Here is a 57391-nt window from a genome sequence, read left to right as displayed (position 1 = left end):
GGCCACCGGTGAAGTCCAGAGCCTGGTGGAGTCTTCGGCGGCCTGGATTGGCCACAACAAGGGCATTGGCGCGCTGATGATGTTGCTGGTGGGGCTGCTGGTAACCATGGGCATCGGCTCGTCGTTTTCCACGGTGCCGATCCTGGCGACGATTTTCGTGCCGCTGTGCCTGCAACTGGGCTTCAGCCCGCTGGCGATCGTCTGCATCGTCGGCACTGCCGGCGCCCTGGGCGATGCCGGCTCGCCAGCCTCGGACTCGACCCTGGGCCCGACCTCGGGCCTGAACATCGACGGCCAGCACCATCACATCTGGGACACCGTGGTCCCGACCTTCATCCACTACAACCTGCCGCTGCTGGTGTTTGGTTGGGTGGCGGCGATGGTCTTGTAACCTCAATACCGAGTTACCTCAATCGCGAGCAAGCTCGCTCCCACAGTGGATCGGTGTGAACACAAGAGTTGTGGACACCACCAATCCCTGTGGGAGCGAGCTTGCTCGCGAAGGGGCCCTCAAGATCGACCCTTCTCTTAGACCCTGTTCACCTTGTCCTACAGTTTTGCCGCGCGGTGCCGTTAATACAGCTAACCACGCCAATAACACCAACAAGAGTGAACAGCATGCGCCTGAGCCTGAAGGCTAAAGTCCTGTCCCTTGCGATACTGCCGGTATTGCTGTCCGCCGTGATCATCAGCCTGACCACGGCTTTCATCTTGAAGGAGCAAGCTAGCAAAGAGGTCCAGCAAACCCGCGAGCGCCTGCTCAGCGAGGCCAAGGCCACGCTGCAGAACTACGTAGCGGTGGGCCTGACCGCCATCAAGCCGCTCTACGATGCCGCCGCGCCTGGCGATAATGAAGCGCGCGCCCAGGCGATCAAGCTGCTGTCGAACATCAGCTACGGCAAGGATGGCTATTTCTTCGGCTACGACTCCGAGACCATTCGTCTGTTCAAGGCCAACAGCCCCGATGGCGTGGGCAAGAGTTTCAAGGACAACCGCGACCCGAACGGTGTCTACGTCAACCGCGACCTGGTGAAAGTCGCCAAGGACGGGACTCACTACCTCGAATACAGCTCGCCGTTGCCCGGCAGCAAAGACCTGGTGCCCAAACTTGGCTACACCGAATACCTGTCCAAGTGGGACCTGGCAGTCGGTAGCTCGGTCAACCTGGACGGCATCGAAGCCCAGGTCGCGCTGGTGGAAACCAAGGTCCACGATCGCCTGCAAGGCGTGATATTGAGCATCGTCGGGATCGCCGCGGTGGTGTTGCTGGTGATTGCGGTGGTGGGCCTGGTGCTCGCCAACACGATCCTGCGGCCGCTGCACCTGATGAAAGACAACCTCGACGACATCGCCGCGGGCGAGGGCGACCTGACCCGTCGGCTGACCATCACCAGCCAGGACGAGCTCGGCCAACTGGCCGGTTCGTTCAACCGCTTCGTCGACAAGATCCACGGCCTGGTGCGGCAGATCACCGACATGACCTCGCAACTGACCGGCCTGGTGACGCAAGTCTCCGAGCAGGCCCAGCGCTCCGAGCAGGCCATGGAACGCCAGCGCCACGAAACCGATCAGGTCGCCACGGCGATCAACGAGATGTCCTCGGCTGCCCAGGAAGTCGCCCGCAGCGCCCAGGGCGCCGCCGTCGCGGCCCAGCAGACCGACGAGGAAGGACAATCGGCCAAGCGCGTGGTGGCCGGCAGCATCCAGCAGATTCATGCGTTGGTGAACGATATCCGCAGCAGTGGCGTGTCCCTGGACAGCCTGCAGCAGGACGTGGCTTCGATTGTCAGCGTGCTTGGGGTGATTCGTTCGATTGCCGAGCAGACCAACCTGCTGGCTCTCAACGCCGCCATCGAGGCCGCGCGTGCCGGCGAGGCGGGGCGTGGGTTTGCGGTGGTGGCCGATGAAGTGCGGGCCCTGGCCAGCCGGACCCAGCAGAGCACCCAGGAAATCCAGGGCATGATCGATCGCTTGCAATCAGGCACTCATGCGGCGGTGGAAGCGATGCGCCGTTCCAGTGAGGCTGGCGAGGGCACTTCGGAACGGGCCAACGAGGCGGGTGCCTCCCTGGACACCATGGCGCAGTTGATCGGCACCATCAACTCGATGAACGCCCAGATCGCCAGCGCTGCCGAAGAACAGACCGCGGTGGCCGAGGAAATCAACCGCAGCGTGCATCAGATCGCCGTGGCCGTGGACAGCGTCGCCGACGAAACCCAACTCGGCGCCCAGACCTCCCGCAGCCTGGCCGACCTGGGCCAGCGCCTGGGCAAGCTGGTAGGACAGTTCCGGATCTGATCCCATCGCGGCAGGAGCTGCCGAAGGCTGCGATCTTTTGCTCTCGATCCAGATGTTTTCACCTGGGCAACCGGGTCTTATCGAGAAAGAAGGATCGCAGCCTTCGGCAGTTTCTGCCGTGCTTCACAGGTGCAAACCGCTACAAAACCCTGTGGGAGCGAGCTTGCTCGCGATAGCGTTGGATCAGCCAACATTCATTTGGCAGACGCACCGCCATCGCGAGCAAGCTCACTCCCACAGGGGCTATGGCTCACGCACATCGCGCATCAACAACCCAAACCGCAGATCCACCGCATCCGGAATCGGCACGTACACCACGTGCCCATCCCCCGGTGCCACCTCGATGCCCTGGCCTTTGACGTTCTGCAACTGATGCAGGTCGAAGTGGAAATTACCCTTGGGGGTCATCAGTTCCATGTGATCGCCCAGGCCAAAGCGGTTCTTCACCCGTACTTCGGCCAGGCGTTCGCGCCGTTCGCCGGTCAGTTCGCCGACGAACTGCTGGCGCTCCGACACCGAACTGCCGTTCTGGTAGTTCTGGTATTCGTCGTGCACATGGCGCCTTAGAAAACCTTCGGTGTAGCCGCGCTGGGCCAGGGACTCCAGGTCGGTCATCAGGTTGCGATCAAATTCCCGGCCGGCCACCGCGTCATCGATGGCCTGGCGATACACCTGGGTGGTGCGCGCGCAATAGAAGTGCGACTTGGTCCGCCCTTCGATCTTCAGCGAATGCACGCCCATGCGCGCCAGGCGCTCGACGTGCTGCACGGCTCGCAGGTCCTTGGCATTCATGATGTAGGTGCCGTGCTCGTCCTCGAAGGCCGGCATGGATTCTCCCGGGCGGTTGGCTTCCTGAAGCAAAAACACCTGGTCGGTGGGCGCGCCAAGGCCCAGGGTCGGCTCGGGTTGATAGGTCTGCACGATGTCGCCCACAGCGTTTTCCACCGCCGGTTGCGCCGAATATTTCCAGCGACAGGCATTGGTGCAACTGCCCTGGTTGGCGTCGCGCTTGTTCAAATAGCCGGACAGCAGGCAGCGTCCGGAATAGGCCATGCACAGCGCGCCGTGGACGAACACTTCCAGCTCCATGGCCGGCACCTGCTCGCGGATCTCGGCGATTTCCTCCAGGGACAGTTCCCTGGAAAGGATGATCCGACTCAAGCCCTGCTGCTGCCAGAACTCGACGCTCGCCCAGTTCACCGTGTTGGCCTGCACCGACAGGTGAATCGGCATCTGCGGGAAATGCCGGCGCACCAGCATGATCAGCCCCGGGTCGGACATGATCAGCGCGTCCGGCGCCATGGCGATCACCGGTTCGAGGTCTTTGAGGAAGGTGCGCAACTTGGCGTTGTGCGGGGCAATGTTCACCACCACGTAGAAGCGCTTGCCCATGGCCTGGGCCTCGGCAATACCCAAGGCCAGGTTCGCATGGTCGAATTCGTTGTTGCGCACCCGCAGACTGTAGCGCGGCTGACCGGCATACACCGCATCGGCACCGTAGGCGAAGGCATAGCGCATGTTTTTCAGGGTGCCGGCGGGAGCCAGTAGTTCGGGGGCGGCGAGGGTCATGATGGCGTCGGATCGCAAAAGGCGGCGAGGGTAGCCCATGCTCGGCCAGGCCATATTGATCTGGATCAAAGGCACAGGGCAAACGCGAAGGCACTCCGGCGCGTCCTGGCGGACTAATGTTTATCCCGCCTTTGGACATGGAAAGCTGATGAATCGAAAGATGCTGCAAAACAAAGCCCAGATGTTGCTCCTGGTGCTGGTCACCATCGCCTTCATCTGGATTCTGCTGCCGTTTTACGGCGCGGTGTTCTGGGCGGTGATCCTGGGCATCGTCTTTGCGCCGATGCAGCGCCGCCTGCAGTTGAAGTTCGGCTGGCACCGCAATGTCACTTCGTTGTTCACGTTGAGTATCTGTGTGGTCTGCGCGATCTTGCCGGTGATCATCATCAGTACGTTGTTGGTCCAGGAAGGCGCGGCGCTGTACAAGAGCCTGGAAAGTGGAGAACTGGACATTGCCGATTACCTGGCCCGCTTCAAGGATGCCTTGCCGCCGTACTTTCAGCACCTGCTGGACCGCTTCGGCCTGGGCAACCTGAACGGCTTGCGCGACAAGATCGTCAAGAGCGCGATGCAGGGCAGCGAGTTCTTCGCCACCCAGGCCTTCAGCTTCGGGCAGGGAACCTTTCAGTTCCTGGTCAGCTTCTTCGTGATGATCTACCTGCTGTTCTTCTTTCTGCGCGACGGCGCGGAGCTGGTGCGCAAGGTGCGCACGGCCGTTCCCTTGGCGGAACACCAAAAGCGCCGCCTGCAGTTGAAATTCAACCGGGTGGTGCGCGCCACGGTGAAAGGCAACCTGCTGGTCGCCATCAGCCAAGGCGCGCTGGGGGGGCTGATCTTCTGGATCCTGGGGATTCCGACGGTGTTGCCCTGGGCGGTGCTGATGGCGTTCCTGTCGTTGTTGCCAGCGGTGGGGGCGGGCCTCGTCTGGGCGCCGGTGGCGGTGTATTTCCTGCTCTCGGGGGCGATCTGGCAGGGCGTGGTACTGACGCTGTTCGGGGTGTTCGTGATCGGCCTGGTGGACAATTTCCTGCGCCCGATCCTGGTGGGCAAGGACACCAAGATGCCCGACTACATGGTGCTGGTCTCGACGCTGGGCGGGCTGGCGGTGTTCGGGCTCAATGGCTTCGTGATCGGGCCGCTGATCGCCGCGCTGTTCATGTCGAGTTGGGCCCTGTTCGTCGAAACCACGCCGCGGGTGCAATTGCCTTAGGCTTTGTATGAAAAGTCGCGCAGGCACTTTTCGTATAAAGCCTAGGCGCTCAGCAGGTACGGGCCGATACGTTGCGACAGGGCCTGGGCGGCGGGCAGTGAAGTCAGCGGGCCGCTGATGGTCACGCCGTCTTGCACCAGATACCAGCAGGCCAGCAACCCGAGCTCCCGGAGTGGGGCGGGGACAGCGCTGCCAATGACAGACATGATTTGAACCTTGGGCATGGGAAACCTCCATCAATCGATGGGGTTACCTTACGACTCAGTGGGGGTAACGAAAAATCAACCGGCTCAATAGTAGGAATCGATGCCGCTCAATCGACGACCAGATCGAGCATGTGCACCACTTCCTGCTCGTTGAGCAGGCCCTTGCGCACCAGGTTTTCCGCCAGCAGGGAAAGGAACTTGGCGCTGCGGTGGCCTTCCAGTTGCTTGAGTTCGGTCAGCACGTTGTACACCTTGCTGGAGGTGCACAGGCCGACGATACGATGAGGGTTTTGTGTGGGCATACCTTCGTCCTTGTTTTTATGAAGCTGTTGTTGGCGGACAGAGCCAGTTTGCGGCCCGGTCATGACGCTCATGTGACAGCTTGGGTTGTTGGAAAAAAAGAAAGCAGGATCCGGACCATAATGCCTTTTTGGCGCCGGATTATTGTTCCGGCAGCGACCTCGGGCAGGCATATATGGCCATCGAATTGCTTTTTTACCCATAAAAAGGGATGCGTTTTGAGTATCGAACGCCATGTGTTGTTCTATTTTTTGCTCAGCGCATTGGCCAGCCGCCGCATGGCCGCTTCGATTTCATGGGCGGTCAAGGACGAGTACCCCAATAGCCAACCTTGTTTCTTTTCTTCGCCGGCGTACAGCCGGCTGAGGCCGGGCAGCTGTACACCCGCACTGGCCGCTTGGCGGAGGGTCTTTTCCTCCGACCAGCCATCGGCCAGCAGGCAGGGAATCTGCAGCCCGCCTTGTGGGCGCAAGGCGGTAACGATTCCGTCCAGGCGCTTGCCAATGGCATCGAGCAGGGTGGTACGGCGTCCGGCGTAGAGTTTGCGCATGGCCCGGACATGGGCGTTGTAGTGACCGTCTTCCATGAAGCGTGCCAGGGTCAACTGAAGGATCTGTGGTGTGTGGCCGTCCATGATGCTGCGCGCGTAGGTGAAGGCTTTGACCAGTTCGAAAGGCAGCACCATGTAACCCATTCGCAACCCCGGATAGAGGGTTTTGCTGAAGGTGCCGAGGTAGATCGTGCGCTGGTATTTGTCCAGGCCTTGCACGCATGCGGTCGGCAGCCCGTCGTAGTGGAACTCGCTGTCGTAGTCGTCCTCGATGATCCACCTGCCGTGCTCGGTCGCCCAGTTGATCAGCTCGAGTCGGCGTTCCAGCGGCAAGGTTGCCCCGGTGGGGTATTGATGCGAAGGCGTCACATAGACGCAACTGGCGCCGCTGCGGTCTGCCCGCAGCAGGTCTGTGCGTATGCCCAGTGCATCGACGTCAATGGGCACGACCTTGGTCTCTGCCGTTTCAAAGGCCTTCCTGGCGCCGTAGTAGCCCGGGTTTTCCAGCAGGATTGGTTTGCCGGCATCCACGAGCAACTGCGCGCACAGAAACAGCGATTGGCGAGTGCTGCTCAACACCAGGATCTGCTCGGGGGAACATTTGGCCCCGCGTTCGAGGTTCAAGTAGGTGGCGATCGCCTTGCGCAGAGGCTCGGCGCCTTGCGGGTCGCCGTGCAGCAGGATGTTACCCCGGTAGTCCTTCATGACCTGGCGTTGCAGGCGTTCCCATAGATCGGTGGGGAAGGTGCGGGTTTCCGGCAGCCCTGTGGCAAAGGCCTTGATGACCTGTTGATCGGCCACGCCACCACTGTCGAAAATCATCCGGCCACGCCGGCTCAAGCCCGATCCTGGCGTCGCCTCGCTGCGCTGGGTGTCTTGCAATTTCCTATGCCGGCGCGCAGCCCCGCGCAACTCGGTGCCAACCGTCTCGGATACATAGCTGCCCGAGCCCTCGCGCCGCACGATGAAGCCATCCCGGTGCAACTGCACATAGGCGTTCTCCACCGTGTCACGGGCAACGCCCAGCGTCTTGGCCAGGACCCTGGTTGCCGGCAGTTTCAGGCCTGCGTCAAGGGCGCCATCGAGGATCAGTGCACGCAGGGCGCGCTGAATCCGCTGATGCAGATCCAGCATCTGAAATTCGGCATCGTTGAGTCGCATCTTCAGCGTTTCGAGCTCGAAGGTTTTTGCCATGCGGTCTGCTCTATATGAATAAATTGGCCTGCTTTGGCAGGCCATTTTATCCGTAGACTCTGTCCATCGCTATTGCCCGCGAAGGAGTCGCCAACCCATGCAAGTCTCTATTGAAGAGGTCACCCAAGCCCTGCACGAGTCCCATGGCCGCTACCCACAGGCCAACAGCGTCGAGGACTTTCGCCGCAATCTGGCGGCAGTGCAGCAGCGCATTTCCAGCGCCTGCCAGCGTGTCGGTCGTGATCCGGCGAGCGTGCGCCTGCTGCCGGTGAGCAAAACGTTTGATGAAGCACACCTGCGCCTGGCCTACGTCGCAGGCTGCCGGCTACTGGGCGAGAACAAGGTGCAGGAAGCGCAGCGCAAATGGGAAGCCATGGCTGATCTGACTGACCTGCAATGGTCGATCATCGGCCACCTGCAAACCAACAAGGTCAAGCAAGTGGCTCGTTTTGCCAGCGAGTTCCAAGCGCTGGACAGCCTGCGTGTGGCCGAGGCGCTAGACCGTCGCCTGCAAGTCGAGGGGCGGCGGATGGATGTGTTCGTCCAGGTCAATACCTCGGGGGAGGTCAGCAAGTACGGCTTGCCGCCCGAGGCGGTCGCGGCCTTTTTGCGTGCGCTACCTGCGTTCTCGACGCTACGCGTGCGCGGCCTGATGACACTGGCACTGTTCTCGGCCGACGTCGCCCGTGTCCGCCCTTGTTTCGTGCGGCTGCGCGAACTACGCGAGCGCCTGCGCCAGGACGCCCCGGTCGGTATCGGGCTGGAGGAACTGTCCATGGGCATGTCCGGCGATTTCGAAATCGCCATCGAAGAAGGGGCGACCGTGGTGCGTGTCGGTCAGGCCATCTTCGGTGCACGCGCCATGCCGGACGCCTATTACTGGCCTACGGCCGATGCCCGGCCGGCCAGTCACGACTAGTCCGAGCCGACGGAGCCGCTCGGGCAGACTGCTGCCATCGCTGATCGTCAGGCAGTGCGCCCGTCTCATTTTCCCCATCCACAGGACCCTATCGTCATGTACGACTCATCCCTGACCCTTGAAGCGTTCGACGCCGAGCTATGTGAGGCGATTCACAACGAAGAATGCCGCCAGGAAGATCACGTCGAGTTGATCGCCTCCGAGAACTACGCCAGCCCATTGGTGATGGCGATTCAGGACTCGGTATTCACCAACAAGTACGCCGAAGGTTACCCGGGCAAGCGCTACTACAGCGGTTGCGAGTATGTCGACGTGGCTGAGCGCCTGGCCATCGAGCGGGTCAAGGTGCTGTTCGATTGCGATTACGCCAACGTCCAGCCTCATGCCGGGGCCCAGGCCAACGCCGCTGTGTTCCTGGCACTGCTCAATCCTGGCGACACCGTGATGGGCATGAACCTGGCCCAGGGTGGTCACTTGACTCACGGCAACCCCTCCAATTTCTCCGGCCGTCATTACAAAATCGTTCCCTACGGTCTCGACCCGCAGACGGGGTTGATCGACTACGACGAAATGGAACGCATCGCCCTTCAAGCCCGGCCGAAGATGTTGATCGGTGGTTTTTCCGCTTATTCGCGGTACAAGGACTGGGCACGCATGCGGGCCATTGCCGACAAGGTCGGAGCGATTTTCTGGGTCGACATGGCCCACGTCGCCGGTCTGGTGGCAGCGGGTGAGTATCCGAACCCGTTGCCCCACGCCCATGTGGTCACCAGTACGACCCACAAGACCCTGCGTGGCCCACGGGGCGGGGTGATCCTGTCCAAGGGACAGGACGATACGTTTTACAAGAAGCTCGACTCGGCGGTGTTCCCTGGTGTCCAGGGCGGTCCGTTGATGCACCAGATCGCGGCCAAGGCCGTTGCCTTCAAGGAAGCGTTGGCGCCCGGGTTCAAGACCTATCAGAAGCAGATCGTGATCAACGCCCGGGCCATGGCTGCCGTGTTGCAGCAGCGTGGCTACAGAATTGTCTCCGGGGGGACCGACAACCACATGATGTTGATCGACCTGTCCGACAAGCCTTACACCGGCAAGGACGCCGATGCCGCCCTGAGTAATGCCTACATCACGGCCAACAAAAACTCGGTGCCCAACGACCCCCGTTCACCGTTCGTAACCTCAGGGCTGCGCATCGGCACCCCGGCAGTGACCACTCGCGGGTTTGGAGTGCCAGAGTGCGAGCAACTGGCAGGTTGGCTGTGTGATGTGCTTGACGCGCTGGAATCCGGCGGCAGCGAGCAGGTTGCGCATCATGTGCGCGAACAGGTGGTGGCGCTGTGTCGTCGTCATCCTGTATATCGGCAGCGCTAAAACGAAAAAACCCGCCATAAGGCGGGTTTTTCGGGGGGGGCAGAGATTTTGAAAGCTTTCTCTGGACCCTTTGTCTGGCTCCACGACCTGGACTCGAACCAGGGACCCAGTGATTAACAGTCACTTGCTCTACCAACTGAGCTATCGCGGAATGGCGCGTATGTTACTGATTGGAAAAGAGAAGTCAAGCGTCCATTGCCGGACGGCGCATTCCTGGTGCCCTTTGACGGTCAATCAACGATTGGCAGTTACCGCCAGGGCAGGAGAGGACTACCATGGTCGCCCGGAAGTGGCAGGATGCACTGCCGGCCATTCGCCGACATTAAGGTACGCGCCATGAACCACCTGTTACCCCTTCTCAGTGCCCGCCGCGCCGAGGTGCTCTTGTGAGTACCGCCCAGATCAGCTTGCCCAAGGGCGTGGGGCCTCATGCCGAGAAACTGTACGACGCCATCACCCAGGCCAGCACCGCCGAAGAGTTGAACCGCGCCGGTGGCAAGGCCGAGGGCTTTGTCCTGGGGCTGGAAAGCACCAAGGCGATCAAGAGCCAGGTGGCCGAGTCGTTGTATGTCATCTATGACGATGCGGCGAGCCAGCGGGCGGCGGAGTTGTAGCCTCGGCCCAGGTTGGGTGTGCAACTCAAAAAAACGGGAAGCCAAGGCTTCCCGTTTTTCATCCAGCGCCGAGGGCGTCAGATCACCTGGACGATGGCCTTGGTCACCGCATCGATGTTGTTCTGGTTCAACGCTGCCACGCAGATGCGGCCGGTGTCCAGGGCATAGATGCCGAACTCGTTGCGCAGGCGCGTCACTTGTTCAACGGTCAGGCCAGAGTAGGAGAACATCCCGCTCTGGCGAGCGACGAAGCTGAAGTCGTGGTGCGGTGCGGCCTTGGCCAGCATGTCTACCATCTGGACGCGCATGCCGCGAATGCGCAGGCGCATTTCGGCGAGTTCGGCTTCCCACTGGGCCCGCAGTTCCGGGCTGTTGAGCACGGCGGCGACGATGCTGGCGCCGTGGGTCGGTGGGTTGGAGTAGTTGGTGCGGATCACGCGTTTGACCTGGGACAGCACGCGGGCACTTTCTTCTTTCGATTCGCTGACGATCGACAGGGCGCCGACGCGCTCGCCGTACAGGGAGAACGACTTGGAGAACGAGCTGGAGGCAAAGAAGGTCAGGCCCGACTCGGCGAACAGGCGCACGGCCGCCGCGTCTTCGTCGATACCGGCGCCAAAGCCCTGGTAGGCCATGTCCAGGAATGGTACGTGGTTCTTGGCCTTGACCACGGCCAGCACGTTTTTCCAGTCTTCCGGGCTCAGGTCCACGCCGGTCGGGTTGTGGCAGCAGGCGTGCAGCACAACGATCGAGCGGTCGGGCAGGGCGTTGAGGTCTTCCAGCAGGCCGCTGCGGTTCACGTCGTGGGTGGCGGCGTCGTAGTAGCGGTAGTTCTGCACCGGGAAGCCGGCGGTTTCGAACAGGGCGCGGTGGTTTTCCCAGCTTGGGTCGCTGATGGCGACGACGGCGTCAGGCAGCAGTTGCTTGAGGAAGTCGGCACCGATCTTCAGTGCACCGGTGCCGCCCACGGCCTGGGTGGTGATGACGCGACCGGAGGCGATCAGCGGCGAATCCTTGCCGAACAGCAAGGTCTGCACGGCCTGGTCGTAGGCGGCAATGCCGTCGATCGGCAGGTAACCACGGGAAACGTGCTGAGCCACGCGAGCCGTCTCGGCCTCGACAACCGCGCGCAGGAGTGGAATACGCCCCTCTTCATTGCAGTAAACACCTACACCCAGGTTGACCTTGTTGGTACGGGTGTCGGCGTTGAAAGCTTCGTTGAGGCCCAGGATGGGGTCGCGGGGTGCCAATTCGACAGCGGAAAACAGGCTCATTATTGCGCGGCTCTAATGGAGAGTGAGGGGAGGTGTGGCGCTCCAGCCGAATGCACTAGAGCGGTGCACAAACGGGGAGCTAGTATAGAGGCCATCACCCGGCACGGCGACAGGCGATTCGGTTTTTACGCTAAGTTTTTACGATTTTTTTCGACCGTTAGTCCTCTCGCCGCGTCAAAGTCTTCAAGGCGTGTAGGACGTTCGTCTTGAAAGCGAAGGCATTCACCTCCACATTGTGTGCATTCCAGTTTTTCCTCGGGCGACATCAGTCGTTTCGGTCTTTCTCGTTCCTGTCGGCTGGCCGACAGGGGTGAATCCAGAGGTTATGTCATGTCTGAATTCCAGCTAGTCACCCGCTTCCAGCCCGCCGGCGATCAGCCGGAAGCCATCCGCCTGATGGTCGAGGGCATCGAGGCCGGGCTGGCGCACCAGACGCTGCTCGGTGTGACCGGCTCGGGCAAGACCTTCAGCATCGCCAACGTGATCGCCCAGATTCAGCGCCCGACCCTGGTACTGGCGCCGAACAAGACCCTGGCGGCGCAGCTGTACGGTGAGTTCAAGGCGTTTTTCCCGAATAACGCCGTGGAGTACTTCGTTTCCTACTACGACTACTACCAGCCCGAGGCCTACGTGCCGTCGTCGGACACCTTCATCGAGAAAGATGCTTCGATCAACGACCACATCGAACAGATGCGACTGTCGGCGACCAAGGCCTTGCTCGAGCGCAAGGACGCGATCATCGTCACCACCGTGTCGTGTATCTACGGCCTGGGCAGCCCGGAAACCTACCTGAAGATGGTGCTGCACGTGGATCGCGGCGACAAACTCGACCAGCGCGCCTTGCTGCGGCGCCTGGCGGACTTGCAGTACACCCGCAACGACATGGATTTCGCCCGGGCGACGTTCCGGGTGCGTGGCGATGTGATCGACATCTACCCGGCGGAGTCGGACCTGGAAGCGATCCGCATCGAGCTGTTCGACGATGAAGTGGAGAGCCTCTCGGCGTTCGACCCGCTGACCGGTGAAGTGATCCGCAAGTTGCCACGCTTCACCTTCTACCCCAAGAGCCACTACGTGACGCCCCGGGAAACCCTGCTGGACGCCATCGAAGGGATCAAGGTCGAGTTGCAGGAGCGCCTGGAATACCTGCGTTCGAACAACAAGCTGGTGGAAGCCCAGCGTCTGGAGCAGCGGACCCGGTTCGACCTGGAGATGATCCTGGAGCTGGGCTACTGCAACGGCATCGAAAACTACTCGCGCTACCTGTCGGGCCGTCCGGCGGGCGCGCCGCCGCCGACTTTGTATGACTATTTGCCGGCCGATGCCTTGCTGGTCATCGACGAGTCCCACGTCAGCGTGCCCCAGGTCGGCGCCATGTACAAAGGCGACCGTTCGCGCAAGGAAACCCTGGTGGAATACGGTTTCCGCCTGCCCTCGGCGCTGGATAACCGGCCGATGCGCTTCGACGAATGGGAAAGCGTGAGCCCGCAGACGATTTTTGTCTCGGCCACGCCTGGCAACTACGAGGCCGAACATGCCGGTCGCGTGGTCGAGCAAGTGGTGCGGCCGACCGGACTGGTGGACCCGCAAGTCGAGGTTCGCCCAGCGTTGACCCAGGTCGATGACCTGCTCTCGGAAATCTCCAAGCGCGTGGCGGTGGAAGAGCGGGTGCTGGTCACCACGCTGACCAAGCGCATGGCCGAAGACCTCACCGACTACCTGGCCGACCATGGTGTGCGGGTGCGCTACCTGCACTCGGACATCGACACGGTGGAGCGGGTCGAGATCATCCGCGACCTGCGCCTGGGTACCTTCGACGTGCTGGTGGGCATCAACCTGCTGCGTGAAGGCCTGGACATGCCGGAAGTGTCGCTGGTGGCGATTCTCGACGCCGACAAGGAAGGTTTCCTGCGTTCCGAGCGCTCGTTGATCCAGACCATCGGTCGCGCGGCGCGTAACCTCAATGGCCGGGCAATTCTGTATGCCGACCGCATCACCGGCTCCATGGAGCGGGCCATCGGTGAGACCGAGCGCCGTCGCGACAAGCAGATCGCCTTCAACCTGGCCAATGGCATTACCCCCAAGGGCGTGTTCAAGGACGTCGCCGACATCATGGAAGGCGCCACCGTGCCCGGCTCGCGCAGCAAGAAGCGCAAGGGCATGGCCAAGGCGGCGGAAGAGAGCGCCCGTTACGAGGCCGAACTGCGCTCGCCGAGCGAAATCACCAAGCGCATCCGGCAGTTGGAAGAGAAAATGTACCAGCTGGCCCGGGACCTGGAGTTCGAGGCAGCGGCGCAGTTGCGTGATGAGATTGGCAAGTTGCGTGAGCGGTTGCTGACTGTCTGAGGTTTTTTGGCGGTTTTAAGGGCCTCATCGCGAGCAAGCTCGCTCCCACATTTGGACCGGGTCGCGGTCTCTGTGGGAGCGAGCTTGCTCGCGATGGGCGCGACTCGGTCTGACGACTGGCCACACAAATCCCGCTCTCACTGGAGCCCGCCCGCCATCGCCTGTTACCATTCGCCCCCTGTTTGATCTTCGCTTTTATATTCTTTCCGAGACATGCCATGACCACCGTCCGCACCCGCATCGCGCCTTCGCCCACTGGCGATCCCCATGTCGGCACCGCCTACATCGCTTTGTTCAACTATTGCTTTGCCAAGCAGCATGGCGGCGAGTTCATCCTGCGGATCGAGGACACCGACCAGTTGCGTTCGACCCGCGAGTCCGAACAGCAGATCTTCGACGCCCTGCGCTGGTTGGGAATCGACTGGAGCGAAGGTCCGGACGTCGGTGGCCCGCACGGTCCGTATCGCCAGAGCGAGCGCGGTGACATCTACAAGCAGTATTGCCAGCAACTGGTGGACATGGGGCATGCGTTCCCGTGTTTCTGCACCGCTGAAGAGCTGGACCAGATGCGCGCCGAGCAAATGGCCCGTGGCGAAACCCCGCGCTACGACGGCCGGGCGCTGCTGCTGTCCAAGGAAGAAGTCGCCCGTCGCCTGGCGGCCGGCGAGCCCCATGTGATCCGCATGAAGGTGCCGACCGAAGGCGTCTGCGTGGTGCCGGACATGCTGCGTGGCGACGTCGAGATCCCGTGGGATCGCATGGACATGCAAGTGCTGATGAAGACCGACGGCCTGCCGACGTACTTCCTGGCGAACGTGGTCGACGATCACCTGATGGGCATCACCCACGTCCTGCGTGGTGAAGAATGGCTGCCATCGGCGCCGAAACTGATCCTGCTCTACGAATACTTCGGCTGGGAGCAACCACAGCTGTGCTACATGCCGCTGCTGCGTAACCCGGACAAGAGCAAGCTGTCCAAGCGCAAGAACCCGACCTCGGTGACGTTCTACGAGCGCATGGGCTTCATGCCCGAGGCGATGCTCAACTACCTGGGGCGCATGGGCTGGTCGATGCCGGACGAGCGCGAGAAGTTCTCGCTGCAGGAAATGGTCGAGCATTTCGACCTGTCGCGCGTGTCCCTGGGCGGGCCGATCTTCGACGTCGAGAAGCTGTCGTGGCTCAACGGCCAGTGGTTGCGGGACCTGCCGGTGGAAGAGTTCGCCGCACGTGTGCAGAAGTGGGCATTGAACCCTGAGTACATGATGAAGATCGCTCCCCATGTGCAGGGCAGGGTAGAGACGTTCAGCCAGATCGCCCCGCTGGCCGGCTTCTTCTTCGCCGGTGGCGTGACGCCGGATGCGAAGTTGTTCGAATCCAAGAAGCTTTCGGGCGACCAGGTGCGCCAGTTGATGCAACTGATCCTGTGGAAGCTCGAAAGCCTGCGTCAGTGGGAGAAGGACAGCATCACCGCGACCATCCAGGCCGTGGTCGAGTCGCTGGAGTTGAAACTGCGCGATGCCATGCCGCTGATGTTCGCCGCCATTACCGGCCAGGCCAGCTCGGTGTCGGTGCTCGACGCGATGGAAATCCTCGGGCCGGACCTGACCCGTTTCCGCCTGCGCCAGGCCATCGATCTGCTCGGTGGAGTGTCGAAGAAGGAAAACAAGGAGTGGGAAAAACTGCTGGGCGCGATCGCGTAAGCGTTCAATGAGGCAGGACATACCCCGGTTTTCCGGGGTTTGTCGGTAAGTGATTGTTATCCCGGCAAAAAATTTTCAAATTTGTTGAAAATAAATTTGACAGCCCTCCGATACGCCCTTAAGATTCGCCCCGTCCTCAGCGATGAGGGGCTATAGCTCAGCTGGGAGAGCGCTTGCATGGCATGCAAGAGGTCGACGGTTCGATCCCGTCTAGCTCCACCAATTTACACTTCAAGGCCTGGCCACACCGGTCTTGAAGCGATCAACACTCAGCGTTGATCAGTTGTATAGAAGGGTTTGCGTCCCCTTCGTCTAGTGGCCTAGGACACCGCCCTTTCACGGCGGTAACAGGGGTTCGAGTCCCCTAGGGGACGCCAGTTTTACAGAAGCGATGTTGCAAGATGTCACTCCGCCGCGAGGCGAAAAATCTGGGGCTATAGCTCAGCTGGGAGAGCGCTTGCATGGCATGCAAGAGGTCGACGGTTCGATCCCGTCTAGCTCCACCAATTACAGGTTCAAGGTCTGGCCACACCGCCCTTGAATCGATCAGTTCTCAGCACTGATCAAGTCAGAAGGTTTGTGTCCCCTTCGTCTAGTGGCCTAGGACACCGCCCTTTCACGGCGGTAACAGGGGTTCGAGTCCCCTAGGGGACGCCACGATTACCCGCTCTGCGGGATTTTATAAGGGTCATTCAATTCTTGAATGGCCCTTTTGTTTGTCTGGCGTTCGGCCAATTCCCTTATCCTTGAAAATAGACTTCTGACCAGCGGTCAAATTTCCGCTTGCGGAAAATTATTATAGGAATAATATTTCAATCGTAATATTCGGAGGCGACGATGAGCGATAAAAAGGCACAAACCCGTGAACGCATTCTCAAGGCCGCCAGCGATGCGCTGATCCAGCGTGGGCCGGCTGAGCCGAGCGTGGGCGAGGTGATGGGCGCGGCCGGGCTGACGGTGGGCGGTTTTTATGCCCATTTCGAAAGCAAGGACGCCTTGATGCTGGAGGCATTCAAGCAATTGCTCAATCGGCGCCGCGGCCTGATCGCCGACATGGACGGCGAGCTGACAGGCGAAGAGCGGCGCGCTCTGGTGGCGGCGTTCTATCTGTCACGCAAGCACCGTGACTCCACCGAACACGCCTGCCCGATCCCAGCATCGGTCGGCGAGCTCGGCCGGCTGCCGGATGCGTTTCGTGAAGTGCTCAATGAGCACATCGAGTTGATGGTCGCGCAATTGGCGGCCAGCCCGGAGGACGCCGACAAGGCCCTGGCCGACATCGCCTTGATGGTGGGTGGCCTGGCCCTGGCACGGGCACTGGGCCCTGGAGAGTTATCGGATCGTTTGCTGCGCGCCGCCAAGTCGGCGGTGCGATGAGCTGAGGCGCGAGCCCTGGAGATGAGCGATGAACAGGCTGAGCTGGATTCGTAGCGTCAATGGCACGCTTGGTTGGGTGGCTCCGCGCATGGTGGCCAAGCAGATGCGTTCGCTGTTCATGCGCCCGCGCAACTTGCCGCCGCGGGATTGGGAACTGCCGCTGCTGGCCTCGTCCGAGCGTATCACCTTGCGCTTCGGTCTTTCGGCCTTGCGCTGGGGCAAAGGCCCGGCAGTCTTGCTGATGCATGGCTGGGAAGGGCGGCCGACTCAGTTCGCGGCGCTGATCACGGCCCTGGTTGACGCCGGTTACACGGTGGTGGCGCTGGACGGTCCGGCTCATGGTCGTTCACCGGGTCGCGAGGCGAATGTCCTGTTGTTTGCCAGGGCCATGCTCGAAGCCGCCGCTGAGCTGCCGCCGTTGCAGGCTGTGATCGGGCATTCCATGGGCGGCGCCAGTGCCCTGTTGGCTGTCCAGTTGGGGTTGCGTACCGAGACGCTGGTCAGCATCGCCGCACCCGCCCGCATCCTTGGGGTATTGCGCGGTTTCTCCCGGATGATGGGTTTGCCGCCCAAGGCGCGTTCGGCGTTCATTCGCCAGGTGGAAAGCGATGTGGGCATGCCCGCTTCGAAGATGGATGTAGCGCATTACCAGCTGGACGTGCCGGGGTTGATTGTCCATGCCGAGGACGACACATCGGTTTCGGTGAGGGAGTCGCAGTTGATCCATGAAGCCTGGTTCGACAGTCGTTTGCTGCGACTGCCACAGGGCGGGCACCAGCGGGTGCTGGCCGATCCGCGTGTCATTGATGGGGTGTTATCACTGCTGGCCGGGCGCAGTCTGCAAGCGCGGCAATCGGCTTGAAGCGAGTTTGCTCGCGATAGCGGTCCAGCTCGGATCCGGTACACTGCCCCGATCCAAATTCGACCAGGAGAGGGGCATGGGCTGGGATCGCGCAACACCGTTCATTATTGATCTTCAGGTAAATGCCGAAGACATCGACGGGCTGGGCCACGCCAACAACGCGGTGTACGTCAGCTGGCTCGAGCGCTGTGCCTGGCGCCATTCCCAGCGCCTGGGCCTGGATCTGGTGGAGTACCGCCGCCTGGACCGGGCCATGGCAGTGGTGCGGCATGAAATCGATTACCTGGCAGCCGCCTATGAAGGCGACGAGCTGCAATTGGCGACCTGGATCGTCGACTGGGACCAGCGGTTGAAGATGACCCGGCATTTCCAGCTGATTCGGCCCAGCGACAACACCACGCTGCTGCGGGCCCAGACCACCTTCGTCTGCATCGAATTGTCCACCGGCAGGCCCAAGCGCATGCCGCCGGAATTCATCGAAGGTTATGGTCCTGCGTTGAAACCATCCGGGGTCCTCACCGACTGATCCATCGTCATCGCGAGCAAGCTCGCTCCCACAGGGTTTGGTGGTGGATTCCGATGTTGTGGGCAAAATCCGGTAAACTGCCGCACGTTTTTTCGTTCGAGTGTGTGTTTCCATGCAAATTGCCCTGGCGCCCATGGAGGGGTTGGTCGACAACATCCTGCGGGATGTCCTGACCCGTGTTGGCGGGATCGACTGGTGTGTCACCGAGTTCATCCGTGTCAACGACCGCCTGCTCACGCCGGCCTATTTCCACAAGCTCGCCCCTGAGTTGCTGACCGGTGCCCAGACGGCTGCCGGTGTGCCGCTGCGGGTGCAGTTGCTCGGGTCCGATCCGGTGTGCCTGGCGGAAAACGCGGCGCTGGCGTGCGAGTTGGGTTCGGAGGTTATCGACTTGAACTTCGGTTGCCCGGCCAAGACCGTGAACAAATCCCGGGGCGGGGCGGTGTTGCTCAAGGAGCCGGAACTGCTCAACGAAATCGTCGAGCACGTGCGCCGTGCGGTGCCAAAACACATCCCGGTCACCGCCAAGATGCGCCTGGGGTTCGATAGCCCGGACGGTGCGCTGGTGTGTGCCACGGCACTGGCCGAAGGCGGCGCGGCGCACATCGTGGTGCATGCGCGGACCAAGGTCGATGGCTACAAGCCTCCGGCCCACTGGGAGTGGATTCCCCGGGTGCAGGAAGTGGTCAAGGTGCCGGTGTTCGCCAATGGCGATATCTGGAGCGTCGAGGATTGGCGCCGTTGCCGCGAAATCAGCGGTGTCGAAGACATCATGCTCGGTCGCGGTCTCGTTTCCCGTCCTGACCTGGCCCGGCAGATCGCCGCCGCCCGGGCCGGTGAGGACGTGGTCGAGATGTCCTGGGCCGAGCTGCAGCCGATGCTCCAGGACTTCTGGGTGCAAGTGGTCGAGCAGTTGACACCGCGCCAGGCCCCGGGCCGGTTGAAGCAGTGGCTGGCGATGCTGACCCGCAATTACCCAGAAGCGGTGGCGCTGTTTACCGCTTTGCGCCGGGAAACCGACCTGGACGCGGTTGGCCATCTGCTGGGGGTGCAGCGCACCGAAGCGGCCTGAAAAAAATTCAGAAAAAGCTCTTGAAAAGTTTTTGGCGGTCCCTAGATAGGGGTTACGCGATGCCGAATTCGGGTCGCGGAGACAAAAAAACTTGCTGATTTTTTCAGGAGATTTGAATCATGAGTACTGCATTTTCGCTGGCCCCGCTGTTCCGTTCCTCGGTAGGTTTCGACCGTTTCAACGATTTGTTCGAAACCGCCCTGCGCAACGAGCCGGGCAGCAGCTATCCACCCTACAACGTGGAAAAACATGGTGATGACGAGTACCGCATCGTAGTCGCCGCCGCCGGGTTCCAGGAAGAAGACCTGGACCTGCAAGTGGAAAAAGGTGTGCTGACCATCAGTGGCGGCAAGCGTGAAGCCAGTAACGACAGCGTTACCTACCTGCACCAGGGCATCGCCCAGCGTGCGTTCAAGCTGTCCTTCCGGTTGGCCGATCATATCGAGATCAAGTCCGCCGGCCTGAGCAATGGTCTGTTGAGCATCGACCTGCTGCGGGTGATCCCGGAAGAGGCCAAGGCCAAGCGCATCCCGATCAACGGAGCGCAGCAGCAACCCGCGCTGCAAAACTGATGCAGCGTAAATGAAGAAGGGCGCCAAATGGCGCCCTTTTTCATTGTGGAGATCAGTGGAAGATTAATTGTGGCAAGGGGGTTGTGGGAGCAAGGTTTGCCCGCGATAAAAGCGATGCGGTCCTTCAGAAACCGGGTCGCCTGCAGTCGCGAGCAAGCTTTGCTCCCACATAAAACCTCCTCGCCACAAAGGCCCCGTGTTCCAAATTATGGCAACAACCGCTCAAACGCCTCCAGCGGCAACGGCCGGCTATGCAAATAACCCTGGTACAAATGACAACCAAGCCCTTGCAGGAAGTGCAATTGCTCCAGGGTCTCCACGCCTTCGGCAATCATGATCAGGTTGAGGCTGCGGGCCATGGCGACGATGGCGCGGATGATTTCGGCGTCGTTGGGGTCGCTGGTGGCGTCGCGCACGAATGACTGGTCGATTTTCAGTGTGTCCACCGGCAGGCGCTTGAGGTAGGTCAGCGACGAATAGCCGGTGCCGAAATCATCCATGGCAAAGCTCACCCCCAGTTTCTTGAGCCGGCGCATCTTGGCGATGGTGTCGTCCAGGTTCTGGATCACGATGCCTTCGGTGATCTCCAGTTTCAGCAGGGAGAAGGGCAGGCCGTGAGTGACGAGGCTATTTTCGATGCGTTCGACAAAGTCACTCTGGCGAAATTGCCGTGGGCTGATGTTCACGCACAGACTGAATTGTTGGGGATCAATCTTGCCCTTGGCGATCAGTTGCTTGAAGCCGTCGCAGGCTTCATCGAGGATCCAGGTCCCGACTTCCAGGATCAGGCCACTGTCCTCCAGCACTTTGATGAACTCATTGGGCGACTGGGCGCCCAGCTCCGGGTGATGCCAGCGCACCAGGGCTTCGGCGCCGATGATGCGGTTGTCCCGGGCATCGACCTGAGGCTGGAAATGCACGCTGAACTCGCCACGGGCCAGGGCAAGGCGCAGGTCGGTCTCCATGCGCAGCCGTTCGCTGGCGGCTTTTTGCATGGTGGTGTGAAACATCTGCGAGGTATTGCGCCCCGAGTCCTTGGCGCGGTACAGCGCAATGTCGGCGCGCTTGAGCAAATCGGTGGGCGTGGAACCGTGGTCGGGAATCAGCGCTATACCGATGCTCGGCGTGACCTGCAGTCGCTGGCCATCGAGGAACATCGGTTCCGAAAGCAGTTCGCGCAGGGTGTCGGCCAGGGTCCGCACTTGCTTGCTGACTTCGTTGCGCGAGCCTTCCAGGCCGCTGAGCAGCACCACGAATTCGTCGCCACCCAGCCGTGCGACGGTGTCTTCCAGGCGCACGCTGGCTTCCAGGCGCGCGGTGATGATCTTCAGCACGGTGTCGCCCACCGGGTGACCGAGGGAGTCGTTGATGTGCTTGAAGTGGTCCAGGTCGAGAAACAGCAGGGCGCCGCGCAGGTTGTGGCGTTTGAGCAGGGCGATCTGCTGGCTCAGCCGGTCCATCAGCAAGGCCCGGTTGGGCAGGTTGGTCAATGGGTCGTGGTAGGCCAGGTGACGGATCTGGGCTTCGGCATTGCGCAACAGGCTCACGTCCCGGGCGGTCAGCAGCAGGCATGCGGTTTCATTGAGGGTGATAGGCTCGACTGACACCTCCACCGTAAGGATTTCCCCCCGTTTATTGCGCCCGAGCATCTCCTGGTGGACTACGCGGCCCTTGAGATGCAGCTCGGCCAGCAAGGCGGCCCGCTGTTTTTCTTCGGCCCAGATCCCCACTTCGTAGACGGTGTGCCCGATCACTTCGTCGGCGCGGTAGCCGGTCAACCGGCAGAAGCCGTCGTTGACCTCGAGGTAACGACCGCTTTCTAGTTCGGTGATGGTGATGGCGTCGGGGCTGGAATGAAACGCCTTGGCGAATTTCTCTTCACTGGCCTTGAGGGCGGCTTCGGAGCGTTGTTGCTGGGTGATGTCGCGCAAGGTCGTGACGATGCAGGGCTGGTTGCCGACGTTGATCTGCCGGCTGGAAATCACGCAGGTCAATGGCTGGCCGTTCTTATGGTGAACGACGATGGCGACATTGCTCAGCGATTGTTCGCGGATCACCCGTTCGATGCGTTGCAGGCTACTGCCCGAGGCATCCCAGAGGCCGATTTCGTCGGCGTCGAGACCAATCACGTCGCTGGCGGTCCAGCCGAAGGTCTGGGTGAAACTGGAGTTGATCTCGAGGAACCGGCCGCTGTCCTGGTGAGTGACGCAGATCGGGTCGGGGCTGACCTGGAACAGCGTGGCGAATTTTTCCTCCGAGGCGGCCAGGCTCTGTTCGCGCTCCACCTGATCGGTGATGTCGAGCAAGGTGCCGGCCATGCGCAAGGGGCTGCCGTCGTCGTTGCGGTAGAGGCGGGCGCGGCTTTCCAGGTAGCGCGAGCTGCCGTCCGGCAGTTGCACGCGGTAGGTCAACTGATAGTTGCCCGCCGGGCCTTCGCGCAGGCTGCGATAGGCATTGCGCATGTTGTTGCGTTCTTCCGTGGGGACGCCTTCGAAAAACGCATCGAACGATTCGTGGAACGGCTTGGGCTCCAGGCCATGGAGCTGCGCGGCCCGGGCCGAGCCGTAGAGCATGCCGCTGGGAATGTGCCAGTCCCAGGTGCCCAGTTGCGCGGAGTCGAGGGCCAGGTCCAGGCGTTCCTGGCTGTCCTTGAGGGCCTGTTCGGCGAGTTTTTGCTCGGTGGTGTCGAGGAAGGTGCTCAGCAGGTACGGCTGACCTTCGAGTTCGACTTTCTGCGCACTGAGAATGCCGTTATGAATCTGGCCGTTGCTGGCCCGGAACTCCACCTCCATGCTGATCAGTTCGCCCTTGGCCTTGGTCGCCTCCACCAGTTTCGCCCGCTGCTGGGGGTCAACCCACAGGCCCAGTTCCAGGGTGGTGCGGCCGATCACGTCATGCACCGGCCAGCCGAACAGGCTTTCGAAATACTGGTTGGCCTCGCTGATCAGCCCGTCCTCCTGGCGGGTCAGCAACACCATGTTCGGGCACAGGTGAAAGAGCGTGGCAAATCGTTTTTCCGAGCTGCGCAGCGCCTGTTCCCGCTCGCGCTGATGGGTGATTTCGCGGATCACCCCGATCATGCGCGGGCGACCGTGCTTGTCGGGCAGCACGCTGCCGCTGATTTCCAGCCAGTGCAGGCTGCCATCGGGCCAGACGATGCGGTGGTGCATGGCCTGTTCCAGCGGCGCCCCGGCCACTGCCGCATGAAAGGCGCGCACGGCCCGGGCCCGGTCTTCGGGTAACAACAGGTCCAGATAATCCACATCCGCTGGCAATGGCTGGCGCGGATCGAAGCCGAACAGCGCCTGGGTGCCCCGCGACCAACTGATCTTCCCAGTCTCGATGTCCCACGACCAGGCTCCCAGCCGCGCACCGTTCAGGGCGGCCAGCAACTGCGGCGCGCTGTCCCAGCTCTGCTCGGACCGTTTCGGGTCGAGCGCCTGGATGCGTGGCATGGGCGGGAGGTGGTCAGCGGGTTTGGGCATTATCTCGCGAGCCTTGAGCGGGGTTGGGCGTTAAGCACAGGCTTCAGGCCCTACAGGCGCGGCACAACCTATGCCCTTGTCCCTGGCAAATCGATTTGTGCGTCCAGTAAGGCCATGAAAGCCCGTGCGGCGTTCGACAGCGTCCGTTCGGTGTGCAAGATATAGCCTAGCTGGCGACTGAGTTGTATGCCCGGCAAAGGAATGCGCGCCACCTGTTCGTCGAGCATGGTGCGCGGCAAGACGCTCCAGGCCAGGCCGATGGAGACCATCATTTTTATGGTTTCCAGGTAATTCGTGCTCATGGCGATGTTCGGCGTCAGGCCCTGGGCTTCGAACAGCCGTCGCACGATGTGATGGGTAAACGTGTTGCCCCCCGGGAAAACCGCCGGATGCAAGGCAATGTCCGCCAGGCTGACCGCACCGTTTTCCAGCAATGCGTGTTCCGGGGCGACCACGAAATCCAGGGGGTCGTCCCACACCGGCGTGGCCCGTACCAGCGTGTGGGGTTCGGGGGCGAGGGTGATGACGGCCAGTTCCGCCCGGCCATGGAGGATTTCTTCGTAGGCCACTTCCGAATCCAGGAACTGGATATCCAGCGCCACCTGGGGGTAGCGTCGGGTGAACTCCCGCAATAACGGTGGCAGGCGGTGCAGGCCGATGTGGTGGCTGGTGGCGAGCGTCAGGCGCCCGGTCACTTCGCCGCTCAGGTTGGTCAGGGCGCGGCGGGTGTCGTCCAGCACGTTGAGGATCTGATAGGCCCGTGGCAACAGGGCTCGGCCGGCCTCGGTCAGGCCCACTTCACGGCCAAGGCGGTCGAACAGGCGTACCTTGAGCTGTTGCTCGAGGCCGGCAATGCGCTTGCTGATAGCCGGCTGGGTCAGGTGCAGGCGTTCGCCGGCGCCGGAGAAACTGCCCGTCTCGGCGATGGCTATAAAGGCATTGAGGTTGGCGAGGTCCATGACGGTTCCGGTCGAATTCCAGTTGGTTATGCAAAGTATGAAAAATATGAATTTGAGTTATTTAATGTAACCCCATAGGATCAGCCTCACAAGCCAAGGGGTTATTGATTCGTTCAAGGCCCGGGGCATAGAAACAAGCTGATGAGGAACCGTCTGATGGCCGGCAAAACGCTCTACGACAAGCTCTGGGATTCGCATTTGGTCAAGCAGCGCGACGATGGCTCGGCGCTGATCTACATCGATCGTCACATCATCCACGAAGTGACTTCGCCGCAAGCCTTCGAAGGCCTGCGCCTGGCCGGGCGCAAGCCTTGGCGCATCGATGCCAACATCGCGACCCCGGACCACAACGTACCGACCACCCCGGAGCGCAAGGGCGGCATCGAAGCCATTGCCGACCAGGTCTCGCGCTTGCAGGTCCAGACCCTCGACGATAACTGTGACGAATACGGCATCGTCGAATTCAAGATGAATGACGTGCGCCAAGGCATCGTCCACGTCATCGGCCCGGAGCAGGGCGCGACCTTGCCTGGCATGACCGTGGTCTGCGGTGACTCGCACACCTCGACCCACGGTGCTTTCGGGGCCCTGGCCCATGGCATCGGCACCTCCGAGGTGGAGCATGTGCTCGCCACCCAGTGCCTGGTCGCCAAGAAAATGAAAAACATGCTGGTGCGCGTCGAGGGCAAGCTGCCGTTCGGTGTGACCGCCAAGGACATCGTCCTGGCGGTGATCGGCAAGATCGGCACCGCCGGCGGTAACGGCCATGCCATCGAGTTCGCCGGCAGCGCGATCCGCGACTTGTCCGTCGAAGGCCGCATGACCATCTGCAACATGTCCATCGAGGCCGGTGCCCGCGTTGGCCTGGTGGCCGCTGATGAAAAAACCGTGGAATACGTCAAGGGTCGTCCGTTCTCGCCAAAAGGCGCGGAATGGGACATGGCGGTCGAGGCCTGGAAAGACCTGGTGTCGGATGCCGATGCCAAGTTCGACACCGTGGTCGAGCTCGACGCCACGCAGATCAAGCCGCAAGTCAGCTGGGGCACTTCGCCTGAGATGGTGTTGGCGGTGGACCAGAACGTACCGGATCCGGCCAAGGAAATGGACCTGGTCAAGCGCGACTCCATCGTCCGCGCCTTGAAATACATGGGCTTGAGCGCCAACCAGGCGATCACCGATATTCAGCTCGACCGCGTGTTCATCGGTTCCTGCACCAACTCGCGGATCGAAGACCTGCGCGCTGCGGCAGTGATCGCCAAGGGCCGCAAGGTTGCTTCGACCATCAAGCAGGCCATCGTGGTGCCGGGCTCGGGCCTGGTGAAGGCCCAGGCGGAAGCGGAAGGGCTGGACAAGATTTTCCTCGAAGCCGGTTTCGAATGGCGTGAGCCGGGGTGCTCGATGTGCCTGGCGATGAACCCGGACCGCTTGGAGTCGGGCGAGCATTGCGCCTCCACCTCCAACCGTAACTTCGAAGGCCGTCAGGGCGCCGGTGGCCGTACGCACCTGGTGAGCCCGGCCATGGCCGCGGCGGCGGCTGTCAACGGCCGTTTCGTCGATGTCCGCGAATTGATCTGAAGGAGCGCAGCATGAAAGCTTTTACCCAGCACACCGGTCTTGTCGCGCCTTTGGATCGTGCCAACGTCGACACCGACCAGATCATTCCCAAGCAGTTCCTGAAGTCCATCAAGCGCACCGGCTTCGGCCCGAACCTGTTCGACGAGTGGCGCTACCTGGATGTCGGCCAGCCGTACCAGGACAACTCCAAGCGGCCGTTGAACAAGGATTTCGTGCTCAACGCCGAGCGTTACCAGGGCGCCAGCGTGTTGCTGGCCCGTGAGAACTTCGGCTGCGGCTCGAGCCGCGAGCACGCGCCATGGGCCCTGGAAGAGTACGGTTTCCGCAGCATCATCGCGCCGAGCTATGCCGACATCTTCTTCAACAACAGCTTCAAGAACGGCTTGCTGCCGATCATCCTCAGCGATGCTGACGTGGATGAGCTGTTCCAGCAGGTCGAGGCCAACCCCGGCTATCAACTGCAGATCGACCTGGCCGCCCAGACCGTGACCCGTCCTGACGGCAAGGTACTGGGTTTCGAGATCGACGCGTTCCGCAAGCATTGCCTGCTCAATGGCCTGGATGACATCGGCCTGACCTTGCAGGACGGCGAGGCGATTGCCGCGTTCGAGGCCAAGCACCGGGCGAGCCAGCCTTGGTTGTTTCGCGATGCTTGATGGATTGATGTAGGCAGTACCGGCCCTATCGCGAGCAAGCTCGCTCCCACAGGTGTTTTGTGAACGCCAAAAATTCCCTGTGGGAGCGAGCTTGCTCGCGATGAGGCCCGCCCAGGCAACACAACACCAAAAGGAAGTCCCCATGACCAGCACCGCCCACAGTCAGGTTGTACAAAAGCAATTCGGTGAACAGGCCTCGGCCTATCTGAGCAGTGCCGTGCACGCCCAGGGCGCTGAATTCGCGCTGCTACAGGCTGCGTTGGCCGGTCGTGGCGATGCCCGGGTGCTGGACCTGGGGTGCGGCGCCGGCCATGTGAGTTTCCACGTGGCGCCGCTGGCCGGTGAAGTGGTGGCTTATGATTTGTCCCAGCAGATGCTCGACGTGGTCGCCACGGCGGCTGCCGAGCGTGGCCTGGGCAATATCAGCACGGTATGCGGCGCCGCTGAGCGCCTGCCGTTCGCCGACGCTGAGTTCGACTTCGTGTTCAGCCGCTATTCGGCGCATCATTGGAGCGACCTGGGCCTGGCGTTGCGAAAAGTGCGCCGGGTGCTCAAGCCGGGCGGGGTGGTGGCGTTCATCGACGTCCTGTCGCCTGGCATGCCGTTGCTGGACACGTACCTGCAAAGCGTCGAAGTGCTGCGCGACACTAGCCACGTGCGCGATTATTCTGCCGGCGAGTGGTTGCGCCAGGTCAGCGAAGCGGGGTTGCACACCCGCAGCACCTCGCGCCAACGCCTGCGCCTGGAATATCGCTCCTGGGTCGAGCGCATGCGCACCCCCGAGGTGATGCGGGCGGCGATTCTCCAGCTGCAGCGTTCGATGGGCGATGAAGTGCGTGAATATTTTGAGATTGAGGCCGATGGTTCGTTCAGTACAGATGTACTGGTGCTGTGGGCCGAGCGATAGCATTTTTCCCGGCCAGGCGTTGGGTACAAAGCCCAGGCGTGTGCCGACAGAGCAAACGAGGAAAGCATGAGCAAGCAGATTCTGATTCTCCCAGGTGATGGCATTGGCCCGGAAATCATGGCCGAAGCGGTCAAGGTCCTGGAGCTGGCGAACGACAAGTACGGCCTGGGCTTCGAACTCAGCCACGATGTGATCGGCGGCGCAGCCATCGACAAGCACGGCGTGCCCCTGGCCGATGAAACCCTGGACCGTGCCCGTGCAGCCGATGCCGTGCTGCTGGGCGCCGTGGGCGGCCCGAAATGGGACAAGATCGAACGTGACATCCGTCCTGAGCGTGGCCTGCTGAAGATTCGCGCGCAACTGGGCCTGTTCGGCAACCTGCGTCCGGCGATTCTTTACCCGCAACTGGCCGATGCATCGAGCCTGAAGCCGGAAATCGTTGCTGGCCTGGATATCCTCATCGTTCGCGAGCTGACCGGCGGCATCTACTTCGGCGCCCCGCGTGGCACCCGTGAGCTGGATAATGGCGAGCGCCAGGCCTACGACACCCTGCCGTACAGCGAAAGCGAAATCCGCCGTATTGCCCGGGTTGGCTTCGACATGGCTCGCGTGCGTGGCAAGAAACTGTGCTCGGTGGACAAGGCCAACGTACTGGCTTCCAGCCAACTGTGGCGTGAAGTGGTCGAGCAGGTGGCCAAGGATTACCCGGACATCGAGCTGAGCCACATGTACGTCGACAACGCCGCCATGCAACTGGTGCGTGCGCCGAAGCAGTTCGACGTGATCGTCACCGACAACATGTTCGGCGACATCCTGTCCGACGAAGCGTCGATGCTCACCGGTTCCATCGGCATGCTGCCGTCGGCCTCCCTGGACGCCAACAACAAGGGTATGTACGAGCCGTGCCACGGTTCGGCGCCGGACATCGCCGGGCAGGGCATTGCCAACCCGTTGGCGACCATCCTGTCGGTGTCGATGATGCTGCGCTACAGCTTCAACTTGAACGATGCCGCCGACGCGATCGAAAAAGCCGTCAGCGTGGTCCTGGACCAGGGCTTGCGCACTGGTGATATCTGGTCGCAAGGTTGTACCAAAGTCGGTACGCAGCAAATGGGCGATGCAGTAGTCGCCGCGCTGCGGAATCTGTAATCTTTCGGGCCCACCGCTTCGACGGTGGCCCACTTTTGTATAGGTGTAGTTGCGATGAAACGTGTAGGTCTGATCGGTTGGCGCGGCATGGTCGGTTCCGTGCTCATGCAGCGAATGCTGGAAGAGCAGGATTTCGATCTCATTGAGCCGGTGTTTTTCACCACTTCCAATGTCGGTGGCCAGGGCCCGTCCGTGGGCAAGGACACCGGTGCGCTCAAGGATGCCTACAGCATCGAAGAGCTCAAGACGCTCGACGTGATCCTGACCTGCCAGGGCGGCGACTACACCAGCGAAGTCTTCCCCAAGCTGCGTGAAGCCGGCTGGCAGGGTTACTGGATCGACGCCGCTTCCAGCCTGCGCATGCAGGACGACGCGGTGATCGTCCTCGACCCGGTGAACCGCAAGGTCATCGACCAGCAGCTGGACGCGGGCACCAAGAACTACATCGGCGGCAACTGCACCGTCAGCCTGATGCTGATGGGGCTGGGCGGCCTGTTCGAAGCCGGTCTGGTGGAGTGGATGAGCGCCATGACCTACCAGGCAGCGTCCGGTGCCGGCGCGCAGAACATGCGTGAGCTGATCAAGCAGATGGGCGCCACCCATGCCGCCGTCGCCGATGACCTGGCCAACCCGGCCAGCGCCATCCTCGACATCGACCGCAAGGTCGCCGAGGCGATGCGCAGCGATGCCTACCCAACCGAGAACTTCGGCGTACCGCTGGCTGGCAGCCTGATCCCCTGGATCGACAAGGAACTGCCTAACGGCCAGAGCCGTGAAGAGTGGAAGGCCCAGGCCGAAACCAACAAGATCCTGGGTCGCTTCAAGAGCCCGATCCCGGTGGACGGTATCTGCGTGCGCATCGGCGCCATGCGCTGCCACAGCCAGGCGCTGACCATCAAGCTGAACAAAGACGTGCCGATCGCCGACATCGAAGGGTTGATCAGCCAGCACAACCCTTGGGTCAAGCTGGTGCCGAACAACCGCGAAATCAGCATGCAGGAGCTGAGCCCGACCAAGGTCACCGGCACCCTGAACGTACCGGTGGGTCGTTTGCGCAAGCTCAACATGGGTTCGCAATTCGTCGGCGCCTTCACCGTCGGCGACCAACTGCTGTGGGGCGCGGCCGAACCGCTGCGTCGCATGCTGCGGATCCTGCTCGAGCGTTGATCGATTGCTGCTGTGAAAGAACCCGTGCCTTGTGAGAGGTGCGGGTTTTTTATTGGGGGGCGGTTGTGTGTCAGGGCTGGCCTCATCGCGAGCAAGCTCGCTCCCACAGGTTTTGTGGCCACTGAAGACCCCATGTGGGAGCGAGCTTGCTCGCGATGAGGCCAGCCCAGGCACTGCAAAGCCTCCGGCCAATTGCCTGCATACCCACCACCCGGTAAAGTGCCGCTCCCCACGTTTTACCTGAGGTAGACCCATGAGCCAGTCCTTTGATATTGCCGTGATCGGCGCCACCGGTACTGTCGGCGAAACCCTCGTCCAGATTCTCGAAGAGCGGGACTTCCCGGTCGGCAACCTGCACCTGCTGGCCAGCAGCGAATCGGCAGGCAGCTCGGTGATGTTCCGCGGCAAAAACGTGCGGGTGCGCGAAGTCGACGAGTTCGATTTCAGCAAAGTCCAACTGGTGTTCTTCGCCGCCGGCCCGGCGGTGACCCTGAGTTTCGCCCCGCGGGCCACGGCGGCCGGTTGTGCGCTGATTGACCTGTCCGGCGCCTTGCCGCCCGAACAGGCGCCGCAGATCGTGCCGGAAGCCAACGCCCAGGTGCTCGCCGGTTTGAGCAAGCCGTTGCAGGTCGGTAGCCCCAGCGCCTCGGCCACGGCCTTGGCGGTCGTGCTGGCGCCGCTGCGCGAATGCCTGGACTTGCAGCGCATCAGCCTGACCGCCAGCCTCGCTGTGTCGGCCCAGGGCCGCGTGGCCGTGAGCGAATTGGCGCGCCAGACCGCCGAGCTGCTCAACGCCCGTCCGCTGGAGCCGAAATTCTTTGATCGGCAGATGGCGTTCAACCTGCTGGCCCAGGTCGGCATCCCGGACGAGCAGGGCCATACGCAGCTGGAAAAGCGCCTGGTCCGCGAGTTGCGCCAGGTGCTGAATCAGCCTTTGTTAAAGATTTCCGTAACTTGCATTCAAGCCCCGGTGTTTTTTGGCGATAGCTTTAGCGTGACTGTGCAGTCTGCCAGTCCCATCGACCTGGCCAAGGTCAACGCGGCGTTGGAAGCGGCACCCGGTATCGAGCTGGTGGATGCGGGCGATTACCCGACGGCGGTGGGCGATGCGGTGGGGCAGGATGTGGTCTACGTTGGTCGTGTGCGCGGTGGGATCGATGATCCGGCGGAACTAAATATGTGGCTGACGTCAGATAACGTGCGCAAGGGCGCGGCGCTCAATGCGGTGCAGGTGGCTGAGTTGTTGATAAAAGACTTGCTGTAAAAGATACTTGGCATCAATTTGTCGAATGATTCTAGCTGGGCGCTATGCTTGGTCGGAATGCTGAAGGCGAACATCCCTCTGGGGGACTTTCCCGGGGCATGAGTGAAATGATCGCGCGCACCGTCGCTTCGGGGCTGCGCGCAATGCCTTACGGCAGCGGCATCAATACCTTCTCGCTGGCCGAGGAATGTTCAAACAAAGGAAGAGGCTATGGTTCAAGTTCGCAAACTGGTGTTAGCAATAGCGGCCGCCTCGGCGCTGTCCTCCGGTATGGCGCAAGCGCTCGGGCTCGGGGAATTGACCCTGAAGTCGACGCCGAACCAGCCCCTGGTCGCCGAGATCGAGTTGCTCGACGTCCAGCAACTGACCGCTGCCGAAGTCGTGCCGAGCCTGGCCTCGCCCGATGACTTCGCCAAGGCCGGCGTCGACCGCCAGGCCTTTCTCAATGACCTGAGCTTCACCCCGGTGATCAACGCCAATGGCAAGAGCGTCCTGCGGGTAACGTCCAGCCGGCCGCTGTCTGAACCGATGGTCAAGTTCCTGGTGCAGGTGATGTGGCCCAACGGCCGTCTGCTGCGCGACTACAGCGTATTGCTCGATCCTTCCAAATTCTCGCCACAGGCCGCCGACGCCGCCCGGGCGAAACCGCCCCAGGTCGTGTCCACGCCGGTCACCGGGGCGACCAAGCCTTCGCAATACACCACCACGCCGCGCGATACCCTGTGGGAAATCGCCGCCAAGGTGCGTAACGGTGGATCGGTCCAGCAAACCATGCTGGCAATCCAGGCGTTGAACCCGAACGCATTCATCAACGGCAACATCAACCTGCTCAAGACCGGCCAGGTATTGCGCCTGCCGGACCCGGTGCAAAGCACTGCATTGCCGCAACCCCAGGCCATCGCTGAAGTGGCTGCGCAGAACGCCGCCTGGCGCTCGGGTCGTCGTAGCGTGGCGGGTGCTGGCAAGCAGCAATTGGATGCTACCAAGCGTGGCCGTGGTGAAGGCGCGCCGGCACAGGCTGCCGGCCGCGACAACTTGAGCCTGGTGTCGGCTGACTCAGCGAAGGCGGGCGGCAAGGGCAAGGGCGCTGCCGGCGATGCCCAGGCGCTCACCAACAAGCTTGCAGTCACCCAGGAAAGCCTCGACTCGGCTCGCCGGGATAACGAAGAACTGAAAAGCCGCATGGCGGATCTGCAGAGCCAACTGGACAAACTGCAGCGCCTGATCGAGCTGAAGAACAACCAACTGGCCAAGATGCAGGCCGAAGGTGCCGCCGTTCCTCCTGCTGGCGAGGCACCTCCTGCAATGTCCGCAGAGCTGACCCCTGCGCCAGCGGCACAGGCCCCGGCGGCTGCACCTGCGCCAGAGGCAGCCCCGGAAGCGACGCCGCCTGCCACTGCGGTCGAGCCGACGCCTGCCGCGTCCAACGAGCAAAAATACAACGACCTGCTGACCAATCCGATCCTGCTGGGATTGATTGGCGGCGGCGCGCTGCTCCTGCTGTTGTTGCTGTTGTTGCTCGCCCGTCGCCGCAAGGCTCAACAGGAAGCGGAAAAGCACTTGCGCATGGCCCGAGCCCTCGAGGAGGAGGCTGACTTCTCCCCGGAGCTCGATCTGCCCCCGAGCAGCTTCGAGGGCATTGATGTTCCGCCGCCAAGCGTAAAACTTGAGCCAAAACCCGTGCCTGCCCCTGCGCCAGTCCCCAAGCCGGCTCCAGTGGTTGCGCCTGTGGTGGTCACACCGCCTATCGCGGCGCCATTGGTGGCTCCGGCTGCCGAGCGCTCCGACGACGTGCTGCCCCAGGCCCAGTCCCATATCGATCGCGGCCGCTTGAACCAGGCCGCCGACCTGCTTGAACAAGGCATCAAGGCCGAGCCCCAGCGCAGCGACCTGCGCCTGAAACTGATGGAAGTCTACGGTCAGCAGGGCGACCGCGACGCTTTCGTCGCCCAGGAACGCCAGTTGGTGGCCAATGGCGAAAACTTCGCCCAGGTCGAACAGCTGAAAAGCCGTTTCCCGGCCATGGTGATCGCCTCCGCCGCTGGCTTGGCCGCCGCGACAGTGGCAGCAGAGCTGGACGCGCAGTACGTCAAGGAGCTGTTGGAAGACAAGACACCGACCGACGAAGAGCTGGACAGCGCCTTCGACCTGAGCCTGGATGACCTGGAAACGACCCCGGCTGCGCCGACGCCAGAGCCTGTCGCTGAGCTGGACGCGTTCCCGGAAGACGACGACCTGAGTTTCGAGTCGGTGCTCAAGCAGCAGACTGAAGCCAACGAAAGCCTGGATGACCTGTCGGAATTCGACCTGGACCTGGGCGCCGATGCGCCGACCCCGATCCCGGCGCTCGACGACGAAGACTTCCTGCTGGACCTGGACGACGATCTCAAGGGCCTGGATTTGCCTGCGACTGAAGCGCCAGCCTTGGCTGACACCCCAGCCGACGATCTCGAACTGCCGGCGGACTTCGATCTGTCCCTGTCTGACGAAATGGACGCGCACGATGCGCCCAAGGATGCCTTCGAGTCCGAGCTGGATGATGTAAACGCCGAGCTGGATCGCCTGTCCGACAGCCTGGGCCAGCCGACGTTTACCGCCGAAGATGCCCTGGTCGGTGCTGAAGACGAACCGGACTTCGACTTCCTTAGCGGTACCGACGAAGTGGCGACCAAGCTCGATCTGGCCCAGGCCTACATCGACATGGGCGACAACGACGGCGCCCGCGACATCCTCGGCGAAGTCCTCAGCGAAGGCGACGCCACCCAGAAGAGCGAAGCGCAGGAGATGTTGTCGCGTTTGGCTTGAGTCAGTGGTTATACAAGAACGGCAGCCGGTGAGGCTGCCGTTTTTGTTTGCGGCGGGATTTGCGGGTGTTTGGACTGGCGTCATCGCGAGCAGGCTCGCTCCCACAGGGGATTTGCGGTGGGAGCAAAGCTTGCTCTCGATGACCAAGGTACATTCAACATCAATGCAAGCTGACCCACCGCTATCGCGAGCAAGCTCGGCTCCCACAGGGGGTTGTGGTGGGAGCAAAGCTTGCTCGCGATAGCGTCGGCTCATTCAACACAGGATCACCCGTCGGACTGGCATCCCAAGCCATCGGCCTTATAATGCCCGCCTTTGCGTACCTCAGCAGGCTGTAATTCCTTGGCAAACATAGACAACCCGGCCGCCGAAATGGCGGCCGACGGCTTTTTCCGGATCGCCTTGGGCGTTGAATACAAAGGCTCGCGCTATCGTGGCTGGCAGCGCCAGGCTTCCGGTGTATTGACTGTGCAGGAAACCCTTGAAAACGCCCTGTCCAAAGTCGCCGACTCGCCCGTGTCGCTGCATTGCGCCGGTCGTACCGATGCTGGTGTGCATGCCTGCGGCCAAGTGGTGCATTTCGACACCCAGGTCGAGCGCTCGATGAAGGCCTGGGTGATGGGCGCCAACATCAACTTGCCCCACGATGTCAGCGTCAGTTGGGCCAAGGTGATGCCGGCGCACTTCCATGCACGCTTCAAGGCCATCGCCCGGCGGTATCGCTACGTGATCTACAACGATCAGATCCGCCCGGCGCACCTGAACGAAGAAATCACCTGGAATCACCGCCCGCTGGACGTCGAGCGCATGGCCGAGGCCGCGCAATACCTGGTCGGCGTCCATGATTTCAGCGCCTTCCGTGCCGGCCAGTGCCAGGCCAAGTCGCCGATCAAAGAGTTGCATCACCTGCGCGTAACCCGTCACGGCAAGATGATCGTGCTCGACATCCGCGCCAGCGCGTTCCTGCATCACATGGTGCGCAACATTGCCGGCGTGCTGATGACCATTGGTGCTGGCGAACGGCCGGTGGAGTGGATCAAGGAAGTGCTCGACAGTCGCATCCGGCGCTCCGGTGGCGTCACGGCGCACCCGTTTGGCTTGTACCTGGTACAGGTCGAATATCGCGATGAATTCGAGCTGCCGGAGCGTTACATCGGGCCACATTTCCTCACGGGCTTCTCGGAACTCGACGGCTGACGCCCTCCGCAGCATTTGCTACCATCCGGGACTTTCACGGATTTGCCTGAGGTTTTACCCACCATGCCGGTCGTTCGCAGCAAGATTTGCGGGATCACCCGCGTCGAGGACGCGTTGGCGGCGGTCGAGGCCGGGGCCGATGCCATCGGGCTGGTGTTTTACGCCAAGAGCCCGCGCGCGGTGACGGTGCAGCAGGCGAGGGCGATCATCGAGGCCCTGCCGCCGTTCGTGACCTCGGTGGGCCTGTTCGTCAATGCCAGTCGTTGCGAGTTGGGCGAAATACTCGATGCGGTGCCGCTGGGTTTGTTGCAGTTCCATGGCGACGAGGCCCCGGCCGATTGCGAGGGCTGGCATCGCCCATACATCAAGGCGTTGCGGGTCAAGGCCGGGGATGACATTGCCGCCAGTTGCGCAGCTTTCGCCGGTGCCAGCGGCATTTTGCTGGACACCTATGTGGAAGGCGTTCCCGGAGGGACCGGTGAAGCGTTCGATTGGTCGCTGGTGCCCCAAGGCCTGGACAAACCGATTATCCTGGCCGGTGGCCTGACCGTGGACAACGTGGCTCAGGCCATTCGCCAGGTTCGCCCTTACGCGGTGGACGTGAGCGGAGGTGTGGAGCAGAGCAAGGGCATCAAGGACCCTGCAAAGATTCGTGCATTCATGGCCGCTGTGCGCAGTAGCCAGTCGTCAATGTGACGGCTGGCAGACTGCCGCCGTCCATACCAGCACTGTACAAAGCAGGCAGGTGCCGCCTCCGGGTGGGCCGATAGCGAAGTGGTAGCCGCCGTGCGGTTGCCGGGATGGCTGAGGAAGGTTGGGTTGCACGCAGGTCATGTTTTGCACTGACCGTGGCGGCCCCTCGACTCGCCGCACAATGAATTTAGCTCAAGGGCATACGCGGGGCCGCGAACCAAAGCGTTCGGGCCGCCGGTACTGGAGAAAGAAAGCATGAGCAACTGGTTGGTAGACAAACTGATCCCTTCGATCATGCGTTCCGAGGTGAAGAAAAGCTCGGTGCCTGAAGGTCTGTGGCACAAATGTCCATCCTGCGAGGCGGTGCTGTACCGTCCCGAACTGGAAAAGACCCTGGACGTTTGCCCCAAGTGCAACCACCACATGCGCATCGGCGCGCGTGCCCGTATCGACATTTTCCTCGATGCCGAAGGCCGTGTTGAGCTGGGTGCCGACCTGGAGCCAGTGGATCGCCTGAAATTCCGCGATGGCAAGAAATACAAGGACCGCCTGACCGCTGCCCAGAAGCAGACCGGCGAAAAAGATGCGCTGATATCCATGAGCGGCACCCTGCTGGGCATGCCGGTGGTGGTCTCGGCCTTCGAATTTTCCTTCATGGGCGGTTCCATGGGCGCCATCGTCGGTGAGCGCTTCGTTCGTGCCGCCAACTACGCTCTGGAAAACCGTTGCCCGATGATCTGCTTCGCCGCTTCCGGCGGTGCGCGGATGCAGGAAGCGCTGATCTCCCTGATGCAAATGGCCAAGACCTCCGCGGTGCTGGCGCGTCTGCGCGAAGAAGGCATTCCGTTCATCTCGGTGCTGACCGACCCGGTCTACGGTGGTGTTTCCGCCAGCCTGGCGATGCTGGGCGACGTGATCGTCGGTGAGCCGAAAGCCCTGATCGGCTTTGCCGGCCCGCGCGTGATCGAGCAGACCGTGCGTGAAAAACTGCCGGAAGGCTTCCAGCGCAGCGAGTTCCTGCTGGAGCACGGTGCCATCGACATGATCATCCATCGCCAGGAGCTGCGTCCGCGCCTGGGCAACCTGCTGGCACAATTGATGGGTCTGCCGACGCCGAAATTCGTCGCCGCACCGATCGAGCCGATCGTGGTTCCGCCAGTGCCTGCCGGGCTATGACCCAACGCACCCTGGGCGACTGGCTTGCCTACCTCGAGCAGTTGCATCCATCGGCCATCGACATGGGGCTGGAGCGCTCGCAAACGGTAGCGTCCCGCATGGGACTGGCCAAGCCGGCGCCCCGGGTCATTACCGTCACCGGCACCAACGGCAAGGGGTCGACCTGCGCCTTCGTGGCCTCGTTGCTGCGGGCCCAGGGGCTGAGCGTCGGTGTCTACAGCTCGCCGCACCTGCTGCGCTACAACGAGCGGGTGCAAGTGAACGGCGTCGAAGCCACTGACGCCCAGCTGTGCGAAGCCTTTGCCGCGGTGGAAGCCGGGCGAGGCGATACAACCCTCACGTATTTCGAGATGGGCACCCTGGCGGCGTTCTGGTTGTTTGCCCGTGCCGGTCTCGATGCGGTCGTGCTGGAAGTCGGCCTGGGCGGACGGTTGGATACGGTCAACCTGGTGGACGCAGACATTGCACTGGTCACCAGCATTGGCGTGGACCATGCCGATTACCTGGGCGATACCCGCGAATCCGTGGCCTTCGAGAAGGCCGGCATCTTTCGCCAGGGCGCGCCTGCGCTCTGCGGCGATCTCAATCCTCCCCAGCCGTTGCTGGACAAGGTTCGCGAATTGAACTGCCCGTTCTTTCTGCGCGGGCGGGATTTCGACCTGGCGATGACCGAGCAGCACTGGCAATGGCGCGGCAGCGACCTGCAGGGCAATCCGGTGGAATTGCACGATCTGCCCTTGCTGGACCTGCCGATGGAAAACGCCGCCCTGGCGCTCCAGGCCTACCTGTTGCTGGGCTTGCCATGGGATGCCGGGCAAATCGTCCAGGCGCTGCAGGCGACCCGTGTGGTCGGGCGCCTCGATCGTCGTCGGTTCGATTGGCAAGGCAAGCGTCTGAACCTGTTGCTGGATGTCGGCCATAACCCCCACGCGGCGCAGTACCTGGCCGAGCGCCTGGCACGGCGGCCCGTGGTGGGGCGGCGCCTGGCGGTGTTCGGGCTGCTGTCCGACAAGGATCTGGATGGCGTTGTCGAGGCGTTGGGTGCTAGTGTCCAGCATTGGGCGGTGACGCCACTGGATTCGCCGCGCTCGCGTACCGCGGCGCAGTTGCAGGAAGCCTTGCAGCGCCATGGCGCTTCAGTGCAAGCCTACGCTAGCGTGGCCGATGCCTTGGAAGGGCAGTGCGCCCTGGCGACGGCCGATGATGAAATCCTGCTGTTCGGATCATTTTTTTGTGTTGCCGAGGCCCTTCAATGGTTGGCCCGGCGCTCCACGGAGGAGGCTGCAGATGGCATTGCTGGATAAGGCGTACAAGCAGCGCATGGTCGGGGCCCTGGTGTTGGTGGCCTTGGCGGTGATTTTCCTGCCGATGCTGTTTTCCCGTCAGGACGAGCAACGCCAGGTCACGGTTGACGCGCCAGCCGCGCCCCAGGCGCCTTCGGTACCGCCTGTGCAGGTTGAACCGGTGGCGGTGCCCGAGCCCCAGGCATTGCCTCAGGAACCTGTCCCGAGCGACGAGGAGCTGGCCGAGCAGTCGGCGCCGTCGATGCCGATTGCGCCTGCACCTGCACCCGCAACGCCTGCGCCTGCCGCACCGAACAAGCCGTCAGTCGCTCCGGCTCCAGCCCCCGTTCCGGCCGCTCCAGCGGTCAAGCCGGCCCCAAGCCAGCCGATTACTGCCGCCACGACCAAGCCGGACACCACGCAAAGTCGCGTGGATGCCAATGGCCTGTCGGTCAGTTGGTCGGTGCAACTGGCCAGCCTGACCAGTCGCGAAAGTGCCGAGAACTTGCAGAAAACCCTGCGCAGCCAGGGCTACAACGCCTACATCCGTTCCGCCGATGGCAAGAATCGGGTGTTTGTCGGCCCGCTGATCGAGCGTGCCGAAGCCGACCGCCTGCGTGATCTGCTCAGCCGCCAGCAGAACCTCAAGGGTTTTGTGGTGCGCTTCCAGCCAGAGCGCGGCTGACAGCGATTTAGCTGATTTGAATCGTGCAGCTTACCGACAGCCCTGCGCTCTGCTAAAATGCGCCGCCTTATCCGTCTGTAGGCTGCACCGTGCCATTTACCTGGGTTGACTGGGCGATCGTTGCGATCGTCGCCATCTCCGCATTGATCAGTCTGAGCCGCGGCTTCGTCAAGGAAGCCCTCTCGCTGCTGACCTGGATCATCGCGGGAGTCGTAGCCTGGATGTTTGGTGGTTCGCTGTCCCAGTACCTCGCCGGATACATCGAAACTCCGTCGGCTCGCGTGATCGCGGGCTGTGCCATCTTGTTTATCGCCACCTTGCTGGTTGGCGCAATGATCAATTATCTGATCGGCGAACTGATTCGCGTCACCGGGCTTTCCGGGACGGACCGGTTCCTGGGCATGGCCTTTGGCGCCGCGCGTGGCGCGTTGCTGGTGGTCGTGGCCGTCGGGCTCTTGAGCCTGGGGCCGGTACAGCAGGATACGTGGTGGCAGGAGTCCCGGCTCGTGCCACAATTTCTATTGGTCGCAGACTGGTCCAAAAACCTGATCCTGGGTTGGAGCAGTCAGTGGCTTGCCAGCGGTATCAGCGTACCCGCTGAAATACCGTTCAAGGAACACCTCTTGCCGATGGCCAAAACGCCGCAGTAAGTGTTGTTCAGTTCAGATCCATTAAGTAGGGGTTGCGTCGCATGTGTGGCATCGTCGGTATCGTCGGTAAGTCGAACGTCAATCAGGCGCTGTATGACGCGCTAACCGTGCTCCAGCACCGCGGCCAGGACGCTGCCGGTATCGTGACCAGCCATGACGGCCGGTTATTCCTGCGCAAGGACAACGGCCTGGTGCGTGATGTGTTCCACCAGCGCCACATGCAGCGCCTGGTCGGTCACATGGGTATCGGCCACGTGCGCTACCCGACCGCGGGCAGCTCGACGTCGGCTGAAGCCCAGCCGTTCTACGTCAACTCGCCGTACGGCATCACCCTGGCGCACAACGGCAACCTGACCAACGTCGAACAACTGGCCAAGGAGATCTACGAATCTGACTTGCGCCACGTCAACACCAATTCCGACTCGGAAGTGATGCTCAACGTGTTCGCTCACGAGCTGGCCCAGCGCGGCAAGCTGCAGCCTACCGAAGAAGACGTGTTCGCCGCCGTGACCGACGTGCACAACCGTTGCGTCGGCGGCTATGCGGTGGTGGCGATGATCACCGGCTACGGCATCGTCGGTTTCCGCGATCCCCACGGTATCCGCCCGATCGTGTTCGGCCAGCGTCACACCGACGAAGGCGTCGAATACATGATCGCCTCCGAAAGCGTGTCCCTGGACGTGCTGGGCTTCACCCTGATTCGCGACCTGGCCCCGGGCGAAGCGGTCTACATCACTGAAGACGGCAAGCTGCACACCCGTCAGTGCGCGACCAACCCGTCCTTGACCCCGTGCATCTTCGAACACGTCTACCTGGCGCGTCCGGACTCGATCATCGATGGCGTCTCGGTCTACAAGGCCCGCCTGCGCATGGGTGAAAAACTGGCCGACAAGATCCTGCGCGAGCGTCCGGACCATGACATCGACGTGGTCATCCCGATCCCGGACACCAGCCGCACCGCGGCCCTGGAGCTGGCGAACCACCTGGGCGTCAAGTTCCGCGAAGGTTTCGTGAAGAACCGCTACATCGGCCGGACCTTCATCATGCCGGGCCAGGCTGCACGGAAAAAGTCCGTACGCCAGAAGCTCAACGCCATCGAACTGGAATTCCGCGGCAAGAACGTGATGCTGGTGGACGACTCCATCGTGCGTGGCACCACGTGCAAGCAGATCATCCAGATGGCCCGTGAAGCCGGTGCCAAGAACGTGTATTTCTGCTCTGCGGCCCCGGCTGTGCGCTACCCTAACGTCTACGGCATCGACATGCCGAGTGCCCATGAGCTGATCGCTCATAACCGTACCACCCAGGACGTGGCCGACCTGATCGGTGCCGACTGGTTGATCTACCAGGACCTGCCGGACCTGATCGAAGCGGTCGGTGGCGGCAAGATCAAGATCGAGCACTTCGATTGCGCGGTATTCGACGGCAAGTACGTCACCGGCGACATCGACGAGGCCTACCTGAACAAGATCGAGAACGCACGTAACGATGCGTCCAAGGCCAAGACTCAGGCGGTCAGCGCGATCATCGATCTGTACAACAATTGATTAACCAACCGGCCCTGAGGGGCCGGTTTGCGTTTAAACCGATTTCAGGAGTGACAGCATGAGTCAGGATTGGGATGCCGGTCGGCTGGACAGCGACCTTGAGGGCGTAGCGTTCGATACCCTGGCGGTTCGCGCGGGTCAGCACCGTACACCGGAAGCCGAACATGGCGATCCGATGTTTTTCACCTCCAGCTACGTGTTCCGCACCGCTGCCGATGCAGCCGCACGGTTTGCTGGCGAAGTGCCGGGCAACGTCTACTCGCGCTACACCAACCCGACCGTGCGGGCTTTCGAGGAGCGCATCGCCGCCCTGGAAGGCGCCGAGCAAGCCGTGGCCACTGCCACCGGCATGGCCGCGATCATGGCCGTGGTGATGAGCCTGTGCAGCGCTGGCGACCACGTGCTGGTGTCGCGCAGCGTCTTCGGCTCGACCATCAGCCTGTTCGAAAAGTACTTCAAGCGCTTTGGCGTGGAAGTCGATTACGTGCCCCTGGCGGACCTGTCCGCTTGGGATGCGGCAATCAAGGCCAATACCAAGCTGCTGTTCGTCGAGTCGCCTTCCAACCCCCTGGCCGAGCTGGTGGACATCGCCGCGCTGGCGGAAATCGCCCACGCCAAGGGCGCCATGCTGGTGGTCGATAACTGCTTCTGCACCCCGGCGCTGCAACAACCGCTGAAGTTGGGCGCGGACGTGGTGGTGCATTCGGCAACCAAGTTCATCGACGGCCAGGGCCGTTGCATGGGTGGCGTGGTGGCCGGTCGTAGCGAGCAGATGAAGGAAGTGGTGGGCTTTTTGCGCACCGCAGGCCCCACCCTCAGCCCGTTCAACGCCTGGATTTTCCTCAAGGGCCTGGAAACCCTCGGCCTGCGCATGAAAGCCCATTGCGCCAATGCCCAGGCCTTGGCTGAGTGGCTGGAGCAGCAGGATGGCATCGAGAAAGTGCATTACGCCGGCCTCAAGAGCCATCCACAACATGACCTGGCCTTGCGTCAGCAACGTGGTTTCGGCGCGGTGGTGAGCTTTGAGGTCAAGGGGGGCAAGGAGGGCGCCTGGCGCTTCATCGACGCGACCCGGTTGATTTCCATCACCGCCAACCTGGGTGACACCAAGACCACCATCACCCACCCGAGCACCACGTCCCACGGTCGCCTGTCGCCCCAGGAGCGTGAATCGGCGGGTATTCGTGACAGCCTGATCCGCGTTGCGGTCGGCCTGGAAGACGTGGCTGACCTGCAAGTCGACCTGGCCCGCGGGTTGGCGGCCTTGTGATCGAGCTGGCTACGCCGCCGAGCGGCACTCATGGCCGGGTTGCACTGGTTACGGGCGCCGCACGGGGCATCGGCCTGGGTATCGCTGCCTGGTTGATCTGTGAAGGCTGGCAGGTGGTGCTGACCGACCTGGACCGCGAGCGCGGTTCCAAGGTGGCGAAGACCCTGGGCGACAATGCCTGGTTTATCGCCATGGACGTGGCGGACGAGGCACAGGTCGCCACCGGTATCGCCGAGGTGCTCGGGCAATTCGGGCGGCTCGACGCGCTGGTGTGCAACGCGGCCATCGCCGACCCGCACAACATCACCCTGGAAAGCCTGGACCTGGCTTATTGGAATCGGGTCCTGGCGGTGAACCTGGGTGGGCCGATGCTGTTGGCCAAGCACTGCGCGCCGTATCTGCGCGCTCACAACGGCGCCATCGTCAACCTGGCCTCGACCCGCGCTGCGCAATCGGAACCCGACACCGAAGCCTATGCGGCGAGCAAGGGCGGCTTGCTGGCCCTGACTCATGCCCTGGCCATCAGCCTCGGGCCGGAGATCCGGGTCAACGCCGTCAGTCCTGGCTGGATCGACGCGCGCGATCCCTCCCAGCGTCGTGCACAGCCGCTGACCGACGCCGATCACGCCCAGCATCCAGCGGGCAGGGTAGGCACGGTAGAGGATGTGGCGGCGATGGTGGCGTGGCTGTTGTCGCGCAATGCCGGTTTTGTCACGGGGCAGGAGTTCGTGGTGGACGGCGGCATGACCAAGAAAATGATTTATACGTAAGTGCGGTTGCGGGTGCCGTTTGAAACTGTTTTGAAAAAACTTCAACCCTGCTATTGACTTAGCTTCGGTACCTGCGTAAATTTCGCGGCCTCAACGAAGCAAAGGGTGATTAGCTCAGCTGGGAGAGCGTCTGCCTTACAAGCAGAATGTCGGCGGTTCGATCCCGTCATCACCCACCATGTTTTACGAGAGTTTTGCGAAAGCAAGACGGAAGCTGTCAAAAGCCTCCACCGACGCGCAGCGGTAGTTCAGTCGGTTAGAATACCGGCCTGTCACGCCGGGGGTCGCGGGTTCGAGTCCCGTCCGCTGCGCCATATTTTCCGAAGCAGGCTTCGCCTGGTTCGAGATTCAAGCCCAAGGGTTTGGATCAGACGAGTTAACTGGACGCAAGTCCATAGCGATACGCAGCGGTAGTTCAGTCGGTTAGAATACCGGCCTGTCACGCCGGGGGTCGCGGGTTCGAGTCCCGTCCGCTGCGCCATATCTGCTTCGAGGCCCACTGAACGCCTTGAAGCTAAGAAGCAAGCTGCAAAGCTACTTCTAGTCGATAGCAAAGACCCTGGTCGAAAGACCGGGGTTTTTTGTTTTTGCGATTTGAAAGATTGGAACAAGCCCGTGGCGAGGGAGCTTGCTTGTGGCGAGGGGATTTAGCGAAACGTCGCACCGCCCCGCTGGGCTGCGTGAAGCAGCCCTTTGGTGATGTGTTGTCGTTCTCAGAACCCCAATTTATCCCGCAACCCGTAATACCAAGCCCCCATCGCCGCAAATGGCGTACGCAACAACTGACCGCCGGGGAAGGGGTAGTGGGGCAGGTCCGCAAACGCATCAAAACGCTCAGCCTGACCTCGCAGCGCCTCAGCCAGGACCTTACCCGCCAGATGCGTATACGTCACGCCATGGCCACTGCAGCCCTGGGAATAATAAATGTTATCCCCCAGCCGCCCGACCTGCGGAAGACGCGACAACGTCAGCAGGAAATTTCCGGTCCAGGCGTAATCGATCTTCACATCCTTGAGCTGCGGGAAGGCCTTGAGCATCTTCGGCCGAATGATCGCCTCAATGTTCGCCGGATCCCTAGCGCCATACACCACGCCGCCCCCGAAGATCAGACGTTTGTCGCCCGTCAGTCGGTAGTAATCGAGCAGATAGTTGCAGTCTTCGACGCAATAATCCTGAGGCAGCAGGCTATGAGCCAGTTCATCGCCCAACGGCGCGGTGGCAATCACCTGCGTACCACAAGGCATGGATTTGGCCGCCAGCTCTGGCACCAGATTGCCCAGGTAAGCATTGCCCGCCACGATAATGAACTTGGCCCTGACCTTGCCCTGTGGCGTATGCACAACCGGGCTGGGACCCCGCTCGATGCGCACTGCTGGCGATTGCTCATAAATCACCCCGCCCAGCGACTCCACAGCCGCCGCTTCGCCCAAGGCCAGGTTGAGCGGATGAATATGCCCGCCGCTCATATCGAGCATGCCGCCCACATACTCATCGCAAGCCACCACCTCGCGAATACGCCGCTGATCCAGCAGCTCCAGCTGGGTATGCCCGAATCGCTCCCATAAACGCTTCTGCGACTCCAGGTGGCCCATCTGTTTAGCGGTAAGGGCGGCGAATACACCGCCGTCCTTCAAATCACACTGAATCTGATACTTCGCCACTCGCTCGCGAATGATCCGTCCACCCTCGAACGCCATGTTGCCTAGCAACTGCGCCTGTTGAGGGCCAACGCTGCGTTCGATCACATCAATGTCGCGGCTATAACTGTTAACGATCTGCCCGCCATTGCGACCCGAAGCCCCAAAACCGACCTTCGCGGCCTCAAGCACGGTGACCTTGAAACCGTTCTCCAGCAAAAACAGTGCAGAGGACAGGCCGGTGTAACCAGCGCCGATCACGCAAACATCCGCCTCGACGTCATCCTGCAGGGCAGGGCGCGGAGGAACCGGGTTGGCCGACGCGGCGTAATAGGACGCTGGATAGGATGTGTTCGCCATTCTGCAACCTCTGTTTTATATTTTTTACGAATGCAGCGATCCTACCCGAGATAAAAATCGGCCGCCAGCCACCGCAAAATCTTCGTTGCCTTGGCGAAATTAAATATTTTGCATATTCATAGGGTTAGGTGAAAAAAAGGTGTTGACACCCCTCCGGAATTCCGTAGAATGCCGCCTCACAGCAGGCACGTAGCTCAGTTGGTTAGAGCACCACCTTGACATGGTGGGGGTCGTTGGTTCGAGTCCAATCGCGCCTACCAAACAAAATCCGCTCTGCTGGGCGGTCTAGAAGGGCTCACCGAAAGGTGGGCCCTTTTTTGTTGGCGCACATAAGGACATGGTCATGCGGGTTGTCACTTCCGTAACTTTTCTTGCTTTAGCACTCGCTGGTTGCTCTGGAATACCTTCAGTTCCATACGAAGAGCCTGCTCAATCAGAGGGAGTGGCGCGTGTTCGCGTTATCACGAACTCTGATGTGTACGGAGATAGCGTCGTTGGCAGTTGTGCTCCTGCTACCCGGCATAAGATGGCTGAAGCCGGACGTTTCGGGCAGGACGGTACGGCGAGCATCAACTATCCGCAGTATCCCCTGAAGTCGGCGAGCATCGGCATACCGAAAAGAGTTTGGCCCAGTCTTATCCAGTACATCCCTGCAATTCGGATGGGGGAAGGGGCTTACAAAGAGGTCGTGACCGAGTATCGCGTCAGGACGGATCTGCCATTCCAAATTGCAACCCGGGGCGCGACCATTGCGGGCAACGGCAGCTCTTACCTGACCTGTGGTGGCCAGGCGCTCGTTTACAAGCTGGAACCAGGGAAAGACTACGAAGCGGTGGTAGGGGTGGATGGCAGACCAAGCAAAGATGGCGAGCCAGCGCTGATTTGCATGTTGGCGGTTCTCGAACTTACCACTTTGCCTGGCACTTCGATTGTGATTCCCCAAAAGCTGACGCATGCTGCGGCTCCGCAGGTGGTCTGCAAGAACTGATAAGCACAGCCCGCCGTCGAGCGGGTTTTGCGTCTGGCAGAAACGAGAAAGCCCCGATTTTGATCGGGGCTTTTGTGTTGCGGCGGATAATGGGAGAACGGGGACAGACCACGGTTATTATTTTGGTCCTAAAACAATCCTCGATGAGGCTCGTATATCCCAGCCCTTGGGTTTTTAGGCAAAGGACTGGAATTCGGTATTTCAAGCCTGCCCATGATAAAAGGTGATCGTCTCCTTTAAGGAGTCCGAAAACTCATAGATTTCATCGAGTGAGTTTATAGGGTGACGAGTTTCATTTTTGTCTTTGTCAAATACGCCTAGATATTTTTGGGTTCTATTGAAGTGGAGTCTTGCGATTGGCTTTCGATTGTTATCGTCCAATAAAATTCCAAAGTAGCTCTGGGTGTCTCGGTGTGCGATTCGTTTCGAGTCGATTACTGTGCGCACTATCGCCTTTATGATATGGAAACCCTCTAATTCTTCCATCGTAGTAAGGACTCTATCCTCTGGCGTATCATTTGTGTCGGGCTGGCTCTCGGATACAACCCGTTCAGCAGGGGTCGGTAGCGGAACGCCGCTGATCGCGGACTTCAAGCGATCGTTAATTTGATCGTTTAGGAACTGAGATGCGGCTTTTTTGGTAAGAAGCGCGAACTGCTCTCTTACTTTTTGAGTGATCACACCTTCATAGATCCGAGAAGCAAAGAAGCGCACAAAATCATCGTCAGGCTGGGTGAGCTGGGAGGCCATTTCCCTTTTTATCTGTCCTACGTACTTTAATTCACCTGCTGCGTTAATGATTGATTCAACGTCAAATGCCGATTTTGTGAGCTTTTGCAGTTCTGGTATCACGTGTTCGTCGATATTTAAAAGATCGATCTCCAGAAATGGTTTTTCATCCATTTTATTGGGAGCGTCTAAATCGGTGAAGAATCTGTAGAATCTGCCGTTGGTTAAGATTGATATTCTTGCGGTAGTGACGTGGAAGTATCTGAACAACTGGCTCGCGTGATTTATGTTCAACGACTCACCAATTTTTTTAGTTTCAATAAGAATCTGAATCTGGCCATTTTTTAGGATGGCGTAATCAATTTTTTCGCCTTTTTTTGTACCAATGTCACATATGTATTCGGGCACGACTTCGGATGGGTCGAAAACGTCATAGCCAAGCACTGTGTGAATGAATGGCATTACAAAAGCGGTCTTAGTTGCTTCCTCAGTTTGGATTGTTGATGCTAACTGATTCACCTTCGCCGACATTGCGTTCAAGCGTTCTATAAATTCCATTTTCTAGCTCCGTAGCCATTTTCCCGAATGGGTCAATAGAGGCTTAACGCTACTACTTGTTAGGTTTACTCGATACTGGATTTTTGTCCATGCTGGATGTTCAAGCAGTTGAGGTGATAAAGACAGCTAAGGCAAGGATAAAAGCCAAGGCAACGCTCACCGCTCCGATGCCATGCTTCGTCCGACCATTCAGTCCTCACGTAGGAGACTTCGGGAAAAGGGGATTTTTTTTGCTGCCCTGAGGGGGCTTCCATCGAATGGATTCGCTTGGGTCAACTAGCTGCCGGCTAGAAAATAAATTCGTCCCCTTTTCCCCTTTTCCATCCGATGTCAGTTCAGGGTCGAAAGCTGCTTGCTCCGCTATTGCAGCGGAACATACACATCAGTTTGCCAGCGATCCTGCGGTGTCTCGGGATAGATGCTCAGGTAATGGAAGAACAGCGGCTGGTCACGAAGTTCCTCTCCACTGGCAGGAAGCCAATCGCGGTAAATCGGATAGATCGTTTCGCCGATGTGATCCGGTGACCCCTCATGTCGCACCACGACACAGCGACCGCCGGGAATGACGATTTCGCGCACGCCGAACTCATTCGGCGCCACGGCCTCGTGAATTTCGCCGCAGATTGCGAAGCGGAATTCCTGCGCAGGTGTCGTATCGGGGTTGCCATAGGGAATGCCAAAGCTGCGACTCGACGCCACCGGCGACTGTCCGCTCTGCTTACGCCACTCGATGAACTTGCGCACGCTCTCATTGACGAGCCCGGCGGGCCCGCAGTGTTCAAATGCTGCGACCCTGACTTCAGGGAATTGCACGATTCGTATTTGCATGATGATAGTCCTGGAAAAATGAGGGATTGCGAACACCGCATTCCAGACCTGCCAGTTCGGCTCCTTCCTGAACGCACTCGGCGTCATACCGAACGCCCGCCTGAACGCCCTGCAAAATGCCTCCGGACTTTCGAAGCCGGCACCGAGTGCGGCCTCCAGTACCGAGTGATCAGCGGCGGCTAGGCGGTGCGCCGCGCGTCGTAATCGCATCAGTTGCACATAACGTGAAACAGGCACGCCTACGAACGCGGTGAATTGTCGATGAAAGTGAAATGCCGAAAAGTTCGCCACATGGCTCAACGTATTCACCGACAGATCACCTTCGAGATTCTCATTAATGTAGGCGAGGACGGCGTTGAAGCGTTTTGTGTAAGCGAAGTTGGGCGACATGTCAGACACTGGGAAAAGGCTCCTGGAAGTACGGTCGGCAATAGAGTCGACTATAGCGACGTGAACGCGCCTAGCCGCGTTTGCTCAAGCACGTTTTGGGTTGGTACGTGCGATCTCTTCCAAGGCGATGAATCTCGGCCCCCGCGCTCTGCAACGATGCCGGTGTGCGTGATGGCTTTCTGCAATGTTGCCAGATACCTTAGGCAGATCACACAGAGACGATAATCATGAAGGCATTGGTCATAGTGGCCTCACTGTTCGCACTAACTGGGTGTGCCAATCACCCCTTGGACTGTGCAACAGGACTCATTGCGTGGGACGACTGCCTGCCCGGCACCAAGGGTTATACCGTCCGGCAGGAAAGCCTGAAGAATCTTGCAGTTGCGAAAGAACTGCAAGCTGCCAAGGACGACGCTCAGTGTCGGTCCTACGGGGCCACACCCGGCTCTGACGCCTATGTGAACTGCCGTGTTCAGCTTGATAAGACGGGGAAATAACAGGGACAGGCCACGATTGTGAGACGGGCCGATTACAGGTGAACTCAGAGTCGTGGTGTTTCCCCGGTTCCCCGTAATTACGTCGAGTATGAAAACAGGCGCTTGTTAATCGCTCGCCATGTCGGCGGAAAGTACTCAACCAACAGCAACAGCTTGCCCTCTAGCCAGCCGCGTTTATGGGCGTATTTGCATACGTCGATGATGGCTCTGGAAGACTGAATAGGTTAGCCGGCCAGCGGTGAGGTTCCTAGCGTAAAAAAACAAACGAAGCCCAGTTCAAGGCACGTACCCGCGCATTGCGGGCCAAGTCCTATAAGTCAGCGCTCTGTGAGTGATAACCTACGAGTTCTTCTATAAATGATATTGGATGCAGTATGACAAGCTGTTTGAGGACGCTCGGAGCTAGCCTCGCTAACAGTATAGTGATCCCCGCCGCTTGGTTATCGGGGCTTACGACGATAGGACTCTTGTGGGGCATGATAGAGTTTTGGCCCGATAAGCTTTCAGTCGAAGGACGTCAGCTCTTCCTGGCTTCTGTTTCTATTTTTTGCCTCGCCATATGGCACTTGATACGGCGCAAGAGACGAGCAAAAGCACTTGTAGCATCCATCAACCTAAAAGAAGGTCTGAGCCTTGACGCTACGCAGCTGCTCGGCTATCCAAGTCCCCTATTTTTTGTCTTTGACCTCTCCAACAAGAAACTCGCTCAATGCCAAAGCACCACCGGCGACTATCAAATTCGAGACTTCACGTGGGTAACAGGCTGGCAATGCGAGTGGCAACAGATTGACAGCATGGTGTCGGGCGGCGTTATTCAAATAGTCGATGGGGCAGGCATGAGCGTTCCAGCCGACGAGATTCGGCGTAGATTCATAGGATTCTCACTGGTTTTGACGGTTGCCGATACAAGTCATCCTCTCCTCCGTTTTCCAATGAGCCGGAGCGCAGCTGAAGGGTGGTGTACCCGGTGCAATGAGCTTTTCAAGAGCTAAACACGAAGCGTCACGCCAGAAGATATCTTTAGAACTCGCGGCAGCGCTGCTATAAGGGCTCAAACGAGCGCCGCGAGAGGCATTGACGCAAATTCCTACACAAACCTCGGAAACGAGCGCATTGCAGCATTTGGGTATGCAACTTATTGTCTTTGTGTCGCACAGATGGCGATTCGGGTTTGGCGACTCGATTGAATGAAGCGCAGAAGCTCCTGCTCCTAAATCAATTGAATGAAGGTACTGCTCATGACCCGATACATGCCCATCACCGGCATCGACTGCATCCCCGCGACCCTGCTCATCGACACCGAAGCGCCTCTGGACGTCCTTTTCGAAACCGCCGATTACCGCATCCGCACGGTGACCCAAGTCTTGGAAAATATCGCGTTTCGCTCGGACATCAGCTCAGACACGGTGGTGCTGACGGATTTTTGTAAATTGCTGACCACATCGTTACGTGATGGTTGTGATGTCATGGATGTGATTGGAAGACGATTGCGGGCGCAGGCGGCGGAATAATGAAGACGGGCGACTTATAAGCCGCCCGTTTCGCAAAAGGAGAACTGGGGACGGACTACGATTATGAGACGGTCCGATTACAAGTGAACTCTAAACCGTGGTCTGTCCCCAGTCCCCTACGCGCGAGAGGCGAGCTTATTCAGGGTAAGCGAACACCAAACACACCTTGTGAAACTGACCGGCGCCTCTCCTGATACAAACTCCCCCCGCAACACTACCCCCTGTTCCATCGGCAGTCTTCAGTCAACACGAAGATCTCCGCGACCACGGCCCAGAAATTTCGAGCATCGTGGTCAATAGATTGGGGAGCAACTGAGTCGATCAATCAGCCATTGTCCAGCTGGCCCCGGCAGTGAGTCTGTCGCGTGAACTGCGCAGATATCTATTTTAACTCCCTCCTTCGGCGAACCTTCCACATCGAGCGTAGCCAGAGCGCCAGCAACTAAGTCCTGTTCGACCATGTGCCAAGGCATGCTGCCCCATCCAACACCATCCTTGAGGAACGCGTACTTCGTCGATAGATCAGCCAGACGCCAGGTCGAAGGCGACAGCACGCCAAAGTCCTTCCCCGCCAGCAGTTCTGATCGATCAGTCAGCACCAGTTGAACGTGCTTGGCCAATTCCCGCCGAGGAATCTTCCCACTCAGCCTGGATAGCGGATGATCAACTGATGCCACCACCACTAAAGAGAATTCGCCAATTCTCTCGATTGACAGGGTGGGGAATGAAACTGGCAGTGATGCCAGGATACCAAGGCTGCACCGACCATCGAGTATCGGTTGATAGCCCGCACCGAGGCCTTCGACGAAAATCTTTAGGCGGGTATGCGGGAATCGCTCGGCAAACTCTTTGACTACGGCAGTAATGGCAGACGTCGGAAAGAACACGTCAACTACTACGGATAATTCAGGTTCCAGCCCTGACGTCATGAGCTTGGCTCGCGCCTTCAGAGTGTCGACGGCCGAAATGATGCTGCGCGCATCTGTCAGCAGCAGAGCACCTTGGGGTGTCAATTTGGGGAAACGACCTGAACGATCAAAAAGCGTTACCCCAATCTGATCCTCCAAGCCGCTCACCCAGCCGCTCACTGCCGATTGCACCCTGTTGAGTTTCCTCGCGGCCGCAGAAAAACTGCCTTCGTCTACGGCAGCGACAAATGTTCTTAGCTGATCAAGCGATACACCGTCGAGCATCCCGCCCCCATCCATCCGAATTAGCGATACATAGCATCTCAATATACCGTCTTTTCAGATCCTCAAGAACAGCTCATCTTTCACATGCCCATTAAACCGTAAGCTTGGTGACTGAAATGCAAATCCTCCATCTTGACGCCAGCATCCTAGGCGACGCGTCTGTCAGCCGTACCCTGTCTTCGCAGATCGTCGCGCGCCTCGCTGCGCTCCACCCGGACAGCAAGGTGATTTACCGAGATCTCGGCCAAGACCCTGCACTACATCTTTCCTTGGAGCATCTATCAGCCTGGCAAGGCACTGTGGCCAAAGACCCAATGTTGGTGAACGACCTTTTCAAGGGAAATAGCTATCTGCAAGAACTCCTCGATTCGCAGATCGTGGTAATAGGCGCGCCTATGTACAACCTGACGATCCCGAGCACGCTCAAGTCCTGGATTGACCGGGTCGCGATATCAGGCAAATCGTTCCAATACACCGCCACTGGCCCAGAAGGCCTCTTGAAAGGAAAGCAGGCTTACGTCGCTTCATCACGTGGTGGTGTGTATTCGCCAGGTAGTCCTGCGGCAGCTTTAGAACATCAAGAGAGCTACTTGATCGGGCTATTGGGATTTCTGGGCGTCACGGATACACGAGTCGTGCGCGCGGAAGGCTTGGCTGTAAGTCCAGAGGCCAAGGATGAGGCGATAAATAGGGCTCTTCAAGAAATCGCCACGATTGGCGCTTGATCAAATCAATTTTCATTTTTTCTTCAGGAGTTCGAAAATGAAATACGCCATTATTGGTTCCGGTAACGTCGGAACCGCCATTGCTCGCCAATTTGCCCGGGTCGCGATTCCAGTATCTATTGCGAACACTAGAGGGCCAGAAACGATTCTCCCCCTCACAGCAGAGTTGGGAGAAATGGTCACAGCCACCTCTTTGGAAGAGGTGCTCTCTGCCGACGTTCTATTCCTGGCACTTCCATTTATCGCAGTGGAGGCTCTCGCTCGTAGTCGATCCGACTGGGCTGGCAAGATCATCATCGATCAGACCAACGCCTATGGTGTACCACCGGAAACACTTGCGGGACGGCTCTCTTCTGACATTGTTGCCCAAGCGCTGCCAGGCGCGTCGGTCGTCAAAGCTTTCAACCAACTTCCGGCTGGCGTACTGGCCCGAGATCCCTCTCAGGATGGCGGACGGCGTGTCGTATTCGTCTCCAGCAACGACGAAAAAGCTGCCTCGACCGTCAAAGCCTTAGCAGAGCAACTCGGGTTCTCGCCAATCCTTGTCGGGCGAATCGATGAAGGTGGTCGCCTTCTTCACATTCCTGGCCCACTGGTGCTTCACAACTTGATCGAGCATCCACTCAAATAAGGCGATGAGCATGAAGACTGACGAGCCGATGTTCGTTCGTGAGGTAGCTCGTGTTGCTAACCCTGACACCTCAGCTGGACGTATGGCCGGGCATCGGGCTCGCCGACTGATAGATGGTGATCCAACCTTTTCCGATCCCTTCGTAGTGATGGCCGAGGACTGGATGCCCCGTGGAGCATTTCCTCGTCATCCACACCGAGGCATGGAGACAGTGACCTTTGTGATTGATGGGGTTGTCGAGCATCGTGACAGCGCTGGGAATGGGGGCATGATCAAAGTAGACGGCGCTCAATGGATGACAGCGGGTCGAGGGGTTTACCACGAAGAAAATGCGCTTCCAGGAACGATTGCCCATACGTTGCAACTATGGGTGAACTTGCCAGCGGCACTGAAGATGTCCGAGCCGCGTTATCAGGATCTAGCTGGCAGCACGATGCCCGTCAGGCGAGAGCCGGGGGTCGAGGTTCGAGTCTTCTCGGGTCAGTCCGGGAGCGTAAGCTCGTCCACTCTCAATCATGTTCCAATCATAATGCTGGATGTGCGAATTGAGCGCGGAGCGTCATTTCGGCAGATGCTCCCAGCCACAGACAACGCTTTCATGTACGTCTTGGCAGGCATACCGAAAATTGGGGAGGCTGGGAGGCTCGTCCCGGCCAGCCAACTGGCATGGCTGACCCGCTCTGAGAAAAGTGGGCAGTCAGAGGTCACGCTCAGCGCCGAGAATACGGATGCCCGGTTGCTGTTCTTCTCAGGCAGTCCATTGCGCGAACCTATCGCTCTTGGAGGCCCGTTCGTGATGAATACAGAGGAAGAGATTCAAGAGGCGTTTGTCGACTTTCAGACTGGGCGGTTTTGAGTAACAAAGCACTGTGTGTTGGCGCTGATTGAAAACTGACCCACCCTGCCGATGGAAAATTGACCCAGGACGGATTGCTGACTTTTGCCCCAGCAATTATGGATAAGCTTAGCAGCAGTGTTCCGGTTGAAGACGCATCGGGCCCGACCGCATGCAGGCATGCAGCAGGGCACTTATGGTGCGGATCAAAACGGCTCATCGTCCTCGATACCATCTCCGTCCTTACGCTTTCGTTCCCGTGACTTGATCTTTGTCTGGGCGGCCAAGGTGCTGTGTTGCAGGCGGTAGGTACAGGTTGCGTAACGGCAACCAGTTATGCGGCAACAGCTCGGCGATCCCACTGGCGCGCTGCGTCGGCAGCCGCGTTAGTACATCTTTGAGATAAGCATACGGATCATGCCCGTTAAGCTTGGCCGATTGGATCAGGCTCATCAGCGCAGCCGCGCGTTGACCGCTGCGTAACGACCCCGCAAAGAGCCAGTTCTTGCGCCCAAGAGCCCATGGCCGGATTTGCTGCTCTATATGGTTGTTATCAATAGGCACCGCACCGTCATCCAGATAACGTGACAACGCCGTCCAGCGTTTCAGACTGTAATCCAGAGCCCTGGCGATGGCCACGCCATCGTGCACAAGCTCACGCTGGGCGATCATCCAGGCGTGCAGCATGTCAATCACGGGGACAGCTTTTTCTTGTCGTATTCGTCGCCGTGCATCTGGCTCCAGGTCGCGGATTTCACTTTCGATTTCGTACAGCAACTGGATATAGCCCAGGGCTTGCTCGGCGAGCGTGCTTTTGTTGGTGGCATGCAGGTCGAAGAACTTGCGCCGGGCATGGGCCATGCAGCCAATTTCGGTGACGCCCAGTGCAAAACTGGCCTTGTAGCCACCAAAATCGTCGCACACCAGTTTGCCTTTCCAGTCTTGCAGGAAGGCACGAGAGTGGTCGCCCGAGCGGCTTGGACTGAAGTCGTACACCATCGCGCGGACATCGGCAGACGCGGTGGTCGCGTAGGCCCAGACGTATGCTCGATGGGTTTTCTTCTCGCTAGGCATGAGCACCTGTACCGGCGTTTCATCGGCGTGCACCACGTTGTGGGCAAGTACCACTTCGCGCAGCGCATCAACCAGCGGTTGCAGTTGCACACCGCAGAGACCGACCCACTGCGCCAAGGTCGAGCGCGGGATGGCGAGGCCGGCCCTACCAAAGATCTTTTCCTGACGGTACAGCGGCAAATGATCACCGTATTTGGCGATCATCACTTGAGCCAGCAGACCTGCCGTGGGGATGCCTTTGTCGATGATTTGCGCCGGAACCGGTGCCTGGATCAGCGTTTCGCATTGATCACAAACCCACTTGCCACGGATGTGCTGTTCGACAGTGAACACGCCGGGCGTGTAGTCGAGTTTCTCACTGACGTCCTCACCGATACGCTTGAGAGCGCAGCCACAGCTGCACTGCGTGTTATCGGGTTCGTGATGGATCTTCGTGCGCGGAAACTCGGACGGCAAGGCGGTGCGTTTTGGTTTCTGCCGGGCCACGGCAGGGGTTGGAGCGAGTTGCAGCGCCTCAAGCGCAGCTTCGATGACCACGATGTCGACGTCGATATGCTCATCGAGCAGACTGGCTTGATACAGGTTTAGTTGCTCGCTGCGCTTGGCAAACTTGAAACGCTTGAGCTGTGCGATCTCATGGGTCAGCTTGTCGTTGACCGTTTTGTAGTGGTGGATCTGCTTGTCCATGCACTCGACTTTTTGATCGAGACTCTCGACGCGCTGCATCAACTGCACCGCGATAGTGCGCAGTTTTTCAGGGCTTAGTTGGTCGAGATTGGGTAGCGAAGTCATGCGGCCGATTTTGCCAGAACAGAACATTACCGACGATAGGCTCATCGGACAATTGCCTGACGACGCTGACCAGAGCAGGTGTTACATCATGGTAATCGCGCTGTTTTGCCCGACTCTTTGCCAAGGCAAACCCAGCACCAAAGCCCGAAGCTGTTCATCGCTCAACTCTAGCTGAAGGCCATGACGAGAACCTGGCCAGAAGAACTTGCCTTGATGCAATCGGCGAGCCGCCAGCCAGATACCTAGGCCATCGTGCACCAACACTTTCAGGCGATTGGCGCGGCGGTTAGCAAACAAATAAGCACAGTGCGGCTGCGCCGCACCGAACACGGCCACCACCCGCGCCAGCGCGGTGTCAGTCCCGGCGCGCATGTCCATAGGGTCGGTGGCGAGCCAGATGGCGTTGATGCGGATCATCGCAATAGGTCTCGAAGAAAGGTCGCACAGACAGCCGCGCTGTCCGCTGGCCTACTAATTTTTACGGTGCCGCGCGGATGCTGGATCTCAACGCTGATGTTCGATGATGCCGCTTGCGACTCCGCGCTGGCGAGTGGCATGGGCAGTGAGACAAAGCGGGTTGTAGCGCCGTGCTTTTCTGCGGTTGCAGCCGAATCCACTTGTGGACGAGGTTCGCGTTGAGGCTGTGGTTCAGCGCGATGCTGGCAATCGAGGCTCCGGGCTGGGCGCACTCCTGAATGACTTGAGCCTTGAACGACTTGGAATAGGAACGGCGTTGTGGCTGCATGAAAGACCCTCTTGAAAGGCTAGAACTGGTGTCCACTTAGATGAGGTGGACACCATCGCCTTTGGCGGTGGGGTCAGTAAGGCGTGTTAGCCGGCCGGTTACTATTCAGGGCTGACCTTCAAAGGCAATCGGACTTGCTTATTTGAAAGTCAGCGATCGGAGCACTGCTTGAGTCATTGATTGTGTATTTGATCAAGAGCCCCGACTTCACGAACGGTCCTAGGCCTTTTTCATCGCAGGATACAGAGGCCGCAAGGGCCTTTTTGTCCTTCGTAAATACGTCGGAATCGACTTCATCTTTCGAGGTTTTTGTAAGCGTGTAGGAAATACGCATGATTTCGTCGTTATAGGTTACCGAATCAAGGCGAGCGTCAACGATCATCTTCGGGGACTGGGCATTCATGATGAGCGCGATCCCTTTAAGCTGGCGTTCTCGCTCTTCCTTTTTGTCTTCCGAAGCAGACCGTGCATGCCAGAGTTGAAGCAGCACAAAGAGTGAGATCATTGCTGAAAAAAAGAGGATGGGTCCGCGGTACTGCTTCAACTGAAATATCCATGTCAAAAGGCTATCAGTTATTTGACCATGCCATCCCCCCCATCTCAAGCTGGAAAAATGCCGATGATTCGTGTGGTTGAAAAGGATCGTGGTCTGTCCCCAGCGCCCGCGTAGTCCCCTCATGGGGCGGGCGCTGGGCACGCTCGA

51 protein-coding genes and 9 tRNA genes (2 of these 60 running past the window's edge) are annotated in these 57391 nt (G+C 60.1%); 43 read left to right on the top strand and 17 right to left on the bottom strand.

Annotated elements, in window-relative coordinates; translation table 11 throughout:
* Positions 1–391, top strand: partial view of a Na+/H+ antiporter family protein gene (locus F7R20_RS21065; RefSeq protein WP_161796651.1) — the end only. It extends 926 nt beyond the left edge of the window; the window shows 391 of its 1317 coding nt (coding positions 927–1317); its start codon lies beyond the left edge, outside the window; the stop codon is at positions 389–391.
* Positions 392–618: 227 nt separating this feature from the next.
* Entirely contained in the window at positions 619–2298 is a 1680-nt protein-coding gene (locus F7R20_RS32490) for a methyl-accepting chemotaxis protein (protein WP_003203904.1), read from the top strand.
* A gap of 243 nt (positions 2299–2541) precedes the next feature.
* Here F7R20_RS32490 and trhP read toward each other — a convergent pair whose 3' ends face one another.
* A complete protein-coding gene (gene trhP, locus F7R20_RS21055; protein ID WP_003203902.1) occupies positions 2542–3867 on the bottom strand; it encodes a prephenate-dependent tRNA uridine(34) hydroxylase TrhP in 1326 nt (441 codons plus the stop codon).
* Positions 3868–4015: 148 nt separating this feature from the next.
* Here trhP and F7R20_RS21050 point away from each other — a divergent pair, with 148 nt between their 5' ends.
* On the top strand, positions 4016–5077 hold the full coding sequence (locus F7R20_RS21050; RefSeq protein ID WP_003203899.1) for an AI-2E family transporter: 1062 nt from the start codon (positions 4016–4018) through the stop codon (positions 5075–5077).
* Positions 5078–5118: 41 nt separating this feature from the next.
* Here the strand turns inward: F7R20_RS21050 and F7R20_RS21045 are convergent, their stop codons facing one another.
* The 3 genes from F7R20_RS21045 to pdxR form a co-directional block, all read right to left on the bottom strand.
* Positions 5119–5301, bottom strand: coding sequence for a hypothetical protein (locus F7R20_RS21045; protein WP_003203898.1), 183 nt, complete (start codon positions 5299–5301; stop codon positions 5119–5121).
* Positions 5302–5390: 89 nt separating this feature from the next.
* Positions 5391–5585 (bottom strand): hypothetical protein, encoded by a 195-nt coding sequence (locus F7R20_RS21040; RefSeq protein WP_003203896.1) that lies wholly within the window; start codon positions 5583–5585, stop codon positions 5391–5393.
* A gap of 242 nt (positions 5586–5827) precedes the next feature.
* Positions 5828–7327, bottom strand: a complete 1500-nt coding sequence (gene pdxR, locus F7R20_RS21035) for a MocR-like pyridoxine biosynthesis transcription factor PdxR (RefSeq protein ID WP_003203893.1) — start codon at positions 7325–7327, stop codon at positions 5828–5830.
* 97 nt (positions 7328–7424) lie between these two features.
* Between pdxR and F7R20_RS21030 the strand changes: the two genes are divergently transcribed.
* Both F7R20_RS21030 and glyA read left to right on the top strand, forming a co-directional pair.
* Entirely contained in the window at positions 7425–8246 is an 822-nt protein-coding gene (locus F7R20_RS21030; protein WP_003203891.1) for a YggS family pyridoxal phosphate-dependent enzyme, read from the top strand.
* 96 nt (positions 8247–8342) lie between these two features.
* Complete coding sequence (glyA, locus tag F7R20_RS21025; protein ID WP_003203889.1) at positions 8343–9614, top strand: serine hydroxymethyltransferase; 1272 nt, start codon at positions 8343–8345, stop codon at positions 9612–9614.
* Positions 9615–9689: 75 nt separating this feature from the next.
* Here glyA and F7R20_RS21020 read toward each other — a convergent pair.
* Positions 9690–9765 (bottom strand) — tRNA-Asn (locus F7R20_RS21020).
* Positions 9766–10000: 235 nt separating this feature from the next.
* Here F7R20_RS21020 and F7R20_RS21015 point away from each other — a divergent pair.
* Entirely contained in the window at positions 10001–10228 is a 228-nt protein-coding gene (locus tag F7R20_RS21015) for a hypothetical protein (protein WP_003203887.1), read from the top strand.
* A gap of 77 nt (positions 10229–10305) precedes the next feature.
* On the opposite strand, the gene F7R20_RS21010 is transcribed toward F7R20_RS21015, so the two are convergent.
* On the bottom strand, positions 10306–11502 hold the full coding sequence (locus tag F7R20_RS21010; RefSeq protein WP_003203885.1) for an amino acid aminotransferase: 1197 nt from the start codon (positions 11500–11502) through the stop codon (positions 10306–10308).
* A gap of 330 nt (positions 11503–11832) precedes the next feature.
* Between F7R20_RS21010 and uvrB the strand changes: the two genes are divergently transcribed.
* The 11 genes from uvrB to F7R20_RS20955 all read left to right on the top strand — a co-directional run bounded on the left by uvrB (position 11833) and on the right by F7R20_RS20955 (position 19957).
* Complete coding sequence (gene uvrB / locus F7R20_RS21005) at positions 11833–13848, top strand: excinuclease ABC subunit UvrB (protein ID WP_003203884.1); 2016 nt, start codon at positions 11833–11835, stop codon at positions 13846–13848.
* Positions 13849–14066: 218 nt separating this feature from the next.
* Positions 14067–15548: a glutamate--tRNA ligase gene (gltX, locus tag F7R20_RS21000; RefSeq protein WP_003203882.1), complete on the top strand. Its 1482-nt coding sequence runs from the start codon at positions 14067–14069 to the stop codon at positions 15546–15548.
* A 146-nt stretch (positions 15549–15694) separates the two neighbouring features.
* Positions 15695–15770, top strand: a tRNA-Ala gene (locus F7R20_RS20995).
* A 79-nt stretch (positions 15771–15849) separates the two neighbouring features.
* Positions 15850–15925: transfer RNA gene (locus F7R20_RS20990), tRNA-Glu, on the top strand.
* A gap of 53 nt (positions 15926–15978) precedes the next feature.
* Positions 15979–16054, top strand: a tRNA-Ala gene (locus tag F7R20_RS20985).
* 75 nt (positions 16055–16129) lie between these two features.
* Positions 16130–16205, top strand: a tRNA-Glu gene (locus F7R20_RS20980).
* Between the two features lie 180 nt (positions 16206–16385).
* Complete coding sequence (locus tag F7R20_RS20975; protein ID WP_003203880.1) at positions 16386–16925, top strand: TetR/AcrR family transcriptional regulator; 540 nt, start codon at positions 16386–16388, stop codon at positions 16923–16925.
* A 28-nt stretch (positions 16926–16953) separates the two neighbouring features.
* A complete protein-coding gene (locus tag F7R20_RS20970; protein WP_003203878.1) occupies positions 16954–17787 on the top strand; it encodes an alpha/beta fold hydrolase in 834 nt (277 codons plus the stop codon).
* 76 nt (positions 17788–17863) lie between these two features.
* Positions 17864–18313, top strand: coding sequence for an acyl-CoA thioesterase (locus F7R20_RS20965; RefSeq protein WP_003203876.1), 450 nt, complete (start codon positions 17864–17866; stop codon positions 18311–18313).
* A gap of 112 nt (positions 18314–18425) precedes the next feature.
* Positions 18426–19385, top strand: a complete 960-nt coding sequence (locus F7R20_RS20960) for a tRNA dihydrouridine synthase (protein WP_003203874.1) — start codon at positions 18426–18428, stop codon at positions 19383–19385.
* 119 nt (positions 19386–19504) lie between these two features.
* Positions 19505–19957, top strand: a complete 453-nt coding sequence (locus tag F7R20_RS20955) for an Hsp20 family protein (RefSeq protein ID WP_003203872.1) — start codon at positions 19505–19507, stop codon at positions 19955–19957.
* A 206-nt stretch (positions 19958–20163) separates the two neighbouring features.
* Here F7R20_RS20955 and F7R20_RS20950 read toward each other — a convergent pair whose 3' ends face one another.
* Entirely contained in the window at positions 20164–23442 is a 3279-nt protein-coding gene (locus F7R20_RS20950; protein ID WP_003203870.1) for an EAL domain-containing protein, read from the bottom strand.
* 68 nt (positions 23443–23510) lie between these two features.
* A complete protein-coding gene (locus tag F7R20_RS20945; RefSeq protein ID WP_003203868.1) occupies positions 23511–24401 on the bottom strand; it encodes a LysR family transcriptional regulator in 891 nt (296 codons plus the stop codon).
* 156 nt (positions 24402–24557) lie between these two features.
* Here F7R20_RS20945 and leuC point away from each other — a divergent pair, with 156 nt between their 5' ends.
* The 19 genes from leuC to F7R20_RS20850 all read left to right on the top strand — a co-directional run bounded on the left by leuC (position 24558) and on the right by F7R20_RS20850 (position 43676).
* Complete coding sequence (gene leuC / locus F7R20_RS20940) at positions 24558–25976, top strand: 3-isopropylmalate dehydratase large subunit (RefSeq protein ID WP_003203866.1); 1419 nt, start codon at positions 24558–24560, stop codon at positions 25974–25976.
* An 11-nt stretch (positions 25977–25987) separates the two neighbouring features.
* Positions 25988–26632, top strand: coding sequence for a 3-isopropylmalate dehydratase small subunit (gene leuD / locus F7R20_RS20935; protein ID WP_003203864.1), 645 nt, complete (start codon positions 25988–25990; stop codon positions 26630–26632).
* Positions 26633–26774: 142 nt separating this feature from the next.
* Entirely contained in the window at positions 26775–27539 is a 765-nt protein-coding gene (locus F7R20_RS20930) for a class I SAM-dependent methyltransferase (RefSeq protein WP_081352565.1), read from the top strand.
* A gap of 66 nt (positions 27540–27605) precedes the next feature.
* Positions 27606–28688 (top strand): 3-isopropylmalate dehydrogenase, encoded by a 1083-nt coding sequence (gene leuB / locus F7R20_RS20925; protein ID WP_003203859.1) that lies wholly within the window; start codon positions 27606–27608, stop codon positions 28686–28688.
* A 54-nt stretch (positions 28689–28742) separates the two neighbouring features.
* Positions 28743–29855, top strand: coding sequence for an aspartate-semialdehyde dehydrogenase (gene asd, locus F7R20_RS20920; protein WP_003203857.1), 1113 nt, complete (start codon positions 28743–28745; stop codon positions 29853–29855).
* A gap of 253 nt (positions 29856–30108) precedes the next feature.
* Positions 30109–31119: an aspartate-semialdehyde dehydrogenase gene (locus tag F7R20_RS20915; protein WP_003203855.1), complete on the top strand. Its 1011-nt coding sequence runs from the start codon at positions 30109–30111 to the stop codon at positions 31117–31119.
* A 210-nt stretch (positions 31120–31329) separates the two neighbouring features.
* The gene (locus F7R20_RS20910) at positions 31330–33924 is read left to right on the top strand and encodes a FimV/HubP family polar landmark protein (protein ID WP_003203854.1); all 2595 of its coding nucleotides are present in this window, start codon (positions 31330–31332) and stop codon (positions 33922–33924) included.
* 372 nt (positions 33925–34296) lie between these two features.
* Positions 34297–35121 carry a tRNA pseudouridine(38-40) synthase TruA gene (gene truA, locus F7R20_RS20905; protein WP_003203852.1) on the top strand — a complete coding sequence of 275 codons (825 nt, stop codon included), beginning with the start codon at positions 34297–34299 and terminating at the stop codon, positions 35119–35121.
* 63 nt (positions 35122–35184) lie between these two features.
* Complete coding sequence (locus F7R20_RS20900) at positions 35185–35817, top strand: phosphoribosylanthranilate isomerase (protein WP_003203850.1); 633 nt, start codon at positions 35185–35187, stop codon at positions 35815–35817.
* A gap of 252 nt (positions 35818–36069) precedes the next feature.
* Positions 36070–36990 (top strand): acetyl-CoA carboxylase, carboxyltransferase subunit beta, encoded by a 921-nt coding sequence (accD, locus tag F7R20_RS20895; protein WP_003203847.1) that lies wholly within the window; start codon positions 36070–36072, stop codon positions 36988–36990.
* Positions 36987–38294 carry a bifunctional tetrahydrofolate synthase/dihydrofolate synthase gene (folC, locus tag F7R20_RS20890; RefSeq protein ID WP_003203845.1) on the top strand — a complete coding sequence of 436 codons (1308 nt, stop codon included), beginning with the start codon at positions 36987–36989 and terminating at the stop codon, positions 38292–38294. The genes accD and folC overlap by 4 nt, the downstream gene beginning before the upstream one ends.
* On the top strand, positions 38278–38958 hold the full coding sequence (locus F7R20_RS20885; RefSeq protein ID WP_003203843.1) for an SPOR domain-containing protein: 681 nt from the start codon (positions 38278–38280) through the stop codon (positions 38956–38958). Before folC ends, F7R20_RS20885 begins: the two co-directional genes overlap by 17 nt.
* An 89-nt stretch (positions 38959–39047) precedes the next feature.
* Positions 39048–39608: a CvpA family protein gene (locus F7R20_RS20880; protein ID WP_003179770.1), complete on the top strand. Its 561-nt coding sequence runs from the start codon at positions 39048–39050 to the stop codon at positions 39606–39608.
* Between the two features lie 41 nt (positions 39609–39649).
* Positions 39650–41155 carry an amidophosphoribosyltransferase gene (gene purF / locus F7R20_RS20875; RefSeq protein WP_003203840.1) on the top strand — a complete coding sequence of 502 codons (1506 nt, stop codon included), beginning with the start codon at positions 39650–39652 and terminating at the stop codon, positions 41153–41155.
* A 58-nt stretch (positions 41156–41213) separates the two neighbouring features.
* A complete protein-coding gene (locus F7R20_RS20870; RefSeq protein ID WP_003203837.1) occupies positions 41214–42425 on the top strand; it encodes an O-succinylhomoserine sulfhydrylase in 1212 nt (403 codons plus the stop codon).
* Positions 42422–43195, top strand: a complete 774-nt coding sequence (locus F7R20_RS20865; RefSeq protein ID WP_003203835.1) for an SDR family oxidoreductase — start codon at positions 42422–42424, stop codon at positions 43193–43195. Before F7R20_RS20870 ends, F7R20_RS20865 begins: the two co-directional genes overlap by 4 nt.
* Before the next feature lie 103 nt (positions 43196–43298).
* Positions 43299–43374, top strand: a tRNA-Val gene (locus tag F7R20_RS20860).
* A 58-nt stretch (positions 43375–43432) separates the two neighbouring features.
* Positions 43433–43509 (top strand) — tRNA-Asp (locus F7R20_RS20855).
* A gap of 90 nt (positions 43510–43599) precedes the next feature.
* Positions 43600–43676, top strand: a tRNA-Asp gene (locus F7R20_RS20850).
* 232 nt (positions 43677–43908) lie between these two features.
* Here the strand turns inward: F7R20_RS20850 and F7R20_RS20845 are convergent.
* A complete protein-coding gene (locus F7R20_RS20845; protein ID WP_003203834.1) occupies positions 43909–45192 on the bottom strand; it encodes an NAD(P)/FAD-dependent oxidoreductase in 1284 nt (427 codons plus the stop codon).
* 183 nt (positions 45193–45375) lie between these two features.
* Here F7R20_RS20845 and F7R20_RS20840 point away from each other — a divergent pair.
* Positions 45376–45452 (top strand) — tRNA-Val (locus F7R20_RS20840).
* 83 nt (positions 45453–45535) lie between these two features.
* A complete protein-coding gene (locus F7R20_RS20835) occupies positions 45536–46180 on the top strand; it encodes a hypothetical protein (protein WP_003203831.1) in 645 nt (214 codons plus the stop codon).
* A 201-nt stretch (positions 46181–46381) separates the two neighbouring features.
* Here F7R20_RS20835 and F7R20_RS20830 read toward each other — a convergent pair whose 3' ends face one another.
* Positions 46382–47467: a type I restriction endonuclease gene (locus F7R20_RS20830; protein WP_003203829.1), complete on the bottom strand. Its 1086-nt coding sequence runs from the start codon at positions 47465–47467 to the stop codon at positions 46382–46384.
* A 360-nt stretch (positions 47468–47827) separates the two neighbouring features.
* Positions 47828–48685 (bottom strand): AraC family transcriptional regulator, encoded by an 858-nt coding sequence (locus tag F7R20_RS20825; RefSeq protein WP_209311674.1) that lies wholly within the window; start codon positions 48683–48685, stop codon positions 47828–47830.
* Positions 48686–49658: 973 nt separating this feature from the next.
* Here F7R20_RS20825 and F7R20_RS20815 point away from each other — a divergent pair.
* Both F7R20_RS20815 and F7R20_RS20810 read left to right on the top strand, forming a co-directional pair.
* Positions 49659–50174 (top strand): hypothetical protein, encoded by a 516-nt coding sequence (locus F7R20_RS20815; protein ID WP_230494370.1) that lies wholly within the window; start codon positions 49659–49661, stop codon positions 50172–50174.
* Positions 50175–50420: 246 nt separating this feature from the next.
* Positions 50421–50693 carry a hypothetical protein gene (locus F7R20_RS20810; RefSeq protein WP_003203821.1) on the top strand — a complete coding sequence of 91 codons (273 nt, stop codon included), beginning with the start codon at positions 50421–50423 and terminating at the stop codon, positions 50691–50693.
* A gap of 293 nt (positions 50694–50986) precedes the next feature.
* Here F7R20_RS20810 and F7R20_RS20805 read toward each other — a convergent pair whose 3' ends face one another.
* Positions 50987–51886, bottom strand: a complete 900-nt coding sequence (locus F7R20_RS20805; protein WP_003203818.1) for a LysR family transcriptional regulator — start codon at positions 51884–51886, stop codon at positions 50987–50989.
* Positions 51887–52002: 116 nt separating this feature from the next.
* Between F7R20_RS20805 and F7R20_RS20800 the strand changes: the two genes are divergently transcribed.
* From F7R20_RS20800 to F7R20_RS20790, 3 genes are read left to right on the top strand one after another with little or no spacing between them, the layout of a single operon-like run.
* Positions 52003–52611 (top strand): FMN-dependent NADH-azoreductase, encoded by a 609-nt coding sequence (locus F7R20_RS20800; RefSeq protein WP_003203815.1) that lies wholly within the window; start codon positions 52003–52005, stop codon positions 52609–52611.
* A 37-nt stretch (positions 52612–52648) separates the two neighbouring features.
* On the top strand, positions 52649–53242 hold the full coding sequence (locus F7R20_RS20795) for an NADPH-dependent F420 reductase (RefSeq protein WP_027912984.1): 594 nt from the start codon (positions 52649–52651) through the stop codon (positions 53240–53242).
* A 10-nt stretch (positions 53243–53252) separates the two neighbouring features.
* Positions 53253–54098 carry a pirin family protein gene (locus F7R20_RS20790; RefSeq protein ID WP_028236712.1) on the top strand — a complete coding sequence of 282 codons (846 nt, stop codon included), beginning with the start codon at positions 53253–53255 and terminating at the stop codon, positions 54096–54098.
* Between the two features lie 222 nt (positions 54099–54320).
* Here F7R20_RS20790 and tnpC read toward each other — a convergent pair whose 3' ends face one another.
* The 5 genes from tnpC to F7R20_RS20760 all read right to left on the bottom strand — a co-directional run.
* Complete coding sequence (gene tnpC, locus F7R20_RS20780; protein WP_003203808.1) at positions 54321–55943, bottom strand: IS66 family transposase; 1623 nt, start codon at positions 55941–55943, stop codon at positions 54321–54323.
* A gap of 81 nt (positions 55944–56024) precedes the next feature.
* A complete protein-coding gene (gene tnpB / locus F7R20_RS20775) occupies positions 56025–56360 on the bottom strand; it encodes an IS66 family insertion sequence element accessory protein TnpB (RefSeq protein WP_003203806.1) in 336 nt (111 codons plus the stop codon).
* Between the two features lie 61 nt (positions 56361–56421).
* Positions 56422–56688: a transposase gene (locus F7R20_RS32375; protein ID WP_003203804.1), complete on the bottom strand. Its 267-nt coding sequence runs from the start codon at positions 56686–56688 to the stop codon at positions 56422–56424.
* A gap of 118 nt (positions 56689–56806) precedes the next feature.
* On the bottom strand, positions 56807–57232 hold the full coding sequence (locus F7R20_RS20765) for a hypothetical protein (RefSeq protein ID WP_232002352.1): 426 nt from the start codon (positions 57230–57232) through the stop codon (positions 56807–56809).
* Between the two features lie 25 nt (positions 57233–57257).
* Positions 57258–57391, bottom strand: partial view of a hypothetical protein gene (locus F7R20_RS20760; RefSeq protein ID WP_032833301.1) — the 3' portion only. It continues 67 nt past the right edge of the window; 134 of the gene's 201 nt are visible here — the last part of the coding sequence; its start codon lies off the right edge, out of view; its stop codon occupies positions 57258–57260.

It is taken from the genome of Pseudomonas brassicacearum subsp. brassicacearum (assembly GCF_008801605.1).
Taxonomy (GTDB): domain Bacteria; phylum Pseudomonadota; class Gammaproteobacteria; order Pseudomonadales; family Pseudomonadaceae; genus Aquipseudomonas; species Aquipseudomonas brassicacearum.
This window is presented reverse-complemented; position numbering and strand designations above follow the sequence as displayed.

Coding starts and splice junctions, on each gene's coding strand:
- pdxR (WP_003203893.1), bottom strand. CDS start 7,327: ATGGCAAAAACCTTCGAGCTCGAAACGCTGAAGATGCGACTCAACGAT.
- F7R20_RS20965 (WP_003203876.1), top strand. CDS start 17,864: ATGGGCTGGGATCGCGCAACACCGTTCATTATTGATCTTCAGGTAAAT.
- F7R20_RS20830 (WP_003203829.1), bottom strand. CDS start 47,467: ATGGAATTTATAGAACGCTTGAACGCAATGTCGGCGAAGGTGAATCAG.
- gltX (WP_003203882.1), top strand. CDS start 14,067: ATGACCACCGTCCGCACCCGCATCGCGCCTTCGCCCACTGGCGATCCC.
- F7R20_RS21045 (WP_003203898.1), bottom strand. CDS start 5,301: ATGCCCAAGGTTCAAATCATGTCTGTCATTGGCAGCGCTGTCCCCGCC.
- tnpB (WP_003203806.1), bottom strand. CDS start 56,360: ATGATCCGCATCAACGCCATCTGGCTCGCCACCGACCCTATGGACATG.
- F7R20_RS20870 (WP_003203837.1), top strand. CDS start 41,214: ATGAGTCAGGATTGGGATGCCGGTCGGCTGGACAGCGACCTTGAGGGC.
- F7R20_RS20975 (WP_003203880.1), top strand. CDS start 16,386: ATGAGCGATAAAAAGGCACAAACCCGTGAACGCATTCTCAAGGCCGCC.
- tnpC (WP_003203808.1), bottom strand. CDS start 55,943: ATGACTTCGCTACCCAATCTCGACCAACTAAGCCCTGAAAAACTGCGC.
- F7R20_RS21030 (WP_003203891.1), top strand. CDS start 7,425: ATGCAAGTCTCTATTGAAGAGGTCACCCAAGCCCTGCACGAGTCCCAT.
- folC (WP_003203845.1), top strand. CDS start 36,987: ATGACCCAACGCACCCTGGGCGACTGGCTTGCCTACCTCGAGCAGTTG.
- F7R20_RS20910 (WP_003203854.1), top strand. CDS start 31,330: ATGGTTCAAGTTCGCAAACTGGTGTTAGCAATAGCGGCCGCCTCGGCG.
- F7R20_RS20790 (WP_028236712.1), top strand. CDS start 53,253: ATGAAGACTGACGAGCCGATGTTCGTTCGTGAGGTAGCTCGTGTTGCT.
- leuB (WP_003203859.1), top strand. CDS start 27,606: ATGAGCAAGCAGATTCTGATTCTCCCAGGTGATGGCATTGGCCCGGAA.
- F7R20_RS21010 (WP_003203885.1), bottom strand. CDS start 11,502: ATGAGCCTGTTTTCCGCTGTCGAATTGGCACCCCGCGACCCCATCCTG.
- uvrB (WP_003203884.1), top strand. CDS start 11,833: ATGTCTGAATTCCAGCTAGTCACCCGCTTCCAGCCCGCCGGCGATCAG.
- F7R20_RS20960 (WP_003203874.1), top strand. CDS start 18,426: ATGCAAATTGCCCTGGCGCCCATGGAGGGGTTGGTCGACAACATCCTG.
- leuD (WP_003203864.1), top strand. CDS start 25,988: ATGAAAGCTTTTACCCAGCACACCGGTCTTGTCGCGCCTTTGGATCGT.
- leuC (WP_003203866.1), top strand. CDS start 24,558: ATGGCCGGCAAAACGCTCTACGACAAGCTCTGGGATTCGCATTTGGTC.
- F7R20_RS20825 (WP_209311674.1), bottom strand. CDS start 48,685: ATGTCGCCCAACTTCGCTTACACAAAACGCTTCAACGCCGTCCTCGCC.
- F7R20_RS21040 (WP_003203896.1), bottom strand. CDS start 5,585: ATGCCCACACAAAACCCTCATCGTATCGTCGGCCTGTGCACCTCCAGC.
- F7R20_RS20970 (WP_003203878.1), top strand. CDS start 16,954: ATGAACAGGCTGAGCTGGATTCGTAGCGTCAATGGCACGCTTGGTTGG.
- F7R20_RS32375 (WP_003203804.1), bottom strand. CDS start 56,688: ATGCAGCCACAACGCCGTTCCTATTCCAAGTCGTTCAAGGCTCAAGTC.
- F7R20_RS20835 (WP_003203831.1), top strand. CDS start 45,536: ATGCGGGTTGTCACTTCCGTAACTTTTCTTGCTTTAGCACTCGCTGGT.
- F7R20_RS20955 (WP_003203872.1), top strand. CDS start 19,505: ATGAGTACTGCATTTTCGCTGGCCCCGCTGTTCCGTTCCTCGGTAGGT.
- F7R20_RS20795 (WP_027912984.1), top strand. CDS start 52,649: ATGAAATACGCCATTATTGGTTCCGGTAACGTCGGAACCGCCATTGCT.
- F7R20_RS32490 (WP_003203904.1), top strand. CDS start 619: ATGCGCCTGAGCCTGAAGGCTAAAGTCCTGTCCCTTGCGATACTGCCG.
- trhP (WP_003203902.1), bottom strand. CDS start 3,867: ATGACCCTCGCCGCCCCCGAACTACTGGCTCCCGCCGGCACCCTGAAA.
- F7R20_RS20815 (WP_230494370.1), top strand. CDS start 49,659: ATGATAGAGTTTTGGCCCGATAAGCTTTCAGTCGAAGGACGTCAGCTC.
- F7R20_RS20885 (WP_003203843.1), top strand. CDS start 38,278: ATGGCATTGCTGGATAAGGCGTACAAGCAGCGCATGGTCGGGGCCCTG.
- purF (WP_003203840.1), top strand. CDS start 39,650: ATGTGTGGCATCGTCGGTATCGTCGGTAAGTCGAACGTCAATCAGGCG.
- truA (WP_003203852.1), top strand. CDS start 34,297: ATGGCGGCCGACGGCTTTTTCCGGATCGCCTTGGGCGTTGAATACAAA.
- F7R20_RS20930 (WP_081352565.1), top strand. CDS start 26,775: ATGACCAGCACCGCCCACAGTCAGGTTGTACAAAAGCAATTCGGTGAA.
- asd (WP_003203857.1), top strand. CDS start 28,743: ATGAAACGTGTAGGTCTGATCGGTTGGCGCGGCATGGTCGGTTCCGTG.
- F7R20_RS20810 (WP_003203821.1), top strand. CDS start 50,421: ATGACCCGATACATGCCCATCACCGGCATCGACTGCATCCCCGCGACC.
- accD (WP_003203847.1), top strand. CDS start 36,070: ATGAGCAACTGGTTGGTAGACAAACTGATCCCTTCGATCATGCGTTCC.
- F7R20_RS20950 (WP_003203870.1), bottom strand. CDS start 23,442: ATGCCCAAACCCGCTGACCACCTCCCGCCCATGCCACGCATCCAGGCG.
- F7R20_RS20915 (WP_003203855.1), top strand. CDS start 30,109: ATGAGCCAGTCCTTTGATATTGCCGTGATCGGCGCCACCGGTACTGTC.
- F7R20_RS20900 (WP_003203850.1), top strand. CDS start 35,185: ATGCCGGTCGTTCGCAGCAAGATTTGCGGGATCACCCGCGTCGAGGAC.
- F7R20_RS20845 (WP_003203834.1), bottom strand. CDS start 45,192: ATGGCGAACACATCCTATCCAGCGTCCTATTACGCCGCGTCGGCCAAC.
- glyA (WP_003203889.1), top strand. CDS start 8,343: ATGTACGACTCATCCCTGACCCTTGAAGCGTTCGACGCCGAGCTATGT.
- F7R20_RS21050 (WP_003203899.1), top strand. CDS start 4,016: ATGAATCGAAAGATGCTGCAAAACAAAGCCCAGATGTTGCTCCTGGTG.
- F7R20_RS20800 (WP_003203815.1), top strand. CDS start 52,003: ATGCAAATCCTCCATCTTGACGCCAGCATCCTAGGCGACGCGTCTGTC.
- F7R20_RS20945 (WP_003203868.1), bottom strand. CDS start 24,401: ATGGACCTCGCCAACCTCAATGCCTTTATAGCCATCGCCGAGACGGGC.
- F7R20_RS20805 (WP_003203818.1), bottom strand. CDS start 51,886: ATGCTCGACGGTGTATCGCTTGATCAGCTAAGAACATTTGTCGCTGCC.